41 protein-coding genes and 1 pseudogene (1 of these 42 running past the window's edge) are annotated in these 57671 nt (G+C 74.6%); 17 read left to right on the top strand and 25 right to left on the bottom strand.

All coding sequences use genetic code 11. From position 1 onward, the window contains the following. The 6 genes from AB0O11_RS32785 to AB0O11_RS32760 form a co-directional block, all read right to left on the bottom strand. On the bottom strand, positions 1-2307 hold the 5' portion of the coding sequence (locus tag AB0O11_RS32785) for an AAA family ATPase (RefSeq protein WP_363394325.1). The gene continues 513 nt to the left of window position 1, outside the view; the window shows 2307 of its 2820 coding nt (coding positions 1-2307); the start codon lies at positions 2305-2307; its stop codon lies beyond the left edge, outside the window. 5 nt (positions 2308-2312) lie between these two features. Further along, on the bottom strand, positions 2313-4937 hold the full coding sequence (locus AB0O11_RS32780) for an AAA family ATPase (RefSeq protein WP_363394323.1): 2625 nt from the start codon (positions 4935-4937) through the stop codon (positions 2313-2315). 47 nt (positions 4938-4984) lie between these two features. After that, positions 4985-7798 carry an AAA family ATPase gene (locus AB0O11_RS32775; RefSeq protein WP_363394321.1) on the bottom strand — a complete coding sequence of 938 codons (2814 nt, stop codon included), beginning with the start codon at positions 7796-7798 and terminating at the stop codon, positions 4985-4987. Between the two features lie 678 nt (positions 7799-8476). Beyond that, positions 8477-9577 (bottom strand): ionic transporter y4hA, encoded by a 1101-nt coding sequence (locus AB0O11_RS32770; protein ID WP_363394319.1) that lies wholly within the window; start codon positions 9575-9577, stop codon positions 8477-8479. 90 nt (positions 9578-9667) lie between these two features. Further along, entirely contained in the window at positions 9668-11191 is a 1524-nt protein-coding gene (locus AB0O11_RS32765; RefSeq protein ID WP_363394317.1) for a serine/threonine-protein kinase, read from the bottom strand. Beyond that, positions 11188-11949, bottom strand: a complete 762-nt coding sequence (locus AB0O11_RS32760) for a serine/threonine protein kinase (RefSeq protein ID WP_363394315.1) — start codon at positions 11947-11949, stop codon at positions 11188-11190. Before AB0O11_RS32760 ends, AB0O11_RS32765 begins: the two co-directional genes overlap by 4 nt. Positions 11950-12159: 210 nt before the next feature. Between AB0O11_RS32760 and AB0O11_RS32755 the strand changes: the two genes are divergently transcribed. The 3 genes from AB0O11_RS32755 (at position 12160) to nagB (ending at position 14803) form a co-directional block, all read left to right on the top strand. Beyond that, positions 12160-13149 (top strand): SDR family NAD(P)-dependent oxidoreductase, encoded by a 990-nt coding sequence (locus AB0O11_RS32755; protein ID WP_363394313.1) that lies wholly within the window; start codon positions 12160-12162, stop codon positions 13147-13149. Between the two features lie 171 nt (positions 13150-13320). Further along, complete coding sequence (locus AB0O11_RS32750; protein ID WP_363394311.1) at positions 13321-13728, top strand: hypothetical protein; 408 nt, start codon at positions 13321-13323, stop codon at positions 13726-13728. Positions 13729-14020: 292 nt separating this feature from the next. Then, the gene (gene nagB / locus AB0O11_RS32745; RefSeq protein WP_363394309.1) at positions 14021-14803 is read left to right on the top strand and encodes a glucosamine-6-phosphate deaminase; all 783 of its coding nucleotides are present in this window, start codon (positions 14021-14023) and stop codon (positions 14801-14803) included. A 271-nt stretch (positions 14804-15074) separates the two neighbouring features. Here nagB and AB0O11_RS32740 read toward each other — a convergent pair whose 3' ends face one another. Then, positions 15075-16685, bottom strand: coding sequence for a beta-propeller fold lactonase family protein (locus AB0O11_RS32740; RefSeq protein ID WP_363394307.1), 1611 nt, complete (start codon positions 16683-16685; stop codon positions 15075-15077). A 300-nt stretch (positions 16686-16985) separates the two neighbouring features. Between AB0O11_RS32740 and AB0O11_RS32735 the strand changes: the two genes are divergently transcribed. From AB0O11_RS32735 to AB0O11_RS32715, 5 genes are all read left to right on the top strand, one after another. Further along, positions 16986-17429 carry an Rrf2 family transcriptional regulator gene (locus tag AB0O11_RS32735; RefSeq protein ID WP_363394305.1) on the top strand — a complete coding sequence of 148 codons (444 nt, stop codon included), beginning with the start codon at positions 16986-16988 and terminating at the stop codon, positions 17427-17429. Positions 17430-17506: 77 nt separating this feature from the next. Further along, on the top strand, positions 17507-18688 hold the full coding sequence (locus AB0O11_RS32730; RefSeq protein WP_363394303.1) for a globin domain-containing protein: 1182 nt from the start codon (positions 17507-17509) through the stop codon (positions 18686-18688). Between the two features lie 185 nt (positions 18689-18873). Beyond that, positions 18874-19638 (top strand): (Fe-S)-binding protein, encoded by a 765-nt coding sequence (locus tag AB0O11_RS32725; protein ID WP_363394301.1) that lies wholly within the window; start codon positions 18874-18876, stop codon positions 19636-19638. Then, a complete protein-coding gene (locus AB0O11_RS32720; protein ID WP_363394299.1) occupies positions 19635-21080 on the top strand; it encodes a lactate utilization protein B in 1446 nt (481 codons plus the stop codon). Before AB0O11_RS32725 ends, AB0O11_RS32720 begins: the two co-directional genes overlap by 4 nt. Beyond that, on the top strand, positions 21077-21787 hold the full coding sequence (locus AB0O11_RS32715) for an LUD domain-containing protein (protein ID WP_363394297.1): 711 nt from the start codon (positions 21077-21079) through the stop codon (positions 21785-21787). Before AB0O11_RS32720 ends, AB0O11_RS32715 begins: the two co-directional genes overlap by 4 nt. On the opposite strand, the gene ddaH is transcribed toward AB0O11_RS32715, so the two are convergent. Further along, the gene (gene ddaH / locus AB0O11_RS32710) at positions 21774-22601 is read right to left on the bottom strand and encodes a dimethylargininase (RefSeq protein ID WP_363394295.1); all 828 of its coding nucleotides are present in this window, start codon (positions 22599-22601) and stop codon (positions 21774-21776) included. The two genes, AB0O11_RS32715 and ddaH, sit on opposite strands and share 14 nt — an antisense overlap. A 261-nt stretch (positions 22602-22862) precedes the next feature. Continuing rightward, entirely contained in the window at positions 22863-23756 is an 894-nt protein-coding gene (locus AB0O11_RS32705) for a ferredoxin (RefSeq protein WP_363394293.1), read from the bottom strand. 217 nt (positions 23757-23973) lie between these two features. Here AB0O11_RS32705 and AB0O11_RS32700 point away from each other — a divergent pair, with 217 nt between their 5' ends. Beyond that, the gene (locus tag AB0O11_RS32700) at positions 23974-24756 is read left to right on the top strand and encodes an SGNH/GDSL hydrolase family protein (RefSeq protein ID WP_363394291.1); all 783 of its coding nucleotides are present in this window, start codon (positions 23974-23976) and stop codon (positions 24754-24756) included. Positions 24757-24763: 7 nt separating this feature from the next. On the opposite strand, the gene AB0O11_RS32695 is transcribed toward AB0O11_RS32700, so the two are convergent. After that, a complete protein-coding gene (locus AB0O11_RS32695; RefSeq protein ID WP_363394339.1) occupies positions 24764-25123 on the bottom strand; it encodes a DUF2809 domain-containing protein in 360 nt (119 codons plus the stop codon). A 333-nt stretch (positions 25124-25456) separates the two neighbouring features. Between AB0O11_RS32695 and AB0O11_RS32690 the strand changes: the two genes are divergently transcribed. Beyond that, entirely contained in the window at positions 25457-26818 is a 1362-nt protein-coding gene (locus AB0O11_RS32690) for a DUF2252 domain-containing protein (protein ID WP_363394337.1), read from the top strand. A gap of 24 nt (positions 26819-26842) precedes the next feature. On the opposite strand, the gene AB0O11_RS32685 is transcribed toward AB0O11_RS32690, so the two are convergent. The 3 genes from AB0O11_RS32685 to AB0O11_RS32675 are packed head-to-tail and all read right to left on the bottom strand — an operon-like array spanning position 26843 to position 29640. After that, positions 26843-27535 carry an alpha/beta fold hydrolase gene (locus AB0O11_RS32685; protein ID WP_363394290.1) on the bottom strand — a complete coding sequence of 231 codons (693 nt, stop codon included), beginning with the start codon at positions 27533-27535 and terminating at the stop codon, positions 26843-26845. A gap of 27 nt (positions 27536-27562) precedes the next feature. Continuing rightward, entirely contained in the window at positions 27563-29080 is a 1518-nt protein-coding gene (locus AB0O11_RS32680; RefSeq protein ID WP_363394288.1) for an MFS transporter, read from the bottom strand. Then, the gene (locus AB0O11_RS32675; RefSeq protein ID WP_363394286.1) at positions 29077-29640 is read right to left on the bottom strand and encodes an XRE family transcriptional regulator; all 564 of its coding nucleotides are present in this window, start codon (positions 29638-29640) and stop codon (positions 29077-29079) included. Before AB0O11_RS32675 ends, AB0O11_RS32680 begins: the two co-directional genes overlap by 4 nt. Before the next feature lie 441 nt (positions 29641-30081). Here AB0O11_RS32675 and AB0O11_RS32670 point away from each other — a divergent pair, with 441 nt between their 5' ends. Further along, entirely contained in the window at positions 30082-31332 is a 1251-nt protein-coding gene (locus AB0O11_RS32670) for a DUF5685 family protein (protein ID WP_363394284.1), read from the top strand. Positions 31333-31339: 7 nt separating this feature from the next. Here AB0O11_RS32670 and AB0O11_RS32665 read toward each other — a convergent pair whose 3' ends face one another. Together AB0O11_RS32665 and AB0O11_RS32660 are read right to left on the bottom strand one after the other, a co-directional pair. Continuing rightward, positions 31340-31552, bottom strand: coding sequence for a hypothetical protein (locus AB0O11_RS32665; RefSeq protein WP_363394282.1), 213 nt, complete (start codon positions 31550-31552; stop codon positions 31340-31342). Continuing rightward, positions 31545-31688, bottom strand: coding sequence for a hypothetical protein (locus AB0O11_RS32660; protein WP_363394280.1), 144 nt, complete (start codon positions 31686-31688; stop codon positions 31545-31547). The genes AB0O11_RS32665 and AB0O11_RS32660 overlap by 8 nt, the downstream gene beginning before the upstream one ends. Positions 31689-31786: 98 nt before the next feature. On the opposite strand from AB0O11_RS32660, the gene AB0O11_RS32655 reads away from it, so the two are divergent. Then, positions 31787-32581 (top strand): SDR family oxidoreductase, encoded by a 795-nt coding sequence (locus AB0O11_RS32655; RefSeq protein ID WP_363394278.1) that lies wholly within the window; start codon positions 31787-31789, stop codon positions 32579-32581. Between the two features lie 27 nt (positions 32582-32608). Here the strand turns inward: AB0O11_RS32655 and AB0O11_RS32650 are convergent, their stop codons facing one another. Then, positions 32609-33175, bottom strand: a complete 567-nt coding sequence (locus AB0O11_RS32650) for a TetR/AcrR family transcriptional regulator (RefSeq protein ID WP_363394276.1) — start codon at positions 33173-33175, stop codon at positions 32609-32611. A 99-nt stretch (positions 33176-33274) separates the two neighbouring features. Here AB0O11_RS32650 and AB0O11_RS32645 point away from each other — a divergent pair, with 99 nt between their 5' ends. Both AB0O11_RS32645 and AB0O11_RS32640 read left to right on the top strand, forming a co-directional pair. Further along, entirely contained in the window at positions 33275-33757 is a 483-nt protein-coding gene (locus AB0O11_RS32645; RefSeq protein ID WP_363394274.1) for a nuclear transport factor 2 family protein, read from the top strand. A 134-nt stretch (positions 33758-33891) separates the two neighbouring features. Next, positions 33892-34944, top strand: coding sequence for an LpqB family beta-propeller domain-containing protein (locus AB0O11_RS32640; RefSeq protein ID WP_363394272.1), 1053 nt, complete (start codon positions 33892-33894; stop codon positions 34942-34944). Between the two features lie 93 nt (positions 34945-35037). On the opposite strand, the gene AB0O11_RS32635 is transcribed toward AB0O11_RS32640, so the two are convergent. Together AB0O11_RS32635 and AB0O11_RS32630 are read right to left on the bottom strand one after the other, a co-directional pair. After that, positions 35038-35622 (bottom strand): hypothetical protein, encoded by a 585-nt coding sequence (locus AB0O11_RS32635; protein WP_363394270.1) that lies wholly within the window; start codon positions 35620-35622, stop codon positions 35038-35040. 60 nt (positions 35623-35682) lie between these two features. Next, positions 35683-36204 carry a MarR family transcriptional regulator gene (locus AB0O11_RS32630; RefSeq protein ID WP_363394268.1) on the bottom strand — a complete coding sequence of 174 codons (522 nt, stop codon included), beginning with the start codon at positions 36202-36204 and terminating at the stop codon, positions 35683-35685. Between the two features lie 80 nt (positions 36205-36284). On the opposite strand from AB0O11_RS32630, the gene AB0O11_RS32625 reads away from it, so the two are divergent. Further along, complete coding sequence (locus tag AB0O11_RS32625) at positions 36285-37589, top strand: MFS transporter (RefSeq protein WP_363394266.1); 1305 nt, start codon at positions 36285-36287, stop codon at positions 37587-37589. Positions 37590-37604: 15 nt separating this feature from the next. Here AB0O11_RS32625 and AB0O11_RS32620 read toward each other — a convergent pair. After that, positions 37605-38490, bottom strand: a pseudogene (locus AB0O11_RS32620) (alkaline phosphatase family protein). A gap of 338 nt (positions 38491-38828) precedes the next feature. Between AB0O11_RS32620 and AB0O11_RS32615 the strand changes: the two are divergent. Continuing rightward, positions 38829-40100, top strand: coding sequence for a serine hydrolase domain-containing protein (locus AB0O11_RS32615; protein WP_363394264.1), 1272 nt, complete (start codon positions 38829-38831; stop codon positions 40098-40100). A gap of 28 nt (positions 40101-40128) precedes the next feature. Here AB0O11_RS32615 and AB0O11_RS32610 read toward each other — a convergent pair whose 3' ends face one another. Beyond that, positions 40129-42480: a tetratricopeptide repeat protein gene (locus AB0O11_RS32610; RefSeq protein ID WP_363394262.1), complete on the bottom strand. Its 2352-nt coding sequence runs from the start codon at positions 42478-42480 to the stop codon at positions 40129-40131. Positions 42481-42704: 224 nt separating this feature from the next. Further along, positions 42705-45461, bottom strand: coding sequence for a BTAD domain-containing putative transcriptional regulator (locus AB0O11_RS32605; protein WP_363394260.1), 2757 nt, complete (start codon positions 45459-45461; stop codon positions 42705-42707). Positions 45462-45745: 284 nt separating this feature from the next. Between AB0O11_RS32605 and AB0O11_RS32600 the strand changes: the two genes are divergently transcribed. Next, positions 45746-48586 (top strand): AfsR/SARP family transcriptional regulator, encoded by a 2841-nt coding sequence (locus AB0O11_RS32600; protein WP_363394258.1) that lies wholly within the window; start codon positions 45746-45748, stop codon positions 48584-48586. Here AB0O11_RS32600 and AB0O11_RS32595 read toward each other — a convergent pair. From AB0O11_RS32595 to AB0O11_RS32580, 4 genes are all read right to left on the bottom strand, one after another. Next, the gene (locus AB0O11_RS32595; RefSeq protein ID WP_363394256.1) at positions 48576-49193 is read right to left on the bottom strand and encodes a sigma-70 family RNA polymerase sigma factor; all 618 of its coding nucleotides are present in this window, start codon (positions 49191-49193) and stop codon (positions 48576-48578) included. The two genes, AB0O11_RS32600 and AB0O11_RS32595, sit on opposite strands and share 11 nt — an antisense overlap. A gap of 176 nt (positions 49194-49369) precedes the next feature. Next, positions 49370-50092, bottom strand: a complete 723-nt coding sequence (locus tag AB0O11_RS32590; protein ID WP_363394253.1) for a rhomboid-like protein — start codon at positions 50090-50092, stop codon at positions 49370-49372. 174 nt (positions 50093-50266) lie between these two features. After that, complete coding sequence (locus AB0O11_RS32585) at positions 50267-50695, bottom strand: hypothetical protein (RefSeq protein ID WP_363394250.1); 429 nt, start codon at positions 50693-50695, stop codon at positions 50267-50269. A 150-nt stretch (positions 50696-50845) separates the two neighbouring features. Beyond that, a complete protein-coding gene (locus tag AB0O11_RS32580) occupies positions 50846-57640 on the bottom strand; it encodes a protein-glutamine glutaminase family protein (protein WP_363394247.1) in 6795 nt (2264 codons plus the stop codon). Positions 57641-57671: the final 31 nt, after the last annotated feature.

The following is a 57671-nucleotide window of genomic DNA, read 5'->3' as shown; positions in this document are numbered from 1 at the left end:
CAGCTCCTCGGCCGCCTGCACGTCACCGAGGCGGCAGTGGGCACGGGCCGCCCAGGCACGCCAGGGGCCGAGCGCGGGGTTGCGCCAGCCGTCCCGCTCCAGCCGCCTGCCGCAGGCGAGGAAGTGGTCCAGGGCGGTGGCGTCGTCGCGCCGCTGGAAGGCGCGTACGCCGCGGAGCATCCGGTAGGTGACGCCGCGGTGGACGTCGGCGGCCTCTCCGTACGCGGAGCCGGAGTCCTGCGCGAGGAGACGGTCGCACAGTCGCGGGTCCATGGTCTCGACGGCGACGGCGGCCAGGGCGACTCCGGCCGCCGCCTGATCCTCCCACCGCTCCCCGGCGAGCCGGTGGGTCTCCAGGGCCAGGGACCTGGCCCTGGCCACGTCCCCGGACCGCAGCCGCACCAGGGCCAGCTCGGTCCCCGTGATCACCTGGGACACCAGGGCGTTCTGCTGTGCGGAGCGCGCCAGGCGCGTCTCCAGCCAGGCCGCGAGGTCGGTCAGGTCGTCCGCCGCCACGAGCGTGACCGCCAGCAGAGGCAGGGTGGTGTACGACAGCTCGGGCACCGCCGGTTCGCGCTCCAGGACTTGCCGGGCGAGCCGGACGGCGTCCTCCCGCGCGATCCCTCCCGCCGCCACCGCATCGTGCAGGAGCACGGTCACGAGTTCGCGCTGCGCGCCGGTCCCCAGCCCGGGTTCAGGGCCCAGTTCCCGCAGTCGCCGCACCGAGTCCGCGAGCCGTCCGGGAGCAGTGGGTTCCGCGCAGCGGACCCGGGCCTCCAGCCGCAGTGCCACCTCGTGTCCGGCGTCGCCCGCCGCATGGCCGGGACCAAGCGCGGCGAAGACCTCGCGGAACAGGTCGACCGTCTGCGGTGCCGCGGTGTCGAAGACGAACGGCGAAATGCGCAGCAGCGCCGCCGCCCGCTGCTCGGCCGAGGGCAGCAGGGGCACCGCCTGGGAGACGTGCCGCGCGGCCGTCCAGGGGTCGGTGATCCGCTCGGCACCGGCCAGGTCTACCAGGACCACGGCACGGTCCTCGCCGTCCGTGGAGGCTTCTTGGAGGGCCCGGCGCAGGAAGCGCACCGCGTCTTCGGGCGCACCGCGGTCGAGTGCGGCATCGGCGGCCGCGCGCAGCACGGTGACCGTCCAGGGCGCGTCGGACGAGGCGGACGGTGCCGTCGCCATCAGCCGGGCGGCGATCTGCTCAGCCGGGTGGCCTGCCCGGAGGAGGAGCACGGCCGCCCGGCTGAACAGCCTTTGCAGTTCCTCGACGGCGGTGATCTCCTCCACGGCGTCCCGGAAGACGGGATGGACGAAGACCGGCACCAACGAGCCGGGACGCAGGCGGAGCAGGCCCAGTGCCCGCAGTGCCTGTTCGGCCGCGCGGCACCCGACGGCGTCCACCTCCGCGAGCCGCGCCAGGAGCTCCGGCTCGGCCTGTTCCCCCAGGACGGCCACGGCCCGCGCGAATTCCGGCAGGGGTGAGGGGAGTTGTTCCAGGCGCAGGGCGAGCCGTTCCCGGAGGGCGGGCGGGCTCACGCGCGCGGCCCTCTCGCCGTGCTCCGCGACCGGCCGCAGCCCCGCCCGGCGCAGGGTGTGGCCGACGGCGGCCGTGACCATCGGGCTGCCCCCGCAGGCGTCGTGGCAGACCCGCGCGAACACGTCGTCCGCGGGCTCCCCGAAGCTCCGCTCCACCAGAGCCCGGGTCCCCTGGGGGGACAGCGGGCGCAGCCGCAGGGTACGGCCGGCCGCGGCGAGGAGGTCCCGCACCAGGGGTGTCCGGGCCCCGGGGTCGCCGTCAGCGAGGGTCACGACGACCGTGACGGGCTGCGCGGTGGGCCGTCTGGCGAAGTACGCCAGCCAGCGCAGCGAGGCCTCGTCCGCCCAGTGCGCGTCGTCCACCGCGATGAGCAGCGGCTCGTCGACGGCCATGCGGGCGGTCAGCGCGCGCAGTTCCCGCAACAGGTGCGGGTGCGTGCCGTCCTCCGGGGCGGGCGCCTTCTCGGCGAGGACGCACCGGACGGCCTCGGCGCCCGGGCCCAGCCACCGCTCCCGGACCGCTGCCCCCGCGAGCGCCGGCTCGAAGAGCTGGCGCACCACGCCGAAGGGTAATTCCCGCTCCGGCCGCGCCGCGTCGGCACGTAACACCCCTACGCCCTTCTCCTCCGCGAGCTGCGCGAGGTGGTCGAGCAGCGCCGTCTTGCCCGCGCCCCAGGCCCCGGTGACGACGGTCAGTGAACTGCCGTGGGTCACGGCGGTGTCCAGGGCGTCGGCCACCGCGCACAGTTCGGTGTCCCGTTCGAGCAGCAAGGGAGTCAGTCCTCCTGGGGGATGAGCCGGGAGAGATCCTGCCGACCGGAGAGGCCGAGCTTCCGGTAGACCTGGGTCAGGTGCATCTCCACCATCCGCCGGGACACCGAGAGCCGTTGGGCGACGGCCGCGTTGGTCATGCCGCCGCGGACCAGTTCGGCGATGCGCTGCTCGGCCGCGGTGAGTTCCCGCCCGGCCGCCGGTCCGCGGAGCCCCGTGGGCTCCGCCGTGGCGTCCCACGGCTCCGGAAGAGTGCAGGGCTCGCCGGTCAGCTCCCGCACCCGGCGGGCGCGGCGGGGGGTGCCCCACTCGGGTGGGGTGGCGTCCCGCAGCAGTCGGGCCGCCGCGGCCCTGGCCTCGCAGGACCGCTCGCCCTCGGTCACCTGGCCCAGGGCGACCAGGGCCGTGCCAACCGCGCTCGCGCTCCCCCACGCCTCGGCCGCCGCGTGCTCCTCCGCCGCCATGCGCTCGGCTGCGGCCCGGTCCCCGCAGCGCAGCCGGGCGGCGGCCGCAGCCGAACGCCACGGCACGACGGCCGGATTGGTCCATCCTCTGGCCAGCAGCCCGCGCCCGCACTCCAGCAGGTCGGACAGGGCCGCCTCGTGGTCGCCGGTGCGCAGCCGCAGCAGGCCCCTGGCGTGGAGGAACATCGGCCACCACAAGTCGTTCGCCGCGCGTACGGGCATCTCGGCCGCCGCACACCGGCCCGCCTCGTCCACCTCGTCCCGTTCCAGGTGCAGCAGCAGGCGCATGGCCGCGATCATCGGTCTGGCCTTGACGGTCGCAGAGCCGGGCAGCTCCGCCCACTCGACCTCCGCAAGGTCCCGGTCCGCCTCCTCCAGCCATCCACGGCGCAGCGCGACCATCGCGCGCAGGCTCAGCGCCGCCGTGACGGCCGTACTCACGCCCTGTCTCCGGGCCTCGGCGACGATCCCGTCGAGACCGGCCGCCGCTTCCTCGTACGCGTCCGTCAGGGCCAGGGTGTAGCAGGCCGCCAACCGGGCGGTGAACAGCACCGGATGGCCGTTGTCGGAACGCAGCGCGGCCTCGGCCAAGGTGCGCACGCGGGCGAGCGGCAGGCTCTGGGCGAGGGCCGAGCGCAGGGCCAGGACTCCTGCTTGGGCGGGTCCGTGCGGTGGCCCGCACAACGGCGGTACGGGCGGGACGTCCACCCTTTCCTCCATCGGCGCTCCGCCTCCGATCAGCCAGTACAGGGCCTGGAAGGCGCTCCGTTCCGCCCGGTCGGCCCCCGGCAGCGACCAGGCCACCGCCGTGCTGCGGCGTACCGTGGCCGCGTGGCCGCACACGGCGAGCAGGTCGGCGGCGTGCAGCCGGGCCGCGAGGGGCACATCGCGCTTCGGGCTGTACAGCACGCGCCACAGAGCGCGTTCGCCGCTGTCGGGGGCGTCCGTCAAGGCGGCCAGGCCCAGGTCGACGAGCAGCTGTGCCCGCCGCTGGGGTTCGAGCGGTTCAGCCAGCGCGCGTTCCAGGAAGCGGGCCGCGCGGGCGGGTTCGGTGCTCCGGTACCGGGCGGCGGCGCCGGTCAGGGCATCCGCCGCCCATCCGGCCCCACTGGGCCGGGCGCCCAGGAGCAGTTCGGCCAGCGGTGCGTCGGGGAGGGCCATGCGGTGGCCGAGTGCGGCGGCGCGGGTGCACAGGTCCTCGCGCTGCCGCACGGTGAGTCCGGCGAGCACCCGGTCGGCCACGCCCGACGGCGCGCTCGGGTGCTCCGCGTCCAGGACCAGGCCGGCACCGGTCAGCAGGCGCAGCGCGCGGGGAACGGGCAGCGTGCGCAGTCCGGCCAGTTCGCAGAGCTGGGGGAGGCCGAGGTGGGGGCCGCCTACGGCGATCGCGCGCAGCAGGGAGGCGAGTTCGGGGCCGAGTCCGTCCAGGAGCCTGGCGGTGCGGTCGCCGACCGCTTCAGCCGCGCGCCCCGGCAGGCCGACCGCCGCCTCGGCGGTGGGTCCGAGGCCGTCGGCCGCCAGCGAGGCCAGCACCGAGCGCAGCACCGCCGGGTTGCCCTCGCACGCGCCGAAGGCTGCCTCGGCGAACGCTTCCTCGACGGGCCTGTCGTAGTGGGCGGCCAGCATCCCGGCCACTCCCTCCCGGGTCAGGGGCCGCAGTGCGAGATGCGCGGCCGTGCCGGGGAGGGTGGCCGGTACCGATCCGGGCGTTCCGGCGACGAGGAGGACGAGGGGCGCGCCGCGGGTGCGCCGAGCCATGGTCTCCAGCCACCGTCGCGAGTCCGTGTCGACCCACTGCACGTCGTCGACGGCGAGGAACAGCGGCCGCTCGCGCGCGGCCGTGAGGAACGTCTGGCACGACAGGGGCAGTGGCCGGTCGGCCGGGTCGTCCGCGCCGTCCGCGCCGTCCGCGTCCAGGCGCGCGAGGAGCTGGGAGACGATGCCGAAGGGCCGGTCCGTCTCGGCCGGGGAGCCGTACGCGCACGCGGCCGCGAGTCCCGCGTCGAGGGCCGCCGCGGTGGCGTACCGCAGGAGCGCGCTGCGCCCGGTGCCGGGGAGCCCCTCGACCGCGATCACCGCCGATCTGCCGGAGCGCAGCCCGTCGACGCCCTCGCGCAGGAGTGCCGTCTCCCCGTCCCGTTCGACGAGGACGTCCTCACCGGTCACCGGCCGCCGCCCGGGTGCGGGAGCCGTCGTCCTCGCCGTGCCGCCGGTCACGAAGCGGCCGGCGTGGCGGGGCGGGCGACAGGCTGTGCGAGGGCGCGGAGCGCGGCGGGCAGGTCGGTCCGGCCGGCCAGCCCGAGTTTGCGGTAGGTGGAGGTCAGATGCGTCTCCACCGTGCGCCGGGAGAGGAACAGGTTCTCGGCGATCTCCTGGTTGGTGGCGCCCGCCGCTGCGGACTCGGCCACCTGCCGCTCGGTCCTGCTCAGCGGCCCGGTACCGACGGGGGACGGGCGTGGGCGGTCGGCACCCGCGGCGGCCAGCGCTTCGCGGGTCCTGGCCGCCAGCCGGCGCGAGCCACAGCGCTGCGCCGTCTCGTACGCGCGGAACAGGTGCGCACGGGCGCCACCGACGTCGCCGCGCCCCGCCAGCTCCCTGCCCAGCAGGAGTTCGCCGCGGGCGCGGTCCAGCCGGGCCTGCGAGCGGGAGAGGGTCTCGACCGCGGCGGTCAGCAGGTCCACGCGGCGGTCGTCGCGGGCCGCCGTGCCCGCCGCGAGGAGCGCGTGGCCAAGTGCGTGGGGGGTGCCCCAGCGACGGGCCAGCTCCAGGCCCTCCTCAGCGAGGCCGACGGCTTCGGCGGTGCGGCCGAGCCCGGCCAGGGCCATGACGGCCACGGTGCGCCAGGACGCCCACGCCGGGTTGCCCAGGCCCGCCTCCGCGAACCAGTGCTCGCAGCGACGGGCGCGGACCAGCGCGCCTGCCGGGTCACCCGCGCGAAGCCGGAGACGAGCCCAGGTCGTCAGGTACCAGGACCGCCCGAGGACCGACTGGCCCAGGCCGGACTCGGCCGCCCTGGCGAGGGCCGTCTCGGCGGCCTCGGTGGCTCCCTGCTCGCTCCGGACGGCAGCCCAGGCGATGAACGGCAACGCGGAGCCGGGGCTCTGCCGGGGACGGCCCATGCACTCCAGCGCGGCCCGCGCGTCGGCGACGGCGGCGGGGATGTCGCCGAGCCGGTGACGCACCATCGACCGGTCCGCCAGCAGCCACCACCGGGGCAGGCATCCGTTGCCGTCGGCCATCGCCGGTTCCAGCGTCTCCAGTGCCCTGCCGGGCTCGTCGGCCAGGTGGAACAGCACGGCTACCTGGACCCGCATCCAGTCCGGGGCACCGGAGCCCGCGGCTCCCATGGCCCGGGCGGCGAGGTCGACGACCTCGCGGGCGGACGCGCCTTCCAGCGCACCCAGTTGGGCCCGCACGAGCAGGCTGCCGCCCCCGGCGGACTCGGCAGGCTCCCGCGCCATGGCGGCGCGAGCCCGCTCCCGCACGGCGGCGAACGCGGATTTCTCGTGCAACCCGGCGGAGAGGACGGCCGACTCGATCCTCCAGCACAGGTCACGGCCGGCCTCGTCGCCGTCGGGGCTCAGTACGGCGCGCAGCATGTCGAGGGCGCGGGAGAGCTCGGTGAGCGCCGGGCGGCCCACGGCCTGCGCGGTCATCCCGAACTGCAGCGCGACCAACGCCCGCAGCCGGACATCGGCGGTCCGGTTCAGCAGGTCCCGCAAGGTGTCCAGCGCAGCCTCGGGGTCGGTGGCGGCCAGCGCTCCGGCCAGTTCCAGCCCGGTGCGAACGCGACTGCGCTCATCGCTCTCGTCCTCCAGCAACCGTCGCAGGTACGGGGCGGCCAGGGACCGGTCGTCGTGCCGCCGTGCCCGCTCGGCCGCGTCGCGCAGTACGCCGCGCATCCACCCCTCGTCGAGCCGGGGTAACGGCAGCAGGTGGCCGGCCACCACCGGGGCCGCGAAGCCCTCGTCGTTGAGCAGCCGGGCCGCGCCGGTGCGCAGACGGACCAGTTCCCCGGCCGGGGTGGCCTCCAGGACCGCGGCGCGCAGGGCCTCCGGGCCCCCGGCGGCGAGGAGTTCGCCGTCGCGGTAGCCGCCGAGCACCGCCGACACCAGTCGGACCGGTACGCCGGCGAGCGCGCCGACGCGCTCGGGCGACGCGACGTGACCGGCGCCTTCCTCGGCCGCCGCCGGGGAATCGGTCCAACCGAGCACGGCTGCGGCTCGTACCACCAGGAGTTCCGTCGCCGACAGGCCTCTCAGGTGTGCCCGCACCAAGGAGGCGTGGATCTGATGCCATGCCGCGTCGACGTCGCCGACGGCACAGGAGCCGGGCCGTACGCCGTCCCTGCGCAGCCGCGTCAGGATGCGCCGGAGCAGCGGGGGGTTCCCGCCGGAGAGTTCCCTGCAGCGCCGCACGGCGGCGGCGCCGGGCGTCCGCCCCAGACAACGTGCCGCAGCCGCGGCCACCTCGGCCTCGGTCAGCGGCCCAAGGGACAGCAATCGGGTTCCCGGGTGGCGGACGATCCTGCCGAACGCCGGGCCGGCCGAGCCGCCGGGGCCGATGCCGGGCCCTCCCCAGGCCAGGACGACCAGCAGGGGCAGGCCTTCCGGCCGGTGGAGCAGGGACTCCAGCCAGCGCAGGGAACGCTCGTCGCACCATTGGGCGTCGTCGACGACGAGCACCAGGGGCCCCGGTGACGGAGCCGCCGGGATCAGCCGCTCCCGGCGGGGCGGCACGGCCTCCCGCAGGTCCCCGAAGAGCCGGCCGACCGTGGCGTACGGGGTCTCCGCGGTCGCGCGGTGGCCGGCTGCGGACAGCACCGTGGCCCCGTCCGGGCCGCCGTCGCGCCGGAACCCGTCGAGCAGCGCCGTCTTCCCGCTCCCGGTGTTCCCCCGCACCACCACGCAGTGCGCCTTCCCGGCGCGGGCCTGCTCGGCACAGGCGCGCAGCGCGGCCAGTTCCGAGGAACGGCCGACCATGTCCCACTCCGCCGCCGGGACGCAACTTCTCACCTTGCCGGACATGACACCTGTTCCTTTCGACGCCGCCGATGGTGCTGTGCCGGGCGGCGCGGCCGTTCTCCCGCGCCGTTTCCACCCGTGCCCTCCAGATCACCGCATGCGAGGATCTCGTCCACGATCCGCGGCGGGACACCGCCGTGGTTGCCCGGCTTCCACTGAAGATCACCCCAATTCACGGGGCGCCGGAATCCTGATGAAGATCTTGAGAACGCGCCCAGCTTGCACTGGTTCGACCCGACGGACATCTGCAGGCGATCACTGGCAGGACGGCCCGACAGGGCCGCCCCGGCGAACCTAAGCAGCCGACAGTGCCCGAAGTGCCTCGCAGCGCACCGCCGGTTGCCCCGCAGCGCACGAGGCTGCCGGCCGGCCCAGGTGCACCGTCGGCGCGGCGGCCGGCCGGGCCTCCCGCATCGGCTTCGGACGCCTGTGTCCTGGGCCGGCGCCTGCAGGACCCCGGCCAGCGCAGGGCCCACGGCAGAACCTCTCCTGGAAGACGAGCGCCAGTACAGGTAACCGACCAGTGCGGCCGCCACCACGCCCCGGCACGATCCACCACCAGCCGCCGGCCAGGGCACCGCGCTGGTCCGCGTGGTCGCGTTCCCGGGAACGCCGGAAGCCCCTGGCCGCGCGGGGGGTACGGGCCAGGGGCTTCCACTCTCGACTACGGCCGGCGCGCCCTCACGGGTTCAGCGCCAGCACCACGTACCCCGCCAGCACCGCCAGGTGCACCGCGCCCTGGAGCGGAGTCGCCCGGCGCGGGATCACCGTGAGGGTGAGCAGCACGATCGTCAGGGTCAGCAGCACCATGTGCGCCGGGTCGAGACCGAGGACGAGGGGGCCGGAGAGCCAGCTGGAGGCGATCGCGACCGCCGGGATGGTCAGGCCGATGCTGGCGAGCGCCGAGCCGAGGGCGAGGTTGAGGCTGGTCTGCACCCGGTTGCGGGCGGCCGCGCGCAGCGCCGCGATCGTCTCCGGCAGCAGCACCATCATGGCGATCACCACGCCGACCACGGCGTGCGGGAGCCCGGCGTCGTCCACCGCCTTCTCGATGGTCGGCGACACGCCCTTGGCCAGGCCGACCACCGACACCAGGGCGACGGCGAGCAGCAGCAGGCTGACCCCGGCGGCCCGGAGGGTGGGCGGGGAGGCGTGCTCCTCCTCGTCCAGCACCCGGCCCTCGGGGGTGACGGGCAGGAAGTAGTCCCGGTGCCGGACGGTCTGGGTGGCGACGAACAGTCCGTAGACCACCAGCGAGGCGGTGGCCGCGAAGGTGAGCTGGGTGGTGGAGAACTGCGGGCCGGGCGTGCTGGTGGTGAAGGTCGGCAGCACCAGGCTGAGGGTCGCGAGGGTCGCGATGCAGGCGAGCGCGGCGCCGGTGCCCTCGGCGTTGAACACGGCGGTCCGGTACTTGACCGCGGCGACCAGGATGGACAGTCCGAGGATGCCGTTGCAGGTGATCATCACGGCGGCGAAGACGGTGTCCCGGGCCAGCGTGGCGGACTTGTCCCCGCCGTCGGCCATCAGCGTCACGATCAGTGCGACCTCGATCACGGTGACCGCCACTGCGAGGACCAGTGATCCGAAGGGCTCTCCCGACCAGTGCGCGATGACCTCGGCGTGGTGCACGGCGGACAGCACGGCGCCCACCAGGAAGCAGGCGACCACCGCCACCACCCAGCCGGGCAGCTCCTCGTGCCAGGTCAGGACGAGGACGAGGAAGGACACCACCGGAACGACGACGGTCCATTGCGCGGCACCCGCGCGGAGCTTCGTGATCATGCCGCCGAGGATTCCAGACCGGAGGCCCGTCACCCGGGTGCCCGCGCCGGGATACGTATGGATGTGGCATAACTCATCCCGTTTTGCCACTCACCCGCCGTAGTCGTGAAGATACTGAAGAACTCTGTCGACATGTGTCCGAACCCGTTCCGGGACGCCTCCGGCGGCCGCCACGGTCTTGTCGCTGGTCCGGTAGGCCGCCGCGACCAAGGCGGGCAGGTCACGGGTGAAGCCGCGGCGCTTTATCTGCTGGTCGAGCCAGCAGGCGTAGTTGCCCATCGCCGCGATCGCGTCGCCCGGGTCCCAGTACGACTTGGGACCGGCGTGGGTGGCGGCCTCGCCCCACGCCTCGAAGACGGAGGGCGTCCACATGGCGATGCCGTACTCGCCGGTCTCCGGTCGGGCGGCGTTCGGGTCGAAGCCGCTCTCGGCCTTCAGCATGGCGGCCAGCAGCACCGGGGTGACCTCCGGCTCGGGGCAGCGCCGTGCCGTGCTCTCGATCACGCCCCGGTAGGCCACCGGAACGTCCGAGCCGGCGGGGATCGCGCCGGACAGCGGGGGCACCGCCCGAGGGGTGGCGCCCGGCCCGCCGGGCTCCGGCCCGCCGGCCAGGGCGAGGACGGCGAGCCCGCAGGAGAGCAGGACCGCGCCGGCCCGGACGGCGGCGCGTCGGCGCGGGGCCGGCCGGGCGGTGGCCCGGGCGACCAGCACCGCCGGCTCGGTCCGGGTCCGCTGCTCCCGTCCGGGGGCGAGGCAGGCGGTGACCACGGCCCGCCAGCGCACCGGCAGCGCCTCGTCCAGCCGCAGCGGCGCGGCGCCCCGCGCGTACGCCTGGGCGGCCAGCGAGCGGGCCCGGGCGGTGGCGCCGAGGAAGGGGTGCAGGCCGCCGGTGAGCAGCTGGTGGGCGATCACGCCGAAGGCCCAGACGTCGGCGCTGGGGCGCACCGCGACACCGCGGGCGCCGGTGCGCTCGGACCACCACTCGGGCGGGACGTGGTCGGGCGAGCCGAGCGGCGGGGCGTAGGCGTGGGTGCCCTCCAGTTCGGCGGTGAGGCCGAAGTCGGCGATCTTGGCGGTGCCGTCGGGCATCAGCAGGACATTGGCCGGTTTCAGGTCCCCGTGCACCCAGCCGGCCCGGTGCATGTGGGTCAGCCCGGCGCAGACCTCGGTCAGGATGCGCTCGGCGCCGGGCACCGCCGTGCCGGGGCGGGCCTCGGCCAGCAGGTCCTGGAGGCTGCGGGCGGCGCGTTCCATCACCAGGGCGACGGCGCCGTCCAGCGCCGGGTGGTCCGGGTCCTCGACGGTGACCACGGCGAGGGTGCGGATCAGGTGGGGGTGGTCGGCGCGGCGGCTGAAGCGCTGCTCGCTGCGGGCCATCCGGGCCACGGTCCCGCGCTGGCCGGGGCTGAACCGGGACGCGCCGAGGATCTTGACGGCAGCCGGGCTGCCGTCGGGGCCCTCGGCGGCGTGCACGCTGCCCCAGGCGCCTGCGCCGAGGAAGGCGCCGAGCCGGTAACCGGCGATCGGGTAGCCCTCCGGGACCGCGAAGGGCGGACCGCCGGGCGCCGGGCCGTCGCCGGGCGGGTCCGGCTCGGGTCGGGCGCCGTGCGTCACGGCCGGGCGACCGCGCGCCGGGACGGGAGCAGGGCCAGGTGCTCCTCCCGGACGAGGTCGAACTTCAGCGCCAGCGCGACCAACTCCTCGCGCTTGCCGCCGCCCGCCCCCTCCTCGTACGGCTCGCGCAGCCGCAGCTTGGTCTCCACCAGGTAGTCGATGTGGTAGTTCACCGCCGAACGGCTCAGCCCGCGACAGCCGGGCAGGGCACGCAGGCGGGCGAGCACCTCGGTCACCCCGGGGACGGCCGCGGCGGAGGGCGAGCGCAGCCGGGGCTCGCAGAGCGCGAGCAGGACCAGGAAGTACTTGGCGGTCGGGTCCAGGGCGAACGGGCTGACGGTGCGTTCGCCGTCGGCACCGCCGGGACGGCCGTCGAGGTAGGCGTGCTGCGGGGCGAAGACCTTGAAGGCGGCGGGCTCGCCGAGGGCGGGCAGCAGCACCCGGGAGAGTTCGAACGGGACGGGCGCGCCGAGCCGGCCGGGCGCCACCTTGATGTGCTCCCCCGCGCCCTCCAGGTTCTCCACCACGTAGGTGGACGTGCTGGAGAAGTTGGACAGTCGCCAGTAGTCCTCGGCCGCGGCCACCTCTCCCGCCCGGCGGGAGACGCCCTGGTCGGGCAGCGGGATGGGGACCGGCCGGCCGGGCTCCCCGCGCCCGAACACCGCGGCCTCGCCCGGGCCCATCCGCAGCAGGCCGGGGGCTTCGCCCGACGCCATCACGGGCGCCGGGCCGGGTAGTTGCACGATGACCGTGTCCACGCGGCACCTCCGTGGGATCGGGTCGATGGTATCCGTCCGATTCGCCCCCGGGGCAAACCGCCACCCGGACGGGTGATGGGACACCGCCAACCCTGCCGGGCGGGGCCCCCATTGCGGTCCTCCCCAGGGAGGAGGCGGTTCCTCCTTCCGGCCGGGAGGTCGGGCCGGTCGGCCGAAGCGGCCCCGGGCGGGCCCTGCGAGGCTCCCGCCATGGACACCAACTCCCCCATCTCCTCCTCGACTTCCACCGCCGGACCGGCCCGGCGGGCACTGCTCGGCGCCTCCGCCCTGGGCCTCGCCGGGGCGGCCGCCGCCACCCTGGGCGCCGGGCAGGCCCAGGCCGATCCGCGCGGGCACCGCGGGACGCCGGCCGGATCCACGGAGCGTTCCGACGGGCGCCCGGGGGCGCGCTTCGAGGGCCGTACGGTGTTGATCACCGGCGCCACCTCGGGCATCGGCCGGGCAGCCGCGCTGGCCTTCGCCCGGGAGGGCGCCCTGGTCGGCTTCTGCGGCCGGCGCACGGCGCTCGGGCGGCAGGTCGAGCAGGAGATCCGCCAAACCGGCGGCGAGGCCTCGTACTTCCCGGCCGACGTGCGCGATCCGGCCCAGGTCGAACGGTTCACCGAGCAGGTCGTGGCCCGGTACGGCGGGCTGGACGTCGCCGTCAACAACGCGGGCATCGGCAGCTCCAAGCTGCTGCACGAGCTGAGCGTGGCCGAGTGGGACGACGTGCTGGACACCAATGCCCGCGGGGTGTTCCTGGCGCTCAAGTACCAGATCCCGCACATGCTGAAGGCCGGCCGCGGGGTGATCGTCTGCACCGCCTCCTCCGCCGCCGAGCAGGCCCGGCCGAACGGCGGCGCGTACACGGCGAGCAAAAGGGCGATTCAAGGGCTGGTCAAGGCGGCGGCGTTGGCGTACGGAACGCGGGGCATCCGGGTCAACGCGATCCTCCCGGGCACCACGGACACCGCGTTCGTCCGCCCGCCGGGCATCCCGGACGCGGCCTGGGCGCAGTTCAAGAAGGCCTACGGCCCGTTGAACATCGAGGGGTTGGAACGGATGGCCGAACCGGAGGAGATCGCCCGGGCGATCCTGGCCCTGACCTCGGACGACTTCGCCTACCAGTCCGGGGCCTCGGTTCCGGTGGACGGCGGGGCGACGGCCGGGCGGCGGATGGTGATGCCGCCCACCAGTTGATCATCCGTCAGACCTGGAGTTGTCCGCGTGCTGAACACATGGCGAACGGTTGCGGGATGTAGTTGAACGGTCACCATGGGTGTGACGCAATGCACACGCACGACGTCCATGATGTGTGCAAGACTCATCTCACTCAGTGAGATTCCCTTTATTTCCAAGGAGGTTCACATCATGCGCACTCGGATCGCAGCTGCGGCGATGGCGGCGGCAGGGATCACCGGCCTGGCGGCAGCTCCGGCCATAGCCGCCACCGCGACGTCCGGGACCGACACCGCGGCCTGCGCCACGGTGCTCAACCGGCCCTGCATCTCGCACCAGGTCGACGGCGGGGGCATCGTGGGCGTCGCCCAGGTCAGCGCCGACCCGGGTCAGTTGACGATGGTTCAGGTCGAGGTCCGCACCCAGGCCGCCTGGGGCAGCCCGTGGGAGACGGTCGCCAGCGCGACCACCGTGCAGTTCGGCTCCGCCAAGGCGGTCACCCAGCGGGTGACCGCCACCGCGCCCCGCATGATCTGCGCGACCGCCGGCCCGGCGCTGGACGTCACCAAGCAGGTCACCACCTGTACCAACCCGTTCTGACCGCGGGGCCACTGAGGCACCGCACCCGCCACCCCCGTGCCGTCCGTACGACCGGGCAGCCGTCCGGACCACCGGGGAGCGGGAAGCAGTAGACGGCACGAACACCGGAGCCGGCCGCCGGGACACCCCGTCCCGACGGCCGGCCCCGACCGCCCCCACCAGGCGGAAGAGGCGGGAGCCGGAACTTCACCCGGGAGCGAACCCGGGTGGACCTGGGGCACCCCTACACGGCAAACTGGTCTAGACCTCGGAGGCCTAGACCTCAGACTCGCCTCAGAACGGTGGACCCAGTATGGAAATCGTGATCGTCCCTGACGCCCGTGCGGCCGGCGAACTCATTGCCACGGCGATCACCGATCTGCTGACCGACAAGCCCGACGCCCTGCTCGGCGTGGCGACCGGCTCGACCCCGCTGCCGATCTACCAGGCCCTGGCGGAGCGGGTCCGCAACGGCCGGCTGGACGCCGCCGGGGCGCGCATCTGCCAGCTGGACGAGTACGTCGGTCTGCCCTCCGGCCACCCCGAGTCCTACCGCTCGGTGGTGCTGCGCGAGGTTGTGCAGCCGCTCGGCCTGACCGAGGGCTCCTTCCTGGGCCCGGACGGCAACGCGTCCGACATCGCCGCGGCGGCCACCGCCTACGACCGTGCGCTCGCCGAGGCCGGCGGCGTCGACCTCCAGCTGCTCGGCATCGGCACGGACGGCCACATCGGCTTCAACGAGCCCTGCTCCTCGCTCTCCTCCCGGACCCGGATCAAGACCCTGACCCGACAGACCCGCGAGGACAACGCCCGCTTCTTCGACAGCATCGACGAGGTCCCGCACCACGTCATCACCCAGGGCATCGGCACCATCCTGGAGGCCCGCCACCTGGTCCTGCTCGCCACCGGCGAGGCCAAGGCCGAGGCCGTCGCGCTCGCCGTCGAGGGCCCGCTGTCCGCGGTCGTCCCGGCCTCGGCGCTCCAGCTGCACCCGCACGCCACCGTGGTGGTGGACGAGGCGGCCGCCTCCCGCCTCAAGCTCGCCGACTACTTCCGCGACACCTACGCGGCCAAGCCGGCCTGGCAGAAGCTCTGAGCCCTCCCGGGCAGCAGTCGTGACGGCCGGGGCGCCGGCCGCCGAATCCCTTGGGTGGCCGGGGCGCCGGCCGCCGAATCCCTTGGGTGGCCGGCGCCCCGGCCGTTCGCGGTGCGCCGGCGCCGGTCAGCGCTTGCGGAGCCACTCGCCGAAGGCCGCCAGGCCCGGGCCCGGGTCGCGGCGGCCGAGGCCGATCCGGAAGCGGCCGGCCAGGGTCGGGGTCAGCTCCGAGCGGGGCCCGGGGCAGCTGCCCGTACGCGGCAGGCGGGCGCTACTCGCAGGTGATCAGCAGCCCGAGCACCGCACTGCAGCTGCGGGTGGCCCGACTGGTCCCGGGCGACGGGTCGGCGGGCGCTCCGGCGGTGCGGGCCACGGTGACGTCCCAGCTGCGGAGCAGCGAGAGCAGGCCGACCCCGATCGAGAAGTGCCGGGTGGTGCTCGCGCCCTTGGCCAGCGGCGCGGTCAGCGCGCAGCCGAGCTTCCCGGCGGCGACGGTGCAGTCGCCGGAGGTCGCGGTCAGCCCGGCGGGCAGGTCGGCGGTGACGGTGGCCGAGGTCACCGGGTCGGGGCCCTGGCCGGTGAGGGTGATGGTGTAGTCGACCCGGCTGGAGAGCAGCCCGGACACCGGGGTCACGGTGAGCGCGACGCCCAGGTGGGCGGCGGGGGCGGCGTAGGTGAAGCGGTCGGCGGCGACGGCCGCGCTGGTGCCGCCGGGAGCGGTGACCCGCACGTCGACCGTCCCGGTGACGGTGGTGGCGGGGGCGGTCGCGGTGCAGCTGGTCCGGGTGCAGCTGAACGAGGCGGCGGCGCCGGCCGCGCCGAAGGTCACGGCGGTGGCGCCGGCCAGGTCGGTGCCGGTGATGGTCACCGTGGTGCCGCCCAGCCCGGAGCCGCTGTTGGGAGTGATCGCGGTCACCTCCGGCACCGGCAGCGGGAAGTTCACCACGTCGACGGCGCTGCCGGTGAAGTCGGCGAGGTAGCCGTGCCGCCCGTCGGCGGTCAGGGCCAGGCTGTACGGGCTCGCGCCCACCGGGACGGTCGCGGTGACCGTCCGGCTCGCGGTGTCCACCACGCTCAGGGTGTTGTCGGCGTAGTCGGAGACGTAGGCCGCCGCGCCGTCCGGGGAGAGGGTCACGGCGTAGGGGCCGGAGCCGACCGCGACGGTGCCGAGGACCGTGCCGGCCGCGGTGTCGATCACGGCGGCGGTGCCGTCGTCGCCGTCGGCGGCCCACAGCCGGGTGCCGTCGGGGCTGAGGGCGAGGCCGAAGGCGCTGTGGCCGACCGGGACGGTGCGGCTCACCGCGCCGCTCGCGGTGTCGACCACGGTGACGGCCTTGTCGCCGGAGGCGGCGACGTACAGCCGCGTGCCGTCAGCGGAGACGGCCAGTCCGTGCGGTTCGGCGCCGACGGGCACGGTCGCGGTCACGGTGTTGGACGACGTGTCCAGCACGCTCACCGTGTTGGCGGCGGCGTTGCTCACGTAGGCCCGGGAGCCGTCCGGCGCGAGGGCGAGGCCCCAGGGTTGGGCGCCGACCGGGACGGTCGCGGTGACGGTGTTGGTGGCGGTGTCCACGACGCTGACGGTGTTGTCCAGGTGGTGCGTCAGGTAGGCCCGGTGCCCGTCGGGCGACACGGCGACGGCGTACGAGCCGGTCCCGGCGGTGAAGCTGCCGGACACGGTGTTGCTCGCGGTGTCCAGCACGCTGACCGCGCCGCTGCTCTGGCTGGTCACGTAGGCGTGGCCGCCGTCCGGCGTCAGCGCGATGCCCGCCGGGTAGGGCGCCACCGCCACGTGCGCGGCGACGGCCGGCGGCGGCGTGACGGCCTCGGCCGTCGCGGGCAGCGACAGCAGTGCGGCCGTGGTCGCGGTTATCGCGGCCACGGCCGTCCGGGTGCGACGGGGCGCACGGCGTGTTCTCACGGAGTCTCTCCAGGGGTCGGCGAAGGGGGTGCGGCGTCTGATGCGGTTCCGGAGCCGGACGAAGCGTAGAGCGCCTGTAGACGGTGCGTCAGGAGCTGATCGGTAATGTCGCCATCTGTTCAAACTCGACCAGACTTTGGGCGTGCGGTCCGCTCCGGGCTTCGGCGCGCCACCAGGCCCGATCAGCGACGTGACCAGGGCCTCAGCCGGCATCGTGCAGAAAATTGGAGTTGCGGAGTCGCATTCGTTACGTTTCATTACGTGAGGCTGACCAAGAGCACCGACATCGCCCTGCGCATCGCCATGCGGCTCGCCGTACTCGACGAGGGCGAGAACCCGACCACCCGCGAGGTGGCCGAGGCGGTCGCAGTGCCGTACACCCACGCGGCAAAGGTGGTCAGTCGGTTGCAGCACCTGGGGGTGGTGGAAGCTCGGCGCGGTCGCGGCGGCGGGCTCATGCTCACCTCCGCCGGGCGGACGGGTTCGCTCGGATTGCTGCTGCGCGAGCTGGAGGGAGTCGGGGACGTGGTCGACTGCGAGGGCGACCCCCCGTGCCCGCTGCGGATCGCCTGCCGGTTGCGCGGGGCACTGCGCACCGCGCAGGAGGCGTTCTTCGCCTCGCTCGATCCGCTCACCATCGACGATCTGGTCTCCTCCCCGACCGGGCCGGTGCTGCTCAGTCTCACGACCGGACCCACCGCCTGATTCGCCCGTCCGAGGCTGCCCCCCCCATACAGAGCGCCTCTTAATGCGAATCTGAGATACCACTGAGGAGTCGTCTGATGCTGTCCGCGAAGTCCGCCGAGGTCATCGAGGCCACCCTGCCCGTCGTGGGCGCCGCCATCGGAGACATCACCCCGCGCTTCTACGACCGGATGTTCGCCGCGCACCCGGAGCTGCTGCGCGACCTCTTCAACCGGGGCAACCAGGCCAACGGCACCCAGCGCGAGGCGCTGGCCGGCTCGATAGCCGCCTTCGCCACCGCCCTGATCGCCAACCCGGACCAGCGGCCGGACGCGATGCTCGCCCGCATCGCCCACAAGCACGTTTCGGTCGGCATCAGCAACGACCAGTACAAGATCGTCCACGAGCACCTGTTCGCCGCCATCGTGGAGGTGCTCGGCGAAGCCGTCACCCCCGAGGTCGCCGCCGCCTGGGACGAGGTCTACTGGCTGATGGCCAACGCGCTGATCGCCATCGAGGACCGGCTGCGCGCCGAGGTCGCCGCCGGCGGCGACCCGGCCGACCTGTGGCGCCGCTACACCGTGATCGGCCGGCTCCAGGAGACCGAGACCGTCACCACCTACCTGGTCCGCCCGGCCGATGGCCTCCCGGCGCCGGCCTTCCACCCCGGCCAGTACATCTCGGTGCGCACCGAACTGGCCGACGGCGCCCACCAGATCCGCCAGTACAGCCTCTCCGGCGGCGCCGACGGCGCCCTCCGGTTCAGCGTCAAGCGCGAGCCGGGCGGCGAGGTCTCCAGCCACCTGCACGACCACCTGCACGCCGGCGACACCGTCGAGCTGGCTCCCCCGCTGGGCGACATCTTCCTGGCCGAGGGCGACGGCCCGGTGCTGCTCGCCTCCGCCGGCATCGGCAACACCCCGATGACCGCCATGCTCGACCACCTCGCCGCGACCGGCTCCACCCGGCGGGTCGTCTCGGTGCACGGCGACCGCGACCAGCTCAGCCACGCCTTCCGCGCCGACCTGGAGCAGCTGACCGCCAAGCTGCCCAACGCCACCGCGCACGTCTTCTACGAGCAGCCGCTCGGCGAGTGGCCGGCCGAGCGCACCGGCCTGGTGGACCTCTCCACCGTGGAGGTCCCGGCCGGCACCACCGCCTACCTCTGCGGCCCGCTCCCCTTCCTGCGCGCCGTCCGCGAGCAGCTGCTGACCGCGGGCGTCCCGGCGGCGGACATCCACTACGAGGTGTTCGGCCCGGACCTCTGGCTCGGCGCCTGACCCGCGCCGCCCGGGCGGCCTGAGTTCCCGCCCGACGCCCGAGGCCCCGCTGCCGAGGTCCCACCACGGCACCGGTCCGCTCGCTACGATCACGAGCGGACCGGTGCCGTCCGGCGTCCGCACCTGCGACGTCCGCACCTGCAATGTCCGCCCGTCCGGCGGAAGTTCGGCAGAAGGGAGCCCGGATGCGGGTCGCGCTGTTCGCCACCTGTGTCAACGACGCGCTGTTCCCCGCCACGGCGGTGGCGACCGTCCGGCTGCTGGAACGGCTCGGCGTGACGGTGGACTTCCCCGCCGGGCAGACCTGCTGCGGGCAGCCGCAGTACAACACCGGCTACCGCAGGGCCTGCGAACCGCTGGTCCGGCGGACGGCGAAGGCCTTCGCCGGATACGACCACGTGGTGACCCCCTCGGGCTCCTGCGTGGCGATGGTCCGGGACAACTACCCCCGGATCGGCGCCCGGGCCGCCGCCGAGGGCCGGGGCACCGAACTGGCCGACCTGGCCACCGACCTGGTGCCCCGGGTGGTCGAGCTGACCGAGTTCCTGACCGACGTGCTCGGTGTCGAGGACGTCGGCGCCCACTTCCCGCACACCGTCACCTACCACCCGTCCTGCCACGGCCTGCGCCTGCTCGGCCTCGGCGACCGACCGCGCCGGCTGCTGGGCGCCGTCGAGGGCCTGGAGCTGGTCGAGCTGCCCGGGGCCGAGGAGTGCTGCGGCTTCGGCGGCACCTTCGCGGTCAAGAACGCGGCGGTCTCGGCGGCCATGGCCGAGGACAAGATCGCCAACGCCCTCGGCACCGGCGCCCAGGTGCTGTGCGGCGCCGACAACTCCTGCCTGCTGCACCTCGGCGGAACCCTGCGCCGCAAGAGCGCGCCGCTGCGGCCACTGCACCTGGCGGAAATCCTGGCCAGTACCGAGGAGCACCCCTGGAGGCCGTCCGCATGAGCAAGCGGAGCGAGCGAACCGGAGACACGGTCGGCACCTTCCTCGGCATGCCCGCCTTCCCGCAGGCCGCCGCCGGGGCCGTACGCAACGAGCAGCTGCGCGCCAACCTGCGGCACGCCACCCACACCATCCGCGACAAACGGGCCCGGGCCGTCGCCGAACTCGCTGACTGGGCCCGGCTTCGCGCCGCCGGGAAGGCGATCAAGGACCACACGCTGCGCCACCTCGACCGGTACCTGGTCCAGCTGGAGGAGTCCGTCACGGCGGCCGGCGGCACCGTGCACTGGGCCGCCGACGCCGAGGAGGCCAACCGGATCGTCGCCGGGCTGGTCAAGGCCACCGGCCGGACGGAGGTCGTCAAGGTCAAGTCGATGGCCACCCAGGAGATCGAGCTCAACGAGGCGCTGGCCGCCGAGGGGATCACCGCCTACGAGACCGATCTCGCCGAGCTGATCGTGCAGTTGGGCGACGACCGGCCCTCGCACATCCTGGTGCCGGCGATCCACCGCAACCGGGCCGAGATCCGGGAGATCTTCGCCGACCGGATGGCCGCCTGGGGCCGCCCGGCGCCCAGGGGGCTCACCGACTCCCCCGCCGAACTCGCCGAGGCCGCCCGGCTGCACCTGCGGGAGAAGTTCCTGCGCGCCGAAGTCGCCGTCTCCGGAGCCAACTTCATGGTCGCCGAGACCGGCACCCTGGTGGTGGTCGAGTCCGAGGGCAACGGCCGGATGTGCCTCACCCTGCCGCGCACGCTGATCTCGGTGGTCGGGATCGAGAAGGTCGTGCCGACCTGGCGGGATCTGGAGGTCTTCCTCCAGTTGCTCCCCCGCTCCTCCACCGCCGAGCGGATGAACCCGTACACCTCGCTCTGGACCGGGACGACGGAGGGCGACGGCCCGTCCGAGTTCCACCTGGTGCTGCTGGACAACGGCCGCACCACCGTGCTCGCCGACCAGGTCGGCCGCCAGGCGCTGCGCTGCATCCGGTGCTCGGCCTGCCTCAACGTCTGCCCGGTGTACGAGCGGGCCGGCGGGCACGCCTACGGCTCGGTCTACCCGGGGCCGATCGGTGCCATCCTGACGCCCCAACTGCGCGGCACCGAAAGCCCGGTGGACGCCTCGCTGCCGTACGCCTCCTCGCTCTGCGGGGCCTGCTACGACGTGTGCCCGGTGGCCATCGACATCCCCGAGGTGCTGGTGCACCTGCGCGAACGGGTCGCCGAGCAGGGCGGGCACCCGCTGGAGCGGGCCGCGATGGCGGCCGCCGGGTTCGTGCTGGACCACCCCGCGGCGCTCACCGCCGCCGAGCGGCTGGCCGGCCGCACCCGGTCGCTGCACCCCCGCCGGCTGCCCGGGCCCGGGCGGGCCTGGACCGACACCCGGGACCTGCCGGAGGTGCCGGCCGAACCGTTCCGTGACTGGTGGCGGAGGAACCGCACATGACCGCATCCGACCACATCCGGCCCAACGGCCCCCGGAACTCCCGGGAGTTGGTCCTCGGCCGGATCCGGGCCGCACTCGGCGACACCGCCGAGGTGGCCGAACAGCCCCTGCCCCGCGACTACCTGACGGCACACGTGCCGGCCGACGACCCGGCGGCGCTGCTCGACCTGCTGCACCACAACCTGGCCGACTACCGGGCCCTGGTGCACCGCTGCCACGAGGACGAACTGCCGCGGCGGATCGCCGGGTTGCTGATCGAGCGGGGCAGCCGCACGGTCGTGGTGCCGGCCGGGCTGCCGGCCGCCTGGCTCACCGCGGCCGAGGCCGAGGGGGTCGAGCTCCTCCCGGACGACGGAACGCTGACCGCCGCCCGGCTGGACGCCGTGGACAGCGTGGTGACCGGCTGCGCGCTGGCCGTCGCCGAGACCGGGACGATCGTGCTGGACGCCGGTCCGGGCCAGGGACGGCGGCTGCTCTCTCTCGTCCCCGACCACCACGTCTGCGTGGTCCGGACCCCGGAGCAGGTCGTCGCCTCGGTGCCGCTCGCGCTGCCTCGACTCGATCCGGTACGGCCGCAGACCTGGATCTCGGGGCCGTCCGCCACCAGCGACATCGAGCTGGACCGGGTGGAGGGGGTGCACGGGCCGCGCACCCTGGAGGTGCTGCTGGTCACGGCCACGGGGGCCGACGCCGTCACTCCGGCCTGAGCTCCAGGGTGCAGCACTTCGCCCCGCCGCCGCCCTTCAGCAGCTCCGACACGTCCACCGGGACCGGCTGGTAGCCGTGCTCGGCCAGGCGGCCGGCCAGGTTCTTGGCGGCCTCCGGCAGCAGCACCCGTCGGCCGTCCGAGACCGCGTTGAGCCCGAACGCCTCGGCGTCGGCCCGGTCGGCGAGGATCGCGTCCGGGTAGAGCGCGCGCAGCACCGAGCGGCTGTCGGCGTCGAAGGCCTCCGGGTAGTACATGACGTGGTCGTCGGCGAGCACCGCCAGTGCGGTGTCCAGGTGGTAGAAGCGCGGGTCGACCAGGGTCAGGCTGACCACCGGCACGCCGAACAGTTCCCCGGCCTCGGCGTGCGCAGCGCGCGAGGTGCGGAAGCCCGTCCCGGCGAGCACCCGTCGGCCCACCACCAGGTGGTCGCCCTCACCCTCGTTGACGTGCCCGGCCCGGCGCACCTCGCGGTAGCCGCGCTCGCGGAACCAGGCCTGGTAGGCCTGTGACTCGGCGGCCCGCTCCGGGTGGCGGAAGGTGGCGACCAGGGCCCGGCCGTCCAGCACGGTGGCGCCGTTGGCGGCGTACACCATGTCGGGCAGGCCGGGCACCGGGTCGATCAGCTCGACGGTGTGGCCGTGCCGACGGTACGTCCAGTAGAGCCGTTCCCACTGGCGCAGGGCGAGTGCGGTGTCGGTGGGCTGGGTGGGGTCCATCCACGGGTTGATCGCGTAGTCCACGGTGAAGTGCGTCGGCCGGCACATCAGGTAGCGACGCGGCCGGGCGTGGCGCTCCGGAGTCTGCGTGAGCATGGCTCAACCATCCTTGGGTCGCTGGGAGTTCTTCGCACGGAGTTCGGGGTTCACGGGGCCGAACACCTTCGTTCCCAAGGCGGCTGCCCCGGCGGCACCGTTCGCACACCCGGGCCGGCGCTCCCGGCGGTCGCACGCCCCCGCGCACCCGGCGCAGGCACCGGCGCACAGGGCCTCCGACGCGCCGCGCCCCGACGCACGGCCCGGCCACCGCGGGCGCGCCGTCGCTACCGGCGGACCGTCGCTACCGGCGGACCGTCGCTACCAGCGGACCGCGCCGAAGTCCACGGGCACGGGCCGCAGCTCCTGGCACCGCTCGGCCAGCGCCCGCAGCCGGCGGTCCGCCTCCTCGGCCGGCATCCGGTGCCGGTCGCCGTGGCCGGGCAGCAGCCACTCGAAGCGCAGCACGCCGAGGCCGCGCCGCAGCGAGGCGGCGAGCTCCTCGATCGAGTACCAGGTCACCGACTCCACCACCTCGATGTCCCCGGTGGCGCGGGACCAGTACATGCTGTCGCCGCTGAAGCAGTACCGCTCGTCCGCGAGGAAGAGCGCGCTGCCCCGGGTGTGACCGGGGAACGGGTGGGCGACCAGGCCGGGCGAGATCTCCGTCGGCCCGGTGCCGCGCAGCACCCGGTCGGCGTCGGGGGCGGCCTCCAGATCGCCCTCGTGGATCCAGAGCCGGGCGCCGAACCGGTCGGCGTACGCCCGGCCGTGCACGGCGTGGTCGCGGTGCGTGAGCAGGACGTCGGTGACCGGGCCGAGCGCGGCGTACCGGGCCGCGAGGGTCTCGCTGTAGCGCGGCGTGTCGACCATCACCCAGCCGGTCGGTCGGCGGCAGAGGTAGGAGTTGGCGCCCGCGGTGCGGCGGGAGTTGTGGCCGAGCAGCAGCAGGTCGTCGGCGAGGGCCAGCGGGAACGGGTCCTCGGCCGGGTCCAGCGGCCCGGTGCCGGGGCGGATGGAGCGGGTCGGGCAGGCGTGGGCGGCAGCGAGCAGCTGCCGGCGCTCGGCCGGGTCGCGCGGCTGGCGGACCAGCTCGGAGCGGCCCTCGTGCTCGCGGATCAGGCCGGGCGCCAGCTGCCGGGCGACGTCGCAGTTGGTGCACCGGTCGTCGATGGACCAGTTCTCGGACCGTTCGGAGCGCGGGTCGGTGGTCATGGCTGCCTTCCCCCAGAAGGACGGCGGCCGGAGCGGCCGCTCCCTTCGAGCATCCGCCGGACCGGCCGGAAAGCGGAAGGGGGTGCGGATCTTGTGCTTTCCGGGGACCGGGCGTCTGCGGGCGGAAGCGGCCGACGAGGGCACGTGGCCCATCTCACGTGCCGCCGGGGTCACCTACGGTGGCGTAGGTCACTTGATTGGGTGAACTATCTCTTTCATGCCGAATCTCCAGGAGACCCTTGACCTCGATTCGTATGCCGCTCTCGGGGACAGCTTCACCGAGGGTCTGAACGACCCCGGCGTCGATGGCAGGTTCGCCGGGTGGGCCGACCGCCTGGCCGGAATCCTCGCCGACGGGCGCCCGACGGGCGCCTTCCGCTACGCCAACCTCGCCGTGCGCGGCCGACTGCTGGACCAGATCACCGCCGAGCAGGTGCCGCAGGTCCGCCGTCTCCAGCCCGACCTGGCCACCTTCTGTGCGGGCGGCAACGACATCCTCCGGCCGGGCAGCGACCCGGACGAGGTGGCCGAGCGCTTCGAGGCCGCCGTCGTCCAACTCGCCGAGAACGCCGGGACGGTGCTGATCTGCACCGGCTTCGACACCAAGGACGTGCCACTGCTGAAGCACCTGCGCGGCAAGATCGCCACCTACAACGGGCACGTGCGCGCCATCGCCGACCGCAACGGCTGTAAGGTGGCGGACCTGTGGTCGCTGCGCGCGGTCCACGACCGCCGCGCCTGGAGCGAGGACCGCCTGCACCTGTCCCCCGAGGGCCACCAGCGGGTCGCCCTGCTGGCCGCGCGCTCGCTGGGCCTGCGCACCGAGCAGGACCCGGAGGCCCCGTGGCCGGACGCCCGCGTGCTCACCCCCGCCGACCAGCGGCGGGAGAACATCCAGTGGGCCCGCGAGCACCTGCTGCCCTGGGTCGGCCGGCGCCTGCGCGGCGAGTCCTCGGGCGACCACGTCGAGCCCAAGCGACCGGAGCTGCTTCCGCTCTGACGGATCGTCAGAGCGCTCCGCCGGATGCCGGGACCCGGGAGGTCCGCAGCACCCGGTGGAGCGCCCCGGCGCAGCCCGCGCCGACCAGGTACCAGAGCAGGTCCGGCGGGTTGAAGGTCGAACCCAGCACCAGGCGGGCCATCGTGCTGTGCCGCCCCCAGGCGTCCGGCAGGCCGGTGAGCTGGAACAGCTCCACCATCCAGCTCACCCCTGCCGCCACCACCGCGGCCCGCACCGGCCGGACGCGCGGTGCGACCACCACCACCAGCGCGTACACCAGCACGGTGTAGAGCGCGTCCCCGGCGCACTTGGCGAGGTCCCCGCCCAGCACCGCCCGCACGCCCAGCCCGGCCGCCACGGTCAGCATCGCCGCCGACGCGGCCGCCAGGCGCGTGCGGCGGTGCGCCCGAAGACCGTTCCCCCCGAGATCGTCCACCCGCCCCACGCTACCCCTTCATCCCACAGCGCCACCCCCACGCCCCACGCCCCCCTTCGCGCCACAAGCGGACCCTCGTCCCCCGGAACCACCGCGCACCGCCGTACGTCACTCCCCCCGACGAACGTCCGCGCAGGTAGCGGGCGGGTCGAGGACCGGAAGGGACGGGCAGGAAAAGTGGCGCACGTGGGTGGGGCCGAGGCGGCCGGGGCTCAGTCGGGGCCGGCGGCGGGGCGGGACGGGCGGATCCGGCGCGGGTTCGCGGTGGCCGGGTTCGCCTCGGCGCAGGACGGGCAGGCGCGGGAACGCGGCAAGGAGCTGCGGGCGCGGGTGCCCCGGGAGCGGCACGCGGAGTTCTCGCCCGCGTCCGACCGTCCGACGGCCGTGACCGCGCTGGAGGCCTCCAACTCGGGCCGAATAGACCGGCTGGTACCGATCCGGGTCGGCCGGATGGCCGCCGGTCCGTTCGCGTTCCTGCGCGGGTCGGCCGGGCTGATGGCCGCCGACCTCGCGGGCACGCCGGTGACCGGGGTGGGCGCGCAGCTGTGCGGGGACGCGCACGCCGCGAACTTCGGCCTGTACGGCGATGCCCGCGGCCAACTCGTCCTGGACATCAACGACTTCGACGAGACCGTCCCCGGCCCCTGGGAGTGGGACCTCAAGCGGCTCGCCGCCAGCCTGGTGCTGGCCGCCCGGGAGGCCGGGGCGAGCGAGAGCATCGCGCGCGAGGCCGCCCAGCACGCGGCCGGTTCGTACCGCCGGACCGTGCGCACGCTCGCCAAGCTGCCCGGGCTGGACGCCTGGAACGCCGTCGCGGACGAGCAGTTGGTCTCCTTCGCCGAGGCGCACGACCTCGCCGAGGTGCTGCGCAAGGTCGGTGCGAAGGCACTCGGCAACACCAGCGCGCGGTTCGCCGCCCGCAACACCACCCGGACCGCGGACGGCGGTTGGCGCTTCACGGCCGCTGCCCCGGTGCTCACCGAGGTCACCGACGCGACCGCCCGCGCCGTCGCGCACGCGCTCGGCCCGTACGTCGGGACGGTGCCGGCCGAGGTGCGCACCCTGCTGTCCCGCTACCGGGTGCAGGACGTGGCGTTCCGGGTGGTGGGCACCGGCAGTGTGGGCACCCGCTCGTACGTGGTGCTGCTCACCGACCACCGGGACCAGCCGCTGGTGCTACAGGTGAAGGAGGCCCGTCCCTCCGCCCTGCTGCCGTACCTGCCGAACGGGCCGCAGCCGGCGGCGGACGGGCACGAGGGCCGCCGGGTGGTGCTCGGCCAGAAGCACATGCAGGTGGTCAGCGACACCCTGCTGGGCTGGACGACGGTCGACGGACTCCCCTACCAGGTACGGCAGTTCCGCAACCGCAAGGGCAGCGTCGACCCGGCCGCGCTGCTGCCGTCCCAGCTGGACGACTACGCCCGGATCACCGGCGCCCTGCTGGCCCGGGCGCACTCGCACACCGCCGACCCGAGCCTGCTGGCCGGGTACTGCGGCAAGAGCGAGGCGCTGGACGAGGCGGTCGCCGCCTTCGCGGTGGCCTACGCGGACCGCACCGAGGCCGACCACGCCGACCTGCTGACGGCGGTGCGCAGCGGGCGGCTGCCCGTCGAGCACGGCGTCTGACCCACCTGGCCCCGGCTTCGCGGCTCAGCGGGCCAGGAACGGCGCCACCGCGGCGACGAACTCGGCGGGCCGGGCACCGTGCACCAGGTGCCCGGCCTCGACGGTGACCAGGCGGCAGTCCGGGATCAGCCGGGCGAGTTCGGCGATCCGCTCCTGCGGGACCGGGCTGGCCGGGCCGCCGGCCACCGCCAGGGTGCGGGCGGTGATCCGGGCCAGCCCCGCCCGCCAGGCCGGGTCGGGATCGTCGAACTGGGCCTTGACCGCCCGGACCATCGCCCAGTCGAAGTGCACGTCCTGCGCCGGGTTCTCGGGCAACACGCTCGCCGGGCGCGGGTACAGCGCGGGGATCTCCTCCAGGACCAGCCGGTCGACCCGCTCCGGCGCGGCCTGGGCGAGCAGGTGGGCGACGGCGCCGCCCATCGAGTGGCCGACCAGGTCGACGCGGGCGAGCCCGAGGGTGTCGAGGAAGGCCAGCACGTCGTCCCGCATCGCCTCCAGCGAGTAGGCGACGGTGCGGGCGCTGTCACCGTGGCCGCGCAGGTCGAGCGCGAACACCCGGTGGGCGGGGGCGAGGCCGGGCAGGACGGTGTCCCAGTCGGCGGCGCGCTCGCCGAGGGCGTGCAGCAGGACCAGGGGCGGTCCGTCGGGCCGTCCGCTCTCGCGGTAGGCGAGCGTCACCCCGGGCAGGTCCACGGTCCGGTTCCGCATGTCGGTCATCCCGCCACGGTACGCGCCGCCCACCGCCTAACGGACCGGCGTTCGCCCTCGGCTCAGCGCGACCGGTCCGCCCTCGCGCTGCTCCCGGGCCGCGGCTCGGTCGGCGAACACCGAGGCCAGGACGGCGAGTCCGGCCACCCCGGCGCACACCACGCTCGCGGTCAGGAAGGCGGTGCGGTGCCCGCCGCCCCCGGCGGTCCCCCGCAGGTAGACCCCGGACAGCGCCGAGACCGCGACGGCCGCCGCGATCCGCTGGGCCATCTGCAGGATCGCCCCGCTCACCCCGGCCGCCTCGGCGGGCGCGTGGCGCAGCACGTACGCCTGGTTGGTGGAGCCCATCAGGCCCACCGAGGCGCCGCCGAGCAGTTGCAGCAGCGCCAGTAGCCAGGGCAGGGCGGTGACGGACGCCCAGTGCGCGAGCAGTCCGCTGAGCAGTATGGCGAGCGCGGAGCCGATCATCCCGGCGGTGACGGTGCGTCGGCCGTAGCGCTGGACGACCCGCCAGGCGAGCGCGGAGGCGACGCCCATGGCCACGGCGGAGGGCAGGGCGACCAGCGCGGCACCCATCGGAGAGAGGCCGAGGCCGTCCTGGAGGAACATGGTCAGGACCAGCGAGGCGGCGAGCGAGGAGCCGAACTGGGCCATCGCGGTGGCCGTCCCGAGCGCGTACGGCGCGGAGCGGGTCAGGGCCGGGTGGATCAGCGGGTGGCCGCCGGTGCGGGCGGAGCGGCGCTGCCACCCGGCGAGCGCGCCGAGCAGCAGCAGGGCGGCGGCCGCGAAGGCGAGCCAGCCGGTCCAGCCGGGCGGCCGGACGAAGGGCAGCATCAGGGCCAGGGTGAGCGCCCCGACCAGCAGCAGGCCGAGGATGTCGAGGTCGGCGTTCCGGGAACTGGGGCGGGGCTTCGGCAGGTGACGGGCCGCCAGGGCGACGGTGGCGAGGCCGAAGGGAACGTTGAGCAGGAAGGTCAGCCGCCAGCCGTGCTCGGGGCCGGCCAGGGCCAGTACCGCGCCGCCGATCGGCGGTCCGAGCGCGAAGGCGAGGCCGCCGGTGACGGCGTACATGCCGAGGGCGCGGGCCCTCAGCTGGCCGTCGAAGACGTCCTGGAGGGTGCCGATCATCTGGGAGTTGACCAGGCCGGCGCCCGCGCCCTGGAGCAGCCGGGCGGCGACCAGCACGCCGGGCTCGGTGGCGGTCGCCGAGACCAGGCTGACCAGGGTGAACAGGGCCAGGCCGGTGACGAAGAACCACTTGCGGCCCTTGACGTCGCCCAGCCGCCCGCCGGGGATCAGCGCGAGGCCGAAGGCGAGCGAGTAGCCGGCGACGATCCACTGGAGGTCGGCGGGCCCGGCGTGCAGGGTCTCGCGCAGGGCGGGGATGGAGGTGTTGAGGACGGACTGGTCGAGCAGCGTGGTGAAGCCGCCCGCGACGCAGACCAGCAGGACCCGGCGCCCGGCGGCGTCGAAGCGCTCCCTGGATTCCTTGGGCTCCTTGCTCTTCTCGGGCTCCCCGGGCTCCTCGGCTATCGGGCCGGTGGCGGCGCTCACGGCTCGACCACCACCAGCGCGTACCGGGCCTCGCCCGGGCCGAGGCTGCGGAAGCGGCTGGTGCCGCCGACGTAGCGCAGGCAGTCGCCGGGGCCGAGCGGCTGTGCCGTGCCGTCCACGGTCAGTTCCAGTCGCCCCTCGAACAGCCAGAGGTGATGCTCCCGGCCGGGCGTGCAGGCGCGGTCGTAGGCGATGTCCGCGCCGGCCGGCAACCGGCCCTCGACGATCTCCGCCCGCAGCGAGCCGTGCGGCGGCGAGACCGAACGGCGGACGAACCCGGTCGTCTCGTCCCGCCACACCTGCTGTTCTCCGGCCCGCAGCAGCGGGGCCGGGCCGGACTCCACCTCGGCGAGCAGCCGCGACATCGTCCGCCCGTAGACGGCGCACAGCCGCCCGAGCAGCGCGGCCGTCGGGCTGACCTCCGCCCGCTCCACCCGGGACAGCGTCGACCGGCTGACGTCCGCCAGCCGCGCCAGCTCCTCCAGGGTCCATCCGCGTTCGAGCCTCAGCTCGGCGAGCCGTTGTGCCAGCCGCTCGTCGGCGGCCGTGTCGATTCCCATATTCGCGATGCTATCCCGGATGTGAGACCCACTCGCCGGGCTTGGGCACACGACTCCGCCTGACCGGCGTGACAGGGCGGCGGGTGTCGGCCGAAACCGGCCGACCGCAGCTGCGGAAGGTGCAGAGGCGCACCTCCACGCCCCCCGGCAGCTACGTGGAAGGTGGGCGGCGGTTCGCCGTCCGGGTCGCGCTACTCGCGGGCGACGCCACTCGCGGACGAACAGTGCCACGAACGCCACCACTGCCGCCGCACCCGCCAGGGGTACGGCCGGCGCGAACCATGCGCCGGGCCGGTGTACCCCGCCGCCGGGACGGGGTGCGCGGCCACCCCCTCCGGCTGGATCGCGGCTTGACGGGCCCTCGGTCCGGAAGGGGCGCCGATCATATGATGTCCGGCGAATCGTGGCCGGTCGGCGGCCCGTGAGGCGAGGGGGACCAGCGTGTTCGGCATCATCAGACCGTGCAGGCACCGATTGTCCGAGCACTTGCAGACCTCCTGGATGGCCCACCTGTGCGGGCTCTGCCTCGCACTACGGGACGACCACGGGCAGCTCGCCCGGACGGCGACCAACTACGACGGCCTGATCATCTCCGTGCTGGTCGAGGCCCAGGCCGCCCGGGAGGACTCCTCCCGGCGCCGCACCGCCGGGCCGTGCCCGCTGCGCGGCATGCGGACCGCCTCCGTCGCCAAGGGAGAAGGCGCCCGGCTCGCCGCCGCCGTCTCGCTGGCGCTCGCCTCGGTCAAGATCCGCGACCACGTCGAGGACCGCGACGGCGTCTTCGCCCGCCGCCCGGTCGCCGCCGGGGCCCGTGCCGTCACCCGGCGCTGGGACCGGAAGAGCACGGGAAGCGCCTCGACCGTCGGCTTCGACACCGCCGTGCTGCTCGACGCGGCCCACCGGCAGGGCGAGTTGGAGCGCTCGCTGCGGCCCGGCGGGTCCGTCCTGCTGGTCACCGAGCCCACCGAGACCGCCACCTCGGCCGCCTTCGCGCACACCGCGGTGATCGCCGGGCGCTCCGGCAACGCCGCCCCGCTCGCCGAAGCCGGGCGGCTGTTCGGCCGGCTCGCCCACCTCCTCGACGCCGCCGAGGACCAGGGCGCCGACGCGGCCGCGGGCGCCTGGAACCCGCTGACCGCCACCGGCACCGACCGCGCCGAGGCCGAACGGCTCTGCCGCGACGCCGTCCACGGCATCCGGCTCGCGCTGCGCGAGGTCGAACTGACCGACCGCGCCCTGGTGCACGTGCTGCTCGCGCACGAGACCGAGCGCGCGGTGGAGCGGGTCTTCGGCCACTCCCGGCACACGGCGAGCTGCCGCCGCCCCGAGGCGGCGGGCACCACCACCGGCGAGCACCCGCACCAGGCGCCGCCGCAGCAGACGCCGCCGGACCAGGCACCGGTCCCGCCGTGGGTGCCGCAGGGCCCGGGCTTCACCCCGCCCGGCGAGAAGCCGCCGAACCCGCGCAACCTGCTCGCCGGGTGCGCGGTGTGGGCGCTGATGGCCTGCAGCTGCCAGCTGCTCTGCTGCGACCACAACGACCCGTTCAGCCGTGAGCGCCGCAAGGGCTTCTGCGAGCGGCACGACGTCGACTGCCCCGACTGCGGCGACTGCTCCGGCTGCTGCGACTGCTGCAATTGCTGTGACGGGTGCGACTGCTGCGACGGCTGTTGCTGCGACTGCAGCTGCTGACGGACGGTCAGTCCTCCGGCACCGTACCGTCCCTCCCGCCCGGTCCGCCCGGTCCGACCCGGCCGTCCGGTCCGCCGGGCCCGCCCACCGGCCCGGGGTGCCCCCGCAGCACCCCGGGCCGGTCCGCGTTCCGGTGGTCCTCGGCCTCGGCCCGCCGCCAGAGCGGCAGGACCGCCACCGGCAGCACCGCCACCGGGCGCAGCTCGGCGCACTCAGGCATCGCGCCCCGCCACCTTCCGGTCCACCGCCAGCGAGTCCTCCAGCCGTGCCAGCAGCTGCCGGAACCGCTCGGTGTCCTGCTCCGTCATCCGTCCCTCGGGCAGCGTCCCCGGCCGTTCGACCGCTCTCTCGTCCATACGCCCCAGGCTAGGCAGCGGTGATCAACAGGCGATAAACGCGCGTTCGGCCGAAAAGCACGTGCCCGGGACGGTTCGGCCCGCGACGATCGCACCTCATGACGCCCCATCGGAACCACCCGACGCCCCAGATCCCCCGCCCGGTGGCCCTGGTGACGGGAGTGGGCCGGACGGTCGGCATCGGCGCCGGGATCACCGGGCGGCTGGCGGCCTCCGGGTGGGACCTCGCCTTCACCTACTGGACCGCCTACGACCGGCGGATGGCCTGGGGCGCCGAGGAGGCCGCGGCGGCGGACATCGCCCGGGGCCTGCGCGAGCACGGTGCCCGCGCGCTCCCGATCGAGGCCGACCTGGCCGATCCGCAGGCACCCGCACGGGTCTTCGCCGAGGCCGGACAGGGGCTCGGCCCGGTCACCGCGCTGGTGCTGTGCCACTGCGAATCCGTCGACTCCGGCCTGCTGGACACCACGGTCGAGAGCTTCGACCGGCACTTCGCGGTCAACGCGCGCGCCACCTGGCTGTTGGTCCGGGAGTTCGGCCGCCGCTTCGCCGGCGCCCCGGGCAGCGGCCGGATCGTCGCGCTGACCAGCGACCACACCGTGGGCAACGTCCCGTACGGCGCCAGCAAGGGCGCCCTGGACCGCATCGTGCTCGCCGCCGCCCGGGAGTTCGCCCGCCTCGGGGTGACCGCCAACGTCGTCAACCCGGGCCCGGTGGACACCGGCTGGATGGATGAGGGGACCAGGGCGGAGCTGCGCGGGCGGACCCCGCTCGGCCGGCTCGGCACGCCGCGCGACGCCGCGCACCTGGTGGACTTCCTCTGCTCCCCGCAGGGGCAGTGGGTCAACGGGCAGTTGCTGATGAGCAACGGCGGCCTGACGCAGGGCGGTTGACCGGGGCGAGGGGCGCGCCGCCCCGGGCTACCGGGCCCGCGCCGTCGTGTCGAGAAGCAGCCGGGCGGCCTCCTTGGCATCGGCGGCGGCCGTCGGGTCCCCGTGGACGGCCGCGCTGGTGATCGCCCCCTCGGCCAGCAGGGTCAGATGGACGGCCGTGGCGGGCGGGGCACCTGCGGCCTCGGTCAGGCCCGCGAGGTAGCCGCCGAACTCCGCCTTGTGGTGCCGGGCGGCGGCCACCACCGCGGGGCTCACGGCACCGAGTTCGCCGAGCGAGTTGACGAAGGCACAGCCCCGGAAGCCGGGTTCGGCGAGCCACCGGCCGAGCCAGTCGAAGACCGCGAGCAGCTGGTCCCGCGGACAGCCCCCGGTGCGCGAGACGTACACGGCGAGGCTCGCCCGCCAGCGGCCGTCGCGGCGCAGCAGGTAGGCCTCGACGAGATCCCCCTTGGACGGGAAGTGCTGGTAGAGGCGGCGCATGGTCACGCCGGAGGCGGCCCGGACGGCGTCCATGCCGACGGCCTGGATGCCCTGCCCGTAGAACAGCTCCTCGGCCGCGTCGAGGATCCGGGCCCGTGGGTCTTCCTGCTCCATCTGCCCTTCCCTTTGCGCGAGAACGATGGTTCTCCTATCGTAGCCAGAGCAGTGAGAACGGTCGTTCTCATCGACGGAACACCCATTCCGAGGAGCACCATGCCCGAGACCGGCACCGAGCAGCGCCCTCCCCTGCCCCCGTTCACCGAGGAGACCGCCCGTCGGAAGGTCCGGGCCGCCGAGGACGCCTGGAACACCCGCGACCCCCAGCGGGTCGCCCTCGCCTACACGCCGGACAGCCGCTGGCGCAACCGCTCCGAGTTCCTCACGGGCCGCGAGCGGATCGCCGACTTCCTCACCCACAAGTGGCGGCGCGAGCTGGACTACCGCCTGATCAAGGAGCTCTGGGCGTACGGCGGCAACCGCATCGCGGTCCGCTTCGCCTACGAGTGCCACGACGACGCCGGCCACTGGTACCGCTGCTACGGCAACGAGAACTGGGAGTTCGACCGGAACGGCCTGATGGCCCGCCGGTACGCCTCCATCAACGACCTGCCGATCAGCGCCGAGGAGCGGCTGTTCCACTGGCCGCTCGGCCGCCGCCCCGACGACCACCCGGGCCTCACCGAACTCGGCCTCTGAACGACACCCCGCGGGGCCACGACGCGCCCGCGCTGTTCCACGGCTGTGACGCGGCACGCATCCGCCGCTGACCTCGCACTGCGAGGCTCCTCGTCGGAAGCGAACAGCACCCGAGGGGGACGTGGAAGATGTCCGTGCGCAACAGCTCCGTGCGAAACCGGTTCGGCACCACCGCGGCGATCGCCCTGATGGTCAGCGTCGGCGCCGTCCTGGTCTCCGCCTGCGGCCCCGAGAACGGCGACTCCGCCCCGACCGGCGCCGCCGTCCCGACCGGCACCGCCCCCGGGACGGCGGCGACCGGCGCTCCCGCCCCCTCCGGCAGCGCCGCGCCCGGCGGCACGGTGGTCAACGGCACCTCGGCCGCCAACCACCTGACCATCTCCACCGGCACCAGCACCGTCGCGCTGAACGGCGCCACCGCCGACTTCGGCACCGTCGTCCGCGACCTGGCCTGGTCCCCCGACGGCAAGAAGGCCGCCTTCGTCAACGGCGACGGCGACCTGATGACCGCCGACCCGGACGGCAGCGGCAAGGTCGTCCTCGCCAAGAACCCCGGTGGCGAGACCTGGTCCCACCCGACCTGGCAGCGCGCCACCGCCGACCCGAGCGTCACCGCCGGCGCCGAGGCGCTGGAGCGGTTCGCCGCGATCGTCTTCACCTCCGACAAGGGCGGCACGCTGCGCCTGGAGAAGGTCCTCACCAAGTCCCCCGGCGCCACCCCCGAGGTGCTCACTCCGCACAACTCCGAGGGCGGCGGCGATCCGCTGCCGCAGCCGCCGCAGACCGGCAACACCTGGGCCAACGCGGGCGGCCACCGGGGCGAGATCGTCTACGCCAACACCCCGACCAACGAGGTGTACCTGTACGACGACTACATCCGGCCGGCGACCCGGGACCTGGGCAAGGGCTCGCAGCCGGCCCTCACCCCGGACGGCGAGCACCTCGTCTTCGTCCGCTCGGTGAACGGGCACGACCACCTGTTCACCCGCTCCACGCAGATCGACCAGAAGGCCGAGAAGGACCTCACCCCGTCGGCCACCACCGACTACACCGAGCCCGCCTGGTCCCCCGACGGCAGGACCATCGCGGTCCGCACCCCGGACGGCATCAGCACCCTGCCCGCCGACGGCTCGGCCGCGCCGACCCAGGTCTCCACCATCAAGGGCCTGCCGTCCTACCGCCCCTGACGGCCGGTCGACCTCTGCGGCGGCCACCACTTCGCCCGGTTCGCCCCGGACGGTCCGACCCCCGACGCCCCGCCGGCCGGGCCGGGGCGGGCCCTACGAGGGCTTCGCCAACTCGGCGCGCAGCTCGGCCAGGTGCTCGTCGGCGGACTCGTGCGGCAGGAACTCGACCACATCGAGGAAGCGGAACAGCACCCGGGTCTCGGTGACCGCGTACTCGTAGTCGCCGAACCCGACCACCGCGCCCGCGCCGCCGCGCGCCGCACCCCGGACGGCGGCCGAGGTCAGCTCGTCGGCAGGGTCCTCGGCGCTCGCCCGCCGCCGAGCGTTGGGGCGCGCCAGGTACGGGCAGACCATGGCGGCGTAGAGCATGCAGGCCCGGTGACCGGGGCCCTCCATGGTGGGTGCGAGGTTGCGGTACGGCCGCCCGGCCGCGAGCGCCCCGGCGATCGCCTCGCTCTCGGCGGCGCCGACCACCCGCCACACCGGTCCGCGCTCCATGAACCGCCCGCACACCGAGCACCTGCGCTCCAGCGCGCAGCCGGCGCTGCGCCCGTGGTCGGTCAGCGCGAACTGCGGCACGTCGCCCTGCCACGGCGTGATCGCGGGCACCGGGTAGCCCCGCTCGTCCCGGGGCCGTGCCCCCACGCCCTCCGGCACCGGCACAAGTTCGAATCGCACGCCCCCATCGATACCAGGGACGGGCACCACGGGTCGACCCAGGCGGCCGGAGGCGGAGTCCTACCCCTCGCCCTCCTGAGCCAGCATCACCTTCCGCAGCAGGTCCGCCAGGGCGCGCCGCTCCTCCTCGGACAGCACGCCCAGCAGCCGCAGCTCCTCCCGGCCCACCACGTCCAGGGCCTCGCGCCAGGCGGCCCGCCCGGCCTCGGTCAGCACGATGTCGACCTTCCGGCGGTCCTCGGTGGACGGCGTGCGCAGGACGAAGCCGCGCCGCTCCAGGGTCTCCAGTCGGCCGGTGACCGAGGCCGGAGCGAGGTTGAGGTCGGCCCGGAGGTCGGAGGGGGCGGCGTGGCCGCCGCGGCCGGCGAGCACGTGCAGGGTGTCGAACTCGTGCTTGTGCAGGCCGTAGTCGGCGACGCCCTGTTCGCGGACCCGGCCCAGGTGGCGGGTGAGCCGCGACATCCGGGTCACGGAGGCCTCGATGTCCGGGTCGAGGCCGGGCAGCACCGGTTGCCAGCGGTCCACGTGGCCGTCCGTCCAGTCACGGGGCGGGGTGTCCTGCTGGTGGTGGTGCTCGGCCATGGGAGGAGTCTACAAACCCTGAAGCAACGGCACCAAAATATTCGTTGCCAAAATTTCGACACCGAAATAAGGTGCGGCGCGTGACACGACACCCCCTGAGCCTGAGCGGCTTCCGCCTGCTCTTCATCGGCCGGACGATCTCCACCCTCGGCGACGCCGTCGTCCCCGCCGCACTCGCCATCGCCATCACCCGGGCCACCGGCTCCTCCGCCGCGCTCGCCCTGGTGCTGGGCTGCGCGATGGTGCCGAAGCTGCTCCTGCTGCCCTTCGGCGGGGTGGCCGGGGACCGCTTCGACCCGCGCCTGGTCGCCCTCACCACCGACCTGGTCCGGGCCGTCGCCCAGCTGCTCGTCGGCCTGGAGCTGCTCGGCGGGCGTCCGAGCCTGACGCACATCGCCCTCGCCTCGGCCGTTGGTGGCGTCGCCTCCGCCTTCGCCATGCCCACCACCTCGCCGCTGGTCGCGGCCACCGTCCGGGGTGAGCTGCGGCTGCGGGCCAACGCCCTGCTCGGCACCGCGACCGGCGCCGCGCGCCTCGGCGGCCCGGCGCTGGCCGGGCTGCTGGTGTACACGGCGGGGCCCGGCTGGGCGTTCGTGCTGGACGGCGCCTCCTTCGTGCTGAGCGCCGCGCTGCTCACCCGGCTCACCGTCGACCGCGCCGAGAGCGCTCAGAGCGCTGGGAGCGCCACCGCCGAACCGCGCTCGCTGCTCCGGGACCTCGCCGAGGGCTGGAGCGAGGTGCGCTCCCGGGACTGGTACTGGACCAGCCTGATCGCCCACGGCGTGTGGAACGGCGCGAGCGCCGTGCTGCTCACCCTCGGCCCGCTGATCGCCACCACCCGCCTCGGCGGCGACGGCGCCTGGGTGGCGCTCACCCAGGCCGGGGCGGTGGGTCTGCTGGTCGGCTCACTGATCGCCGGACGCGTCCGCCCCCGCCGCCCGGTGCTGGCCGGCAACCTCGCGCTCGCGCTGTTCGGGCTGCCGCTGCTCGCACTGGCCGTCCCCGCCCCGGTGCCCCTCGCGGTGGCCGCGCAGGCGGTGGCGATGGCCGGGCTGGGCTTCCTGAACCCGCTGTGGCAGACGGTGGTGCAGCAGGACGTCCCGGCCGGGGCCCTGGCCCGGGTCACCTCGTACGACTGGCTGCTCTCGCTGGGCGCGGCCCCGCTCGGGTACGCCCTGGCGCCGCTCGCCGCCGGCGCCTGGGGCAGCCGGGTGCCGCTGCTGGCGGCCGCGGCGCTGGTGACGCTGGTCTGCGCGGGCACGGCGGCGGTGCCCGGGGTGCGCAGGCACGGCGTGCGGCCCGCGGCCGCGACCGGGACCACCTCCGACACCGCGCCCGAACCGATGGCGGAACGGCCACCGGCTCAGGCTCGGGTCAAGCCCTGATCACCGCGACGTGACTCAGTTCCAGATGCCGGTGATGTCGGCGGCGGAGGCCGCGTTGCCCGCGTGGCCGGTGGCGCCGGCCAGGTCCTCCAGGGTGCGCAGCACGTTGTAGTGGTTGTAGGTGGCGGAGCTGCTGCTGCCGGGCGTCACGTGGGCGCCGTAGATCACGGTCGGGATCCGGTTGCCGGACAGCTTGTTGTCCTCGTCGAAGGTGACGACCAGCAGGCTGTTGTGGGTCTGGGCCCAGGCCGCGTACCCGCCGAGGTTGTTCTTGATCCAGGTGTCACCGGTGCCGACCGAGCAGTCGTGCATGTCGCTGCAGAGGTTCGGCACCACGAAGGAGACGTTCGGCAGGGTGCTGTAGTCGGTCGGGAACTGGGCGAAGGTCTTCGCGGAGCTGAGCGGGACGTTGCCGAAGCCGAACCACGGGTTGTGCTTCTGGGCGTAGCTGCCGCTGCTGCACACGGTGCTGCCCTGGCTGGGCAGCGACTCGTTGTAGCTGGCCCAGGTCTTGCCGGCGGCGATGACCTCGGAGGCGAGGTTGGCGGCCTGGAAGCCGCCGACCGTCACACAGCTGTCGTCGACGGTGCCCTGGGTGGAGCCGGAGAACAGCGCGTAGTAGTTCGGCTCGCTCGGGTGGGTGATGCCGAAGGACTGGGTGAGGTTGGCGCCGCCCGCCTTCAGGGTGTTGTTGATGTACGGGGCGCTGCTGCTGCCGATGACCTGGGTGTAGGCGTGGTTTCTCCATCACCACGACGACGATGTGGTCGGGCGTGGGCAGCACGGCGGCCTGGGCGCTGGTGGCGGTGGCCGCCCAGAGGCCGGCGGAGGCGGCGACCAGGGCGACGGCGGAACCGATCGCGGTCGCGGTGCGGCGGGAGCGGGGGTTCAGGGGCTTCATGGACGAAGTCATGACAATTCCTCGGATGGGAGACGGCCCGGCGAGCCGGGCCCGGGACGGGAGGTGCCTCCGTGGTCGGCGAGGGGAGCACCGGAGCGCGCCGGAGTGCGCGAAAGCGCCCGAACAGCATGGGGCTCGTCCGTTGACGCGGGTAGACGACGGCAGGTGAAACCTTGGCCCCGGAGCGGGAAACGAACGGTGCGGCCGCCGAACTCGCCACCGACAACGGGAAATGCGGGCGAAGCAGTTCACATTGCCATCAACCGCCCGGGCCGGTGATAGTGATCTCCGAACGGCGCGGTCGGACACCGCGTCAGCTGACGAGAGAACCGAGGAACATGGCGAAGACCAGCCTTCTGCGTCCGCTCGCGGTGGCCGCCGCCGGCGCTGTCCTGGTGGCGACCGGTGCCCTGCCCGCCGCGGCGGCCGGCCAGGACACCACCGACGCGCCCGCCCCCGACCTCGCCGGTGTGCGCGCCGCCCTCCAGGCCACCACGACGGCAGGCGCCCCGGGCGCCTTCGCGGTGATCCGCGACCACGGCGGCACCGACCGGACCCGCTCGGTGAGCGTCGGCCTGGCCGACCTGGACGGGACCCCGATGAACTCCTCGTGGAGGTTCCGGGTCGGCAGCAACAGCAAGATGTTCGCCGCCGTTCTCGTGATGCAGCTGGCGCAGGAGGGCCGGATCGACCTCGACCGGCCGCTGCGCGAGTACCTGCCCGAGGGCACCCTGCCGGAGGCCTGGACCATGACGGGCCGCCAGGTGATGGAGCACCGGGCCGGCATCTACGACCACACCAACGACCTGCTGGAACAGGCCGGTGAGGAGACCACCAGCGCGTTCGAGGCGCGCATCCGCACCAAGGTCTACGACCCGCGCGAGCTGGTGGCGATGTCGGTCGGGCACGGCGTGCAGTACACCCCCGGCAGCCGCTACTCCTACTCCAACACCGACTACGTGCTGCTGGGCCTGGCGGTCGAACACCTCACCGGCCGGCCGTACCCGGAGGTGCTGGACGAGCGGATCATCCGGCCCCTCGGCCTGCGCAGGACCTCCTTCGTGGTGCCCGACCAGGAGATCCGCGGCGCCCACGTCACCGGCTACCTCACCAACGACGACCGCAGCAAGCCGCTGCTGGACTCCACCGAGCAGACCGGCTCCTGGGTGTGGACCGCCGGAGCCGTCATCTCCACCGCCGAGGACCTCGACCGCTTCCTCGGCGCGCTGATGGCCGGCAGCAACGGCGGGCTCGTCTCGGACGCCTCGCTCCAGCAGATGACCGCCGCCCTGCCCACCCCCACCGCGAAGATCTCCTACGGCCTGGGCCTGCGCCGCATCTCGCTCTCCTGCGGGGACGTGTACGGCCACGGCGGCATCGTGCAGGGCTTCAACAGCCAGTCCTTCACCACCCCGGACGGGCGGCGCAGCGTGGTGGTCTTCGCCAACGCCTCCAACAACGGCTCGGTGACGCAGGGGCTGATGAACACCCTGGAGCCGGCCTTCTGCGGGAAGCAGCCGGCCGCCGCGCCGCGCACCTCGTTCTCCGTCCAGGACGCCCGGGGCCAGGACGCCCGGGAGCTGCCGGTCGTGGAGGACACCCGGATCTGACCCGTCTGCCGCCGCGGCCGGGTCTCCGCTACGGCGCGATCCGGCCGTGCTGACGGCCGTGCCGGCCGCCGTCCGCGCTCAGGTCGGTGAGGGCCTCGGTGAGGATCTCCCGGGCCTCGTCCGCGCGGCCCTGCTCGATCAGCGCGGTGCCGAGCTCGGTCAGCGTCTTGGTCATGCTGTCCGGGCGCCCGATCGCATCGAAGTGGGCGAGCGCCTGCCGGTAGGCCTTCTCTGCGGCCGGCCAGCGCTTCAACGCGGCGCGGTCCTGACCGAGTTCGTGCGCGGTCATCGCCGCCATCAGGTGCATCAGCGGTGAGGACCAGCGCTCCACCAGCTCCAGCGCGCCCGCCAGCGCCCGGCGGCGGGACTCCACCGCCTCCTCGGCCCGGCCGAGGTTGCGCAGACAGGTCGCGGCGCCGCGCAGGGTCACCAGCCGGCCGATCAGCGCCGATCGGCTGTCGACGGCTCCGAAGGCCTCCGCCGCCCGCTGGTAGCTCTCGCTCGCCTCGCGGTGCCGCTGCAACTGCCGCAGGCCGGAGCCGAGGTAGGTGAGCGCCCAGCCCTGCTGCAGGTCGTCGCCCAGGGCCCGGGCCAGCTCCAGGCCCTCCCCGGCCAGTTCGATGCCGCGCTGGTAGCGGTGCAGACAGGTGACGTACGTCCAGGCCAGGTAGTTCACGTGCACCGCCTCGGCCTGCCGGTCGCCGGCCGCCCGGGCGGAGTCCACCGAGAGCCGGAACACCTCGCCCCAGATGTCCCAGCTCAGCAGCCGGTCGGAGAACCAGTGCATGGCCTCGGCGGTGTCGATCACCTCCCGGTGGCGGCCCGCCCGCTGTGCCTCGTACAGCGCCGCCAGCCACTCCGGGTACTCGTCCTCCAGCCAGCGGGCCGCCTCGGTGAGCGGCACCGGCGGCGGGCCGGAGGGGTCCGCGGGGTCATCGTCCGCGGTGTGGTCCGGGTCGAAGCGCAGCCCGTACTCCGCCGCCTGGGCCAGCAGCCGGCGGCCGGCCCGGCTCCGGGCGTCGGCGACCTCCTCGGGCGTCTCGTCGACGGCGAGCCGCTCGCCGGCGTAGAGCCGCACCAGGTCGTGCAGGCGGTAGCGCTCCGCGGTGTCGGGCTGCACCAGCCCGGCGTCGACGAGCTGCTCCAGGACGAGTTCGGTGCGCGCCGGGGACAGGCCCGCGTAGGCGGCCAGCACGGCGGCCGTGAAGTCCGGCCCGGCGGTCAACGCGCAGCGGCGCAGCACCAGTCGGGACTCGACGGGCAGCTTGCGGTAGGACAGCTCGAAGGCCGGACGCACCGCCAGGTCACCGGTCTCCAGCAGGTCCAGTCGGTTCTCCTCGGCGCCGAGCTGGCGCGCCAGCTGGGCCACCGGCTGCTGCGGGCGGGCCACCAGCCGCTGCCCGGCGATCCGCAGCGCGAGCGGCAGGTAGCCGCAGAGCCGGGCCAGTTCGTCGGTGGCGTCGGGCGCGGCGGCGATCCGCTCGGGCCCGGCGATCCGGGCCAGCAGGCCGGACGCCTCGGCCGGGGAGAGCACGCCCAGCCGCTGCCGGTGCACCGACTCCAGGCCAGGCAGGGCGTTGCGGCTGGTCACGATGGTCAGGGCCGGTCCGGAGCCGGGCAGCAGCGGGCGCACCTGGCTCTCGTCGGCGGCGTTGTCCAGCACCAGGACGAGCCGGCGCTCCCGTACCAGCGCGCGGTAGAGGCCGGCTCGCTCCTCCGTCCCGGCGGGTACGGCGGCGTCGGCGACGCCGAGGGCGCGCAGCACCTGGCCGAGGGCCTCCCGGGCGGAGAGCGGGGTGGGGGCCATCCCGGCGAGGTCGAGGGAGAGCTGGCCGTCCGGGAAGCGCGGGGCGAGGCGGTGGGCGGCGTGCAGGGCGAAGGCGGACTTGCCGAGGCCGGGCGGGCCACTGACCAGCACAACCCGGGGGTGGGTGGGCCGTTCCTCCGCGGCGAGCGCGGCGAGGGTGGCCAGGGCCTCCTCGCGGGCGGTGAAGTCGGCGATGTCGCGCGGGAGGGCGAGGGCGCCGGGAGCGAGCGGGGCCGCCGGGGCCGGGGCGGTTTCCGGGGCGGTTTGCGGGGCGGTTTGCGGGGCGACGACGGTCGGCTGTGCGGGCACCTGGCGCGGGCTGCGGGGGCGGCCGGACTGTGCAGCCCGTTCGAGGACGGCCGCCCCGGCACCGTCCAGCCACAGGGCGGCGGCCAGGGCCTGCACGGTGCGCCGCTGCGGTCCTCGGGTGCGGCCGCGCTCCATGTCCCCGAGGGCGCGCAGACTGACCCCGGCGGTGGCGGCGAGCTCCTCCTGGGTCAGGCCGGCCGCCACCCGGTACCCGGTCAGCAGGCGGCTGAACTCGCCGGTTCCGCTGCTGCTCGCGACCGTCATCTTCCCGCCCACCCCTGTCCTTCGGCCCGCTGCGTCCGCACTTCTGCCGGGCGTGGTGCCGGGCAGTTCCCCACAGGCAGAAGTATGCCCTGGCGGAAGTGGGGCGCGTACCGCCCTGCCGCCTGCGGCGATGCCCGTACCGGCGGCCCCGGGCGGGTGGTTCCGGGTGGCGGAACCGCCGATAGTTCTGCCTGTGGCGGGCGGTGCCGAAGGCAGTTGTACCGTCAGAACTCCCCCTTCACCAGCGCCTGTTCCTGCCGTCGGGCCTCCGCGCTCTCGGCGCTGCGGCCGAGTTCGGAGAGCAGGTCGGCGAGCAGCCCGTGGGAGCGCGCCTCCACGGCGGCGTCGCCGACGGTGCGGCCGAGGGCGACGGCGAGCTGTGCGGTGGACAGCGCGGCGTCCCGGCGGCCGAGGGCGTGCAGGGCGCGGGCCCGGCTGTGGGTGGCGAGCACGGCCTCGACGGCGACGGACGCGGTACGGGCGGGCCCGGTGCCCACGGCCCCGGTACGGGCCGTGGCGGTACGGGCCGTGGCGGTACGGGCCGTGGCGGTGCGGACCGCCTCGTCGGCGTGGGCCAGCGCCCGCTCCGGGGCGCCCGCGAGCACCAGCGCGTCGGCGAGGTCGGTGAGCGATCGGACCAGCAGGTGCTCGGCAGCCGGGGTGCGGGCAGCCGCCACCAGGTCGGTGAGGACCGGCAGCGCCCGGTCGTACCGCCCGGCCCGCGTCAGCGCGGCGGCCACCCGGCTCCGACTGTGGTGGGACAGCTCCGCGTCGCCGGCCCGGGCGGCGGCCGCCACAGCCCGGTCCAGGTGCTCGACGGCGGTGCGGTGCGCCGCGCGGTCCACGTGCAGGACGGCGAGGTCGGTGCAGAGCCGGGCGACCGCCGCCTCGTCCCGGCCGGCCTGCGCGGCGCGCAGCCCGGCCTCGGCAACAGCCCGCCAGTGGCCCCGGTCGTGGCCGGTGGCCTCGTACAACAGGCCGATCCGGTGGGCGAGCTGCCAGGCGTCCTCGGTGCGCCCGTACTGCTCGGCGCAGACCACGACGGCACGCAGGGCGCTCTCCTCCCGGCGGAACCAGGCCGCCGCCCGGGTGCCGCCGCCGGGCGCCGGGCTCCCGGCCGTCCAGCGCGCGGTGATCTCCAGGTAGTGGGCGATCAGCCGGTCGAGGGCTTCGAAGCGCTCCTCGCAGCCGAGTTCGGCGGCCCGCCCGACGGCGTAGCGGCGCACCAGCTCGCGCCGGGCGTAGCGGCCGGGGCTGGTCTCCTCCAGCAGGTGGACGGCGTCGAGCCCGGTCAGCAGGGCGCGGGTGGCAGCGGGCGGGAGGGCGGCGAGCGCGGCGGCGGTGTCGGTGTCGATGACGGCGCCGGGGTGCAGGCCGAGCAGGGTGAACAGCCGGGCGGCGGCGGGCGGGAGCGTCCGGTAGGTGCGGTCCAGCGCGGCGCCGAGGCCGACCGGGCCGCGCCCGGCGCCGCGGTCAGCGGGGTCGGCGCAGCGGTGGCCGCCGTTGTCGGCGCCCGCCAGGGCGGTCAGTCCGGTCTGCTCGTCGGCGAGTTCGGCGGCGAGGTCGCCCAGGGACCAGTCCGGGCGGGTGGCCAGCCGGGCGGCGGCCAGGCGCAGGGCGAGCGGCAGGCGGTCGCAGCGCTCGGCGAGTTCGGCGGCCGCCTCCGGGTCGGCGGCCGGGCGCTGCGGGCCGAGGGTGCGGGCGAGCAGGGCGAGGGCGTCCTCGGCGGCGAGCGGGCCGATCGGGAGCGGGACGGCGTCCTCGTGGACCAGCACGCCCCGCAGACGGCTGCGGCTGGTGACGACGGCGACCGGGCCGGTCCCGTCCGACGGGCGGCCGGGCAGCAGCGGGGCGAGTTGCCGGTGGTCGGCGGCGTCGTCCAGCACGATCAGCATCCGGCGCCCGGCGAGGAGTTCGCGGTAGCGGGCGGCCCGCTCCTCGGAGTCGGCGGGGACGGTGTCCGGCGCGGCGCCGAGGGCGGTGAGGAACTCACCCAGGACGTCGGCGGGTCGGCGCGGCCCGCCGGGGTCGAGGCCGCGCAGGTCGGCGTGCAGGACGCCGTCCGGGAAGTGCTCGGCGCACTGCCGGGCCGCCCAGTGCTGGACGAGGCTGGTCTTGCCCACCCCGGCCGCGCCGGTGACCAGGATCGGGCGACCGGCCCGGGCGGGGCCCAGGGCCGCGTCCAGCCGGGCGAGTTCGGCGGTGCGGCCGACGAAGACGAAGCGGCGGTCGGGCGCGGTCTGGCGGGCCAGCCGCTCCCCGGCCCGGCGCAGCTCCGGCCCCGGCGGGCCGGACAGCCGCGCCACCGTACGCTCGTACCGTTCCCGGGCCTCGGTGCCGCGCCCGGCCTGCTCCAGGCACTGCACCAGCCGGGCGGCCAGCGGCTGCCGGGTCGGGTGGGCGTCGGCCGCCTCGGCCAGTTCGGGGGCCAGCTCGCCGCCGCGGCCGGCCCGCAGCAGCCCCTCCGCCAGCCGGTCCAGGGCGCGCAGCCGCAGGTCGGTCAGATACGGGAGGGTGCGCTCGCGCAGGAGGTCGGAGCCGCAGTCGGTGAGCGCCGGGCCGCGCCACAGGTCGAGGGCCGTGCGCAGCAGCGACACCGCCGGATCGTCCGGCTCCACCCCCGCCCAGGCGACGGATTCGGGCAGCAGCACCCCCGACCGGCCGCAGAGCCGGCCGAAGCGGACCACGTCGACCCGCTCGACGTCCCCCGCCAGCAGGTACCCGCCCCCTCGGGTGTCCAGCACCAGCCGGGGGTCGTCCAACTGCCGCCGCAGCGCGGCCACATGACCCTGGAGGGCGGCCCTCGCGGTCGGCGGCGCGGCGCCGTCCCAGACCAGCTCGATCAGTTCCCCGGTGCCCACCGTCTGGTTCAGCCGTACGGCCAGCGCGCTCAGCAGGGCGCGCCGCTTCGGCGCCGAGGGAGTGATCACCGTCCCGTCCGCCCGCCGCACCACCATCGGCCCGAGCAGCTCGATGTCCATGCTCCGCCTCTCCCCCGGCCCGCCCGCGGCGGGGTGTCCTGCGCCCCGAGAATAGGCGCGACCTGGTGTTTCACATCAGCCCGTGCCGGGCTCGCCGGTCCGACGACGGCGGGCCGGCCGATCGCCCCGCCCTCCGGAACCGGCGCCCGGCCCCGCCGCGTCCCCTCCCGCGGGGGGTCGGACGGGCCGTGGCCGCACGGTGACGGACCGGACGGGTGTTCGCATTACACTGCTCCACCCCTGGGCCGCCCTCGGGTTCCGGGTGTGGCGATACGGAGGTACTGGTGCGGATTCGGCTCCTCGGGCCGGTGGAGTTGCGGGCTGCTCAAGCCGGCTTCGCCACGCTGGCGGGGGCGCAGCGGCGGGCGGTCCTGGCGCTGCTGGCGCTGCGGCTGGGGCATGTCGTCAGCGTGGACGGCTTCGGCGAGCTGCTGTGGGGCGACCGGCCGCCGGCCAGCGCGCGCTCGGCCGTGCAGGGGCACGTGGCCGCGCTCCGCAAGGTGCTCGCCGACACACCGTTCGAGCTGCACACCCGGGCCTCGGGCTATCTGCTGACCGGGCCCGCCGAGGAGGTCGACGCGCTGCGCTTCGAGGCGCTGGCCGCCCGGGCCGAGGAGCACGCCGGGCGGGGGGACGACACGGAGGCGATCGCGCTGCTGGAGGAGGCACTGCGACTGTGGCGCGGCGAGGCCCTGGCCGATCTTCCCGACACCCCGGTCCACGCCACCGCGGTGGACCAGCTGAAGCGGTCCTACACCGCCGCCGTGCTCTGCTGGGCCGAGCTGCGGCTGCGCGGGGGCTCCGGGGCGGCGGCCGTCGCAGCCCTGGAGCAGAACATCCGCCGGGACGGGCTGTGCGAGGAGCCGGTGGCGCTGCTGATGCGCTGTCTGCACCAGGCCGGGCGGCCCGCCGACGCCCTGGGCGCCTACCACCAGGCGCGGCTGCGGCTGGACCGGGAGCTGGGCATCCGCCCCGGGCCGGTGCTCCAGGCGGCGCTCGCCGAGGTGTTGGCGGACGATCCGGCGGGCTCCCCGACGGAGGAGCCGCCCGCCGCTCCCCCGGCCGCCGAAGCGGATCTCCCGGCCCCGCAGCAACTCCCTCGACAGGCCGTCGAGTTGATCGGCCGGGACGCCGAACTGCAGTGGCTCGACCGCGCCTGTGCCCCGGGCCGGGCCACCGACGGGCCGGCCCTGGTGGTCGGCCCGGCCGGGGTCGGCAAGAGCGCCCTGGTCGCCGCCTGGGCGCACCGGGCCGCCGCCCGCTTCCCGGACGGCCGGCTGTACGCGGACCTGCGCGGCCTCGACCCGGCCGGACCGGCCCGCCCCGAGGTCGTCCTCGGCCGCTTCCTGCGCGCACTCGGCGTCCCGGAGACCGCTGTCCCCGCCGACCGGGCCGGACGGGCCGCGCTCTACCGCGAACGCACCCGGGGCCGGCGCCTGCTGGTGGTCCTGGACGACGCCGCCGGCGCCGGGCAGCTCGCCGACCTGCTGCCCGAGGGGCCGGGCTGCGCCGCCGTGGTCACCGGGCGCGGTTCGCTGGAGGAGTTGGTCGCCACCGACGCCGCCGCCCTGCTGCGCCTGGCCCCGCTGCCCGAGGACGACGCCCGGCGCCTGCTGGAGCACCTGCTCACCCCCGAGCGCGTCCGTGCCGAGCCACAGGACGTGATCGAACTCGCCGGTCTCTGCGAGAACCTGCCACTCGCCCTGCGGATCGCCGCCGCCCGGCTGGCCGCCCACCCGGACTGGACGGTCTCCGAGCTCGTCGCCGAACTCGCCGACGAGAGCCTCCGACTGACCTGCCTGGACGCCGACGGCGCCACCGGCATCAGCCCGCAGCTCAGGCTGACGCACCGCCGGATCTCCGCCGAAGCCGCCCATCTTCTCACCCTCCTCGCCGTCCACCCGGGCCGCGAGGTGGACACCCTCGCCGCCGCCGCCCTGCTCGGCACCGACCTCGCCGCCGCCCACCGGGCGCTCGGCGAGCTGGCCGCCCACCACCTGCTCACCGGCACCGCCCCCGGCCGCTACCACCGCACCGACCTGGTCCGCCTGTTCGGCGCCGACCTGCTCGCGGCCGAACCCGAGCCGTACCGCCGCCATGCCCGCGAGCGCCTGCTGGACTACTACCAGGCCGCGCTCCAGCACTGCGGCGGCTACCTCGACCCCGGCCAGGAGGACGCCGCCGGACAGGAGGACTCCGCCACCCGCCCGCCGTACGCCGTGCCGGCCGCCGCCGACATCCGTACCGCGCTCGACTGGTTCGAGGCCGAGGAGCCCGCGATCCGCGCGCTGGTGGGCGACGCCGCCACCGACCCCGACCGCGCCTGGCGGCTCGCCCTGACCGCCGGGTCGCTCTACTACGGCGCCAGCCGCTTCACCGACTGGCTGGAGCGCGCGGACACCGGACTGGCGGCGGCCGAGCGCTGCGGTGACCCGGCCGCAGTGGCCTTCCTGCACAACTGCCGAGCCCAGGCCCTGGTCGCGCTCGAACGCTGGGCGGAGTCGGCCGAGGCGGCCCGCCGGGCGGTGGCCGCCACCGAGTCGGCGCACGGGCCGGCCGCCGTCTCGGCCCGGATCCGGGCACTCGCGACCCTGGCCCTGGTCACCGCGATGCTCGGCGACGCCGCCGAGGCCGGACGGCTGGCGGCCTCGGCGACCGCCCTGGCCGTCGAGTCCGGCGACCGCAGGCGCCTGGTCGACGCGCTGGTCCACCAGGGCTGGGTGGGCCTGGCGACCGGCGACCCGGAGGGCGCGCAGCGCCGGTCGCGGGAGGCCAGGGAGCTGCTTCCGGCCAGTCCGGTCACCCAGGTCCACCTGTGGTCGTTGCTGACCGAGGCGCAGGCCCTGGCGCCGACCGTCCGGGACGACGCCGCCGACCTCGCGTGGCACCGGCTGCTCGCCGCATGTGAGGAGGCGGGCCTGCTCTACCTGCACTCGGTCACCGAACAGTCCTACGCCGCCCACCTGGTGACCAGGGGCCGCGAACCGGAGGTCCGGGCCCGGCTGCGCTCGGCCCTCGACCGCTTCCGCCGCCACGACCGCCGGGCCGGCTACACCAGCTCCTTCACCACCGGCCTGGAGGCCTCGCTGGACCTTCGCACCGCTGGGCCCGGGCTCACCGGCTGACCGGCGCGTACCCGTGCTCGGCCGCCAGCACCGGCCGCAGGGCCCGGACGGCGTAGAAGTTCCGGGACTTGACCGTCCCCGGCGGCAGCCCCAGCCGCGCCGAGGCCTCCAGCACCGACCGGTCCTTCAGATGCAGTTCCACCAGCACCTCCCGGTGGTGCTTCTGCACCCGCCGCAGCGCCATGGCGATGTCCCGGGCGGCCACCACCTGCTCGTACGGGTCGTCGGCGAGCGGCCGGTCCTCCACCGTTTCGCCGATCGCCTCGGGAGCGCGGGAGGCGGCCATCCGGTGGTGGTCGATGGCGATCCGCCGGGCGACCGTGAAGAGCCAGGCGCGGCTGTGCTCGGGGCCCTTCGACAGTGCCCCCGGGTGCTGCCAGGCGCGCAGCAGGGTCTCCTGGAGAATGTCCTCGGCCTTCCCCCGGTCGCCCCTGGTGGATCGCATCAGCGCGCGCAGCAGGTAACCGCCGTGCAGCCGGCTGATCTCGGCGAGCGTCTCGGGATCAAGGGTCTGACGGGCCTCGGCGGTGGCACCCCCCGGGGCGGCCGACGGGCCGTCGGAACTCTGGGCGACGGGCGCGGGCTTGGCGGCGGACGGCTTGGACACACGGGTCCTCTCGATCGGGGGACAGGTCGCCGCCGCGGGCCGGTGCGGTCGTACGCCCGCCGCGCCCTGCGGCTGGTAGAGCACACTGCCCCGCCCCGCCAAGGACCAGCCAATGATTCGCCAACGCCCGCCGGCGCCTCCTGCCGGTGCCCGACCGAAACACGCCGGAGAGGGCGTCAGCCTCTGCCGGTGACACGCCTCCGGTCGAGGCCCAGGAGTCGCGCCGCCATGCACCCCAGGGCGACGGCGCTCAGGTGCCCGATGGTGGTGAAGTCGGGCAGCAGCCCGTACCACTCGGCCGTGGACAGCACGTATCCGACGCCCGACAGCAGCCACAGCGGCCTGAGCAGTCCGGGCAGCCGACCGGTGACGGCGGCCATCGCGGCGACCGCCGCGTAGCTGATCCCGAAGTCGAAGCCGAAGGCCTCCGCCGGGTCGTAGCGCCCGCTCACGATCCCGCACATGACGACGGGCGCGGTCACCAGGGTCGCCCCGAAGTGGCCGATCGCCAGCGCCGCGAGGGCCCGCCCGGTGCCGTGCGTCCGCTCGATCCAGCCGAGGCACCCGGCGATCCCCACACCGAGCGTCAGCACGCCCGGCACGCTCAGCAGGGGCGTGGCCGGGAACAGGGCGCTCCCCAGGAGCGAGCGGACGGGGTGGTGCTGGAGGTTGTCGAGGTTGGTACTGACGGCGTGGAAGACCCGCTCCGCCTGATCCAGCGGCAGCAGCCGGAACGTCACCCAGTAGGTGGTCAGCAGCACGCACAGATAGGTGACGGTGGCCGGGCTGCGCCGCCAGGTCGGTAACAGGGAGGCCAGCCGGCGCGCCGCCCGCAGCTCCCACCGGGCGGGCTCCAGGGGCAGCGGGAGGGGTGCGTCCGGGCGTGTCCGCGGGGTCACCCGGCCCACCCGCGGCAGCTGTGTGTGGTTGTTGATCTCGCTCTCCGAACATCGTGGTCGTCATCGGTCCACTCGGATCACGCAGGAGGGAGCCGACGGGTTCAACGCAACCGGAGTCCTGGCGGACGCAGCTGCCGCCGGCCGAACGGTGGCGCCTGATCCTGGCGGCCCGGCTCAGCTACGGCAGGAGCGCGACCAGCCCGTGCGAGGACTACGCCGAGGACAGCCGGCTCCTGGCCGAGCTGATCGACGAACCCGGCACCGGCGGCGGCCAGGCCCCTTCTCTCCGGTGGCTTCCAGCGCCATCCACGTGCTCAGGGACTTCTCGTTGACGCCGAGTCTCTTCGCGGCCACATCCCGGCTCGACTTGGGGTCGAGGCCCTCCAGCAGTCGGGCGGCGCGGGCGAAGACCGGGTGCGCGACCTCGGGGTGGTCGATCCTGCCGTGGCCGGCCGTCGTGGGGGTGTAGGGGGTGTTGGCCTGGAGGTGAGCGAGCAGGGTGCTGGTCTCCTGGTGGTGGTCGATCCAGTCCCGGACGAGCCGCTCGGCCTCCACCTCGGTCCACGGGTTCCGGCTGGGGGCGTGCGCCACCGGGTCCCGCACCGACTTGTCCCCTGCGCCGAGGCGTTTGGTGATTCCCCTCTCCGAGGTGCCGGTATCAGCCGGCTGGCATGCCGCCGCGGGGGTGTGTCCAGCCACCGTCTCACGGTGGTGCATGGGCCGGTCGTCGGGGTCTGGTTATGGGGTGGGTGTTTAGGCTGCGGCTGCGTGTCGGAGTGTGTTGAGGGTGTGGGGTCGGTGGTTGTCGCGGAGGTCGTTCACTTCGTTGAGGATGGTGGTGATGTCGAGGAGGTCCTGGATGTCGGTGCCGGTGGGGTGGGGGGTGTTGAGGACGAGTCTGGTGAGGTTGCGCAGGTTGGTGGTGAGGGTGCGGGGGGTGGAGTTCGTGGGGTTCGTGGGGTTGGTGAGGAGGGGGGTGAGGGTGTGGAGGGCGCGGAGGTTGTCGGGGGTGATGCGGCAGGTGGTGTCGAGGAGGTCGTTCACTTCGTTGAGGGTGGTGGTGATGTCGCGGAGGTCGTTCACTTCGTTGAGGGTGGTGGTGATGTCGAGGAGGTCCTGGATGTCGGTGCCGGTGGGGTGGGGGGTGTTGAGGACGAGTTTGGTGAGGTTGCGCAGGTTGGTGGTGAGGGTGTGGGGGGTCGGGTTGGTGGGGTTGGTGGGGTTGGTGAGGAGGGGGGTGAGGGTGTGGAGGGCGCGGAGGTTGTCGGGGGTGATGCGGCGGGTGGTGTTGAGGAGGGTGTGGGCGAGGGTGTGGAGGTGGTTGTCGGTGATGGGGATGGTGGTGGTGAGGTGGTGGCGGAGGGGTGCGAGGGGGTCGCGGGGGTCGGGGTGGGTGGTGAGGCCCGTGGCGGCTTCGGTGAGGCGGGTGGTGAGGCGGTGGGCGAAGCGTGTGGCGGCGGGCCCGGGTGTGTTGGACGGCGGCGGCGGGGTGTGCGTGTCGGGGGTGGGCCGGCCGCCCGCGGCGGGTGCGGGTGCGGGGGTGGCCTGAGGGGGTTGGGCCGCGTGGCGGGCGGGTTGAGGGGTTCGGGCGGTTCGGGTGGTGGTGGGCCGGCGGGTTGCGGTGGGGGTGTCGGGGCGGGTGGTTCGGGTGTTGGTTGTGGTGGGGGTGTCGGGGGTGGTGGGGAGGGTGATGGTGGGTAGGCGGAGGGCCCGGGGGGTACCGGTGCCGGTGGTCGTGCCGTTGGCGGGTGGGGTGCCCATTCGGCGGGGTGTGCGGGGGGCCGGTGTCGTGGTGACGGGCTGACGGCTTGTGGCCGGTGTCGTGGCGGGGTTGCGGGGCGGGGGTGGGGTGTTCGGGGCTGCGGGTGTGGCGGGTGTGGGGGGTTCGTGGCGCAGGTCGCCGCGCTGGTAGTGGAGGACGGTGCGGGTCACGGCTTCAATAACCTTGTCGGGCAGAGGTCGTCCGCTGGGGGTCCGGGCGGCATGGATGCTCAGCAGGCGCGCCTCCGGGCCCGGCAGCGGCAGAGGGCCGGCCGGATCGTAGGTGCGCAGATCGACGTTCGACACGTGCCGGCGCAGGTAGACGGCGATCTTCTGCCGGTAGGCGCGGATGACCGCCGGCGACGCGAACACGTGCGCGCCGGCAGCGGAGTGGTCGGCGCCCGTCACCGAGTCGAGCACCCTCTGCGCCAACTCCAGCTGACCGGCCGACAACCCGGCCGCGCTGTCCCGCAGGAACTCCCGGGCCTGCTCCCGCAGATGACCGGGCCACGGATCCGTCGACACCCGCTGCGCCGGGATGCCAGCGGTGGCGGGAGTGTCAGGGGTGGCGGGTCCGGCCGGGGCGGGTGTGGTGCGGGTGCCGGGGGTGGATGGCGGCGAGGTGTCGGGGTCCGTCCGGGTGGGTGGGGCCGTCGGTGTGTCGGTGGCGCTCAGGGTGAGGCGGGCGACGGAACGGACGGCGGCCGTGACGGACGGCTCGGGCCCTGCCACACCACCCCCGTCGAAATCCCCGTCGAACCGCTCCCCGGTGGGTTGCGCTTCTGTGTGGTCGTGTGTGGTGCGGGTCGTGGTGGGCGGGGAGTCGACGTCCATGCTCATCCGCCTTCCCGTGCCGGGCAGGTGACGGGTGTTCTCCGCGTCGAGTCTGCGTTTCAGTTCCCGCCACAGTGCGGGGAAGTCGTCCTCCAGGTCCTCGACGAACGCCAGCTTGTAGAGGTGGACGGCGCGGAGTCCGTCCTCGGTGTCGGCGGAGCGGGGGGAGCCGGTCGCGGCCAGCGTGTCGAGCTCGCGTTCGATGTAGTCCTTGAACAACTCCTGCTCGCCGTTCCACCAGCGTTTCCGCACCGAGCGGGTGGAGTCCAGGGCCTGGTCGAGGACGGCGTGGTGGTCGGGCGTGAACTCGATCAGGGTGGGGCCGGTGAGGGGTGGTGTGTCGGAGCGGGTGGGGTCGATGGTCTCGGGGGTGCTGTGGGCGGCGGGTGCCTCGACTCCTGTCACGGCTCCGGCCGCGGGAGACGGGGAATCCACCTTCATGTCCATCCGCTGCCCCTCGCCGGTGGGCATGTCATGGATGGCCTCGACGCCACTGCCATGGGTCAGGTGCTGCCACAACAGGGGAACATCGTTCTGCAGCTCCGCTTTGAACGCCCGGAAGCGGAGGTAGGCGTAGCGGCGCAGGGCCTCGGTGTCGGTTGGCCGGGATGTTGGGCTTTCGGCCAGTTTTTCAAACGTTTCCCGGATGACGTCTCTGAATGTCGGGCCGATCGCGTTCCAGCAGGATTCCAGCGTGGCGGGGCTGGCGGTACGGGCCGCTTCGAGGACGGCCTGGTGGGTGGGGGTGAGGACGGTCGGGGTGGGGTCGGTGGGGGGTGGTGTGTCGGAGCGGGTGGGGTCGATGACGGTGCGGGACGCATCCGCTTTTGGCGCCGCCGTCCCGTTGTCACCGCGCGCGACGCTGACCGCACCGGACGCCGAGCCCGAGCCCGAGTCCGGGTCCGGGTCCGGGTCCGGGTCGGTCGACGGGGCGGGGTCCGCTGACGCACCGTGGGTGCCATCCACGCCACCCTTGCGGTTCAGCTCCTGCCACAGCAGGGGGAGAGCGTCCTCCACACACTCTTTCATCGCTTCGCGGCGCAGGAACGCGTAGCGGTGAAGGGCTTCGGCGTCGGCCGGTGTGCGTACCTGGTTGCCGGTCAGCTCGGTGAAGCGGTTCCGGGCGATGCGCATCAGTTCCGGTGTGCGCCTGTTCCACGAGGCTTCGAGTTCGGCGGGGGTGATCGTGCGGGTCTTGTCGAGGATGGCCTTGTGGGCATCGGTGAGGGTGATAGGGGTGGGTTCGGGGTTGTCAGTGCGGGGTTGGAGGCTGCCGTCGGTGGTGGTGTGGCGGGCGGGGGTGTCGGGTGTGGTGGTGAGGCGTTCGTAGCCGGCGGGGACTGCGTTGGCGCGGTTGCGCAGGTGGCCGTACTCGGGGGTGAAGGAGGTGGAGCCGGGGGCGGGGAGGTAGATGTCGGGGTTGTCGAGTTCGGTGGCGAGGTCGAGGAGGTAGCGGTGGGCGGTGGCCCGGTATGCGGTCGGGTAGGTCGCTTGCCAGAGCAGGTCCTGGCCGTGGTAGCCGCGTTTGTAGAGGGTCTGGGCGACCAGTCCGGGGCCGACCTGGTACGGGGTGCCGGTGCGGTCGGCGGTGTTGGGGGGCCCGAACGGCGAGAACGAACGGGGGAAGACGGTGAACAGGCCGGGTTTGGGTGCGAGTGCGGGCGGGTTGGCGTCGGTGCCGGTGAGGCTGATGACGATGCCGTCGGTGGGGTGGGGGTGGCCGGGGGCGGCGGTGAAGGGGTGGGCGTGGGTGTCGAGGGCCTTTTGGAGGCCGAGGACGGGGTGGTCGGGGGTGGCGGGGTGGAGTTGGCCCTGGTGGCTGATGAAGTGCGTGTCGCCGCCGGGGCGGGTGGAGATGCGTACCCATTCTCCCCAGTAGAGGTCGGTGCCCTCGGCGGTGAAGTCCTTCTCACGCGCCTGGGCGCCGGTGTGTTTCGCCGTGCTGAGGGTGAGGCCGGGGGCGAGGGCGCCGACGGTGTGGATGTCCACGCCGTCGGGGTGGGGGTGGTCGTGGTCGAGGGCGTGGGCGGCGTGGCGCAGGTAGGCGGTGTAGGCAGGGTGGTCGTAGCCGTCGACGGCGTCGGGGTGGAGGGCGGCGAAGACCACGCGCAGGGCCTGGCCGCGTTGCCAGCCGGCGGCCCGGGCGAGGGCGCTGAAGTCCTCCTGGGTGAGGGGGCCGGTGCTGCTGTGGGGGGTGCCGTCGCCGCCGAGGTAGGGGACGAGGACGGTGCGCAGGTTCTCGTGGACGGGCAGGTCGTCCAGGACGGGCTTCCACAGGGCGGCGGTGGCCGCATCGACGGCCGCCGCACCACCGGCGAAGACGAACGGTTCCGGGTGCGGTGCGCCACCGTGCGGCGTCGAGGTCGGGGGTGGGCCGGATGGCAGGCCGGGGATGGGGCCGCGGTCGATGCGGCGGAGTGTTGTCACGGGTGGTTCGGTGGGGGCGGTGAGGCGATGGCGCAGGGTGAGGGAGACCAGGTCGTCGTTGCGGATGCGTGAGCCGAACGGGCTGGTGTCGAGGTGCCGCCGGAGCTGGTCGGCGGTGGTGTCCGGGTGCTGGAGCATGGCGCGGACCTCGCGCAGCGCGACCCAGTAGCGGGCCTCGGCAGCGTAGCCGCTGAGCACGCGCTTCACCGCCAGCTTCCACCGCTCTTCGGGGTATCGGAGGGAAGACGGTTCCTCCCAGGAGGGCACCTTGTGGGCGAGCCGGATGTTGGACATGTGGTTGCGGCCGGTGGTGAAGACCATGGGGAGGTCGTCAGGATAGCCGTAGCGGGTGAGCGGACGATTCGGGTCGGGCAGGGTGTTGTACTTCGAAAGTATGGTGTCGCGCCAGCGGGGTGCGGCATCGCGCAGGTAGGCGTGGGGGTCCTCGAGGAATTCGTGCGGGGTGGTCTCGAAGCCGGCGATGCGGGCGTGGGAGTGGACGCCCATCTTTGCCAGCCAGGCTCGCAGCGGCATGGCCTCGTGGCCGAGGGAGGGGTCGATGACCGTCTCGATGTGGCCGCCCGCGCCGTCGTCGACGAGCACTACCGCCGCCACGTGGAACCACCAGGCCACCTTCGTCGGCGCCCCTGGCATCGCCGCCTTCGCGGTCTCCGACTCCACGACCAGACCACCGCCGTCGGGCACGTCCCGGACGGCGAACACCTTCCGCGAGTACACCCCCGCCTCACCGAGCATCTTCGCCACCACATGAGCCCGGCCGTAGCAGCCGTCGGGGTAGCCGAACGGGACCGGCAGCACCTCCCCGGAGTCTGCGGTGAAGGTGAGGCGGGCGGCCTGCTCGTGCCAGTGCTGCGCCTCGGCGGGGGTGAGGACCATCGCCTCCAGGCCGGGTTCGTGGCCGAGAAGGTACGCGAAGTATGCGGCGTGTTCGTCGAAGGCGCGTCGCAGGTCGCCCTGGAGGCTGCGGGAATACTGGTCGGAGTAGCCGTCCTCGAGGTCGAACACCTCCGGTACCCGGCGCCGCAGGCCGCGCAGGAGGGTGTTCAGCCGTCGTGCGTCCTTGCCCCGGATGGCACCGCGTACGGCCATGACCCGCTCCGGCGGCTGGAGGTCGCGGGCCTCGGCCGGGCCGGGGCGCAGGGTCTCCCGGGCCAGGGCGTGGCTCCCGGAATCGAGTCTGCCGTCCTGGCGGGCACGGGTGAGTTCGGCGGTGACCGATCGGCCACCGGTGTGTTTGCGGAACTGTGCGCTGATCGCGGGGAGCTGTTCGGGGTCCGTGGCGAGGTGGTGGAGCAGCACGAGGACCTCGACGCCGTTCACGTTCGGCCGGGACAGGGTCCGGTGCAGGTCGTTCACCCGCCGGACGGTCACCGGATCCGCCGGCACGCTCTCCACGCGGGCACCGCTCCCCACGCCCGCACTCTCGACACCCGTGCTTTCGATGCGCGGGCTCTCGTCGTGGGACGGGCCGGGCCGGGCCGGGCCGGGAGCTGCGGGGTGTTCCCGCTCGGTCGCCTCGGCGGAGCCGGATGTGGATCCGGCGGCCGGACGTTTGCCCGTCCGCGAGCTCGGCCCAGCCTCTCTGTCCCCGGCCGGGAACCCGGAGGATGCGGCCGTTTGCCGGGCCTTCGAGGGCCCGGCGGCGGTGTCCGTACGGGTACGCCGCGGCGGACGGACGGCCTCCGTCCTGCCGTCCCGCGACCCGCCTGCCGCGCCCCCGGCGACGGCTGTGGTGACAGCCCGTGGTGTCGCGGCGGGTCGCCGGGGGGCGGATCCCCCGCCGCGACCGTGGCCGGGAACGGACGCGGTGCTCCGTCCGCCGTTTGTGGTGCGGGCGCCCCCGGCCGCGCCCTCGGCTGCGGCTGTCGTGGTGGCGGGGCGGGAGGAGCCCTCGCCGTTGGTGTGGTCGGCGGTGGGTGCGGTGCCTCGGAGGGTTCCCTTGGGCCGGGTGCCGGCGGGTAGGCCGGGGCGGAGTCGGTCGGCGGCGGTGGCCTGGAGGGAGGCGGCGTGGCGGGCCGTTTCCCGGTTTGTGTCGTCCAGGCGGGGTGTGTTGCCGAGCCGGGCCGCACCACCCAGGTGGTGGTGGGTGGTGGGGTCGGGGTTGTGGGGGTGGGTGGTGTGGTGTGCGGCGTAGGCGGCTCGTAGGTGGGTGGTGGTGGGGGGTTCGTGGGTGAGTGCGAGGGGGGTGGGGGTGTCCTCGTGGGGGTCGACGAGGGGGTCGACGAGGGTGTGCAGGTCCCGGCGGTAGGTTTCGGGCAGGGTCCGCCACCAGACGTGCAGCCTTTCGGCGTCGATGGCCTGGACGTGTTGGACGCGCGGGTCGGCCTGTGCCTTCGCGACCGCCGCGGGCCAGTTCGGCTCGTGACTGCGCCAGTCCGTACGCGCGTACACCGTCCCGCCACGACGGGTGTGGCCGGCCGGCAGCACCGGAGCGGGATCGACGTGCCCGGCCGCGGCCGTGGTGTCGGCCGCGTGGCCGGGCCCCGATGCAGGTGTGTCCGTCACCGCGTGGTGCCCCGTCACGGTGTCCGCCCGT

Source organism: Kitasatospora sp. NPDC093102, from assembly GCF_040683915.1.
In the GTDB taxonomy this organism is placed as follows: Bacteria; Actinomycetota; Actinomycetes; order Streptomycetales; family Streptomycetaceae; genus Kitasatospora.
The sequence above is the reverse complement of the archived record's forward strand: the minus strand, read 5'-3'. Positions and strand labels throughout refer to the sequence as shown.

Coding starts and splice junctions, on each gene's coding strand:
- AB0O11_RS32775 (WP_363394321.1), bottom strand. CDS start 7,798: ATGTCCGGCAAGGTGAGAAGTTGCGTCCCGGCGGCGGAGTGGGACATG.
- AB0O11_RS32770 (WP_363394319.1), bottom strand. CDS start 9,577: ATGATCACGAAGCTCCGCGCGGGTGCCGCGCAATGGACCGTCGTCGTT.
- AB0O11_RS32755 (WP_363394313.1), top strand. CDS start 12,160: ATGGACACCAACTCCCCCATCTCCTCCTCGACTTCCACCGCCGGACCG.
- AB0O11_RS32750 (WP_363394311.1), top strand. CDS start 13,321: ATGCGCACTCGGATCGCAGCTGCGGCGATGGCGGCGGCAGGGATCACC.
- nagB (WP_363394309.1), top strand. CDS start 14,021: ATGGAAATCGTGATCGTCCCTGACGCCCGTGCGGCCGGCGAACTCATT.
- AB0O11_RS32730 (WP_363394303.1), top strand. CDS start 17,507: ATGCTGTCCGCGAAGTCCGCCGAGGTCATCGAGGCCACCCTGCCCGTC.
- AB0O11_RS32725 (WP_363394301.1), top strand. CDS start 18,874: ATGCGGGTCGCGCTGTTCGCCACCTGTGTCAACGACGCGCTGTTCCCC.
- AB0O11_RS32720 (WP_363394299.1), top strand. CDS start 19,635: ATGAGCAAGCGGAGCGAGCGAACCGGAGACACGGTCGGCACCTTCCTC.
- AB0O11_RS32715 (WP_363394297.1), top strand. CDS start 21,077: ATGACCGCATCCGACCACATCCGGCCCAACGGCCCCCGGAACTCCCGG.
- ddaH (WP_363394295.1), bottom strand. CDS start 22,601: ATGCTCACGCAGACTCCGGAGCGCCACGCCCGGCCGCGTCGCTACCTG.
- AB0O11_RS32705 (WP_363394293.1), bottom strand. CDS start 23,756: ATGACCACCGACCCGCGCTCCGAACGGTCCGAGAACTGGTCCATCGAC.
- AB0O11_RS32700 (WP_363394291.1), top strand. CDS start 23,974: ATGCCGAATCTCCAGGAGACCCTTGACCTCGATTCGTATGCCGCTCTC.
- AB0O11_RS32695 (WP_363394339.1), bottom strand. CDS start 25,123: ATGCTGACCGTGGCGGCCGGGCTGGGCGTGCGGGCGGTGCTGGGCGGG.
- AB0O11_RS32685 (WP_363394290.1), bottom strand. CDS start 27,535: ATGACCGACATGCGGAACCGGACCGTGGACCTGCCCGGGGTGACGCTC.
- AB0O11_RS32675 (WP_363394286.1), bottom strand. CDS start 29,640: ATGGGAATCGACACGGCCGCCGACGAGCGGCTGGCACAACGGCTCGCC.
- AB0O11_RS32665 (WP_363394282.1), bottom strand. CDS start 31,552: ATGCCTGAGTGCGCCGAGCTGCGCCCGGTGGCGGTGCTGCCGGTGGCG.
- AB0O11_RS32660 (WP_363394280.1), bottom strand. CDS start 31,688: ATGGACGAGAGAGCGGTCGAACGGCCGGGGACGCTGCCCGAGGGACGG.
- AB0O11_RS32655 (WP_363394278.1), top strand. CDS start 31,787: ATGACGCCCCATCGGAACCACCCGACGCCCCAGATCCCCCGCCCGGTG.
- AB0O11_RS32650 (WP_363394276.1), bottom strand. CDS start 33,175: ATGGAGCAGGAAGACCCACGGGCCCGGATCCTCGACGCGGCCGAGGAG.
- AB0O11_RS32645 (WP_363394274.1), top strand. CDS start 33,275: ATGCCCGAGACCGGCACCGAGCAGCGCCCTCCCCTGCCCCCGTTCACC.
- AB0O11_RS32630 (WP_363394268.1), bottom strand. CDS start 36,204: ATGGCCGAGCACCACCACCAGCAGGACACCCCGCCCCGTGACTGGACG.
- AB0O11_RS32615 (WP_363394264.1), top strand. CDS start 38,829: ATGGCGAAGACCAGCCTTCTGCGTCCGCTCGCGGTGGCCGCCGCCGGC.
- AB0O11_RS32610 (WP_363394262.1), bottom strand. CDS start 42,480: ATGACGGTCGCGAGCAGCAGCGGAACCGGCGAGTTCAGCCGCCTGCTG.
- AB0O11_RS32605 (WP_363394260.1), bottom strand. CDS start 45,461: ATGGACATCGAGCTGCTCGGGCCGATGGTGGTGCGGCGGGCGGACGGG.